We start from the raw sequence: 55,863 nt of genomic DNA, 5'->3' as shown, positions 1-55,863 counted from the left end.
CGCTGTGTCTCCGACGCGCAGGAGTGTGCCCATGCCCCTCGACCCGGCCCAGGCCTCCGCCCCGCCCCAGACCCCGCCTCCTCCGGTGCGGTTCTGGCCCGTCGAGGACCTGCCCGCCCTCGACCCCGACCCGTTCCTCGACGAGATGCTGCGGGACGAGCCGGTCACCCGGATCAAACTCGCGCACGGCGAGGGGTACGCCTGGCTGATCACCCGGTACGAGGACTGCCGCTTCGTCACCTCCGACCCCCGTTTCTCCCGGGAACAGGTCGTCGGCCGCGACGTCACCAGCATGCGCCCGGAGCCCGTGGCCTCGCAGACGGCGGGCCTGCAGTACATCGACCCGCCCCGGCACAACCGGCTGCGCCGGGTCGTCGCCCGCGCGTTCACCGGGCGGGCCATGCAGCGGCTGCGGCCGATGGCCGAGCGCCGGGCCGCCGAACTGCTCGACGGGATGGCGGCGGCCGGGCCGCCGGCCGACCTCATGGAGCATCTCCACGGTCCCTTCCCGATCGCCGTGATCCGTGACTTCCTCGGCGTCGACGAGAAGGACTGGCACCGCTGGGCGGCGACCGGGGAGGCCCTGCTGTCCGCCGGCGCCGACGCCGAGGAGCGCGCGAAGGAGGCTGCCCGGACCACCCGGGCCCGGATCGCCGAACTGCTCCAGCACCGTCGCGAGGAGCCCCGCGAGGACCTCGCCGGAGTGCTGGCACTGGCCACCGAGTCCGGTGAGATCACCGGCGACGAGGCGATCTCCCTGGCCACCGCCATCCAGGTCAGCGGCGGCCACGCGGTCCGCAACAACAGCGGCTCGATGATGTACGCGCTGCTCACCCACCCCCGCCACCTGGAGCGACTGCGCCGCGAGCCGGAACTGCTCCCCAAGGCCGTGGACGAACTCTTCCGCTACGTCCCGCACCGCAACGGCGTCGGCATCCCGCGGGTTGCCATCGAGGACGTCGAGGTCGGCGGCCAGCTGATCCGCGCCGGTGAAGTCGTCTACAACGCGTACGTCGCCGCCAACCGCGACCCCGCGGTCTTCACCGACCCCGACGAACTGGACTTCGACCGCACCGACGGCCCCCACCTGGCCTTCGGCCACGGTCCGCACCACTGCATGGCCGCCATCATGGCCCGTATGGAGGCCGAGATCATGATCGGCTCGGTCCTCACCCGCTTCCCCGGCATCCGGCTGGCCGTGCCCGCCGAGGAGGTCGAGTTCCAGCGCCAGGGCCTGATCCGCGGACCACGTTCCCTGCCCGTGACGTGGTGACGAGAACAACGGCGACGCACCGCACTGAACCTGATGCGAGGACGCGACCCGCCGGCCGATCCGTCTGTGAGTGTCCACGGGTGATCGACGACGACCTGCGACGACAGGTGCCAGAAGCGACAGTCGCAGGTCACTGGGCCGTGTCTGGGCCGTCGGGCTCACGCGGGCCGTTGGGCACCCGGTCCACGGTCTTCCTCGTACGCTCCTGACTCGACGGCATCAGGTGCGCGTACACCCGCAGCGTCAGGCCCGGGTCGGAGTGCCCCAGGTACTCACTCACGGCCTTGATGCTCTCGCCGGCGTCGAGGAGCACCGAGGCGTAGAAGTGCCTCAGCGCGTGCATCCCGTGCTCGCGAGCCGCCACGTAGTTGCCGTCTCCCCCGGCATCCGGGATGAGGCCGGCCGCCGCCAACGCGGGCTTCCACTCCTGGATGTTGAAGTTGCTGCGCCAGACCAGCCCGCTCGCGGTGTTCGTGAACAGGAGGCGAGCGGTCACCTTCGGACCGTCAGGCTTCCGCCAGGGCAACAAGCCGGCTGCGCTCCGCTCCGCCGGGCGCGCTCACTCCTGCCCTGCTGACCGAGTCCTGAGCCTCTCGCGACACGACGGATCGGCAACACGCGCGAGCCAAGGCCGAGGGAGCAGGCACGGGCCATCCGAGCCCAGCACTCCGCCTAGGCCGCGGTCCGTCTCGGTCAGCCCCGTTCACGGCCTTTCAACCGGTACGAAAGGGCCAGTTGTCGGTGGAAGAGAAGCGGCCGCTTCGCGGCCAAGTGGTACGTCGACGCGACCTGTCAGCACTGTGACCAGCTCCTATGGCCGCAGGGCCAGCGATCTCCGAGCCGTGTGCGCAGGTTCGAATCCTGCCGGGGCACCTTGCACGAGGCGCACCAAGGCGCCGTCACCAGCGGAAACGCTGACGACGGGGTCTTCGCGTTTGTGCGGCCGGATGCCACTCGGCGCTACTGCACCTCCTCGACAGTGATCAGCAGAACGAGGCGCGGGTTCCAACGAGTGAATCCAATCGGTCCGCACGTAGTGGTCGATGCGACAGCGGGAAGGCCATTGCACACCGGACAATCGATCGGCAGGAGGCACGCCTGTGCCGAAGTTCCTCATTCAGGCCACCTATACGCCCGAGGGGACCAAGGGGCTGCTCAAGGAAGGCGCAAGCGGCCGCCGCGCCGCCGTCGAACAAGTCGTCACCGGCCTCGGCGGGCAGGTCGAGGCCATGTACTTCGCCTTCGGGGAGGATGACATCGTGCTCATCGTCGACTTCCCCGACTCGGTCTCCATGGCCGCGGTCAGCCTCACCGTAAAGGCCAGCGGAGCCCTCCACACCCGGGCCACCCCTCTCATCACCCTCGACGAGATCGATGAGGCCGCGCGCCGACAGGTCACCTTTCGCGCCCCCAGCACGTGAGCCGTCGGAGACGGGGACCCATCTGCTCCCGCGATCCTCACCCCGCACCACAACCGCACCAGATCGAGCGGGGAACAGCGGGGACCCACGGTGAAAGCAACCGAGCGTCCAGAGCCACGCATCACCCGTTCGCTCAGTTCGGCCCACCAACTGACCCCAGAGTGCCGCAACTTCCCAAGCTGATGGCTCAAGGGTTGCTGGGTAACGATCAGGCATCGCCAAGACATCAGCTGTGAGCTGGTGTGCTGCTCTCGCCATGGTCAGCGAGGACACCTCAACTCACGAGAGCGGCACGGGCGCGCTCTCCCCCAAGGAAGCGGCTGAGCCCGCCGCCAAGCGTCAACGTGTCCGAGTGACGAGCCTGCTGGTCCTTACCGCGGCGTGCTGTCCAGCTGCCGGCGGCAGCATTGGCTACGTCATGGCGGACTCGTCTGGGTCGGTGAACGCCACGGCGTCTGGACAGGGAACTGCTGTTCTTTCCGGCGTCAGCGAGACGAACGTCTGCAAGCTCGTGAGTGGTGCGATGCAACAGCAGCTCCGCATCAGGGAGGCATAGAACGAGAGCTGCGTCGCTCTGTCGACGACCTTGCCTCAAGTGTTCTCAAGGGGCAGAAGGGCTGAGGTCGGAGCGGCAGGCCGGGGCTCAATACGTTGGAGCCAAACTCGTCTGCGTGTCTGACTGCGTGACAACGCCGACGAACAACGGCGGACGAGTGCGAACGTCTGCGGACCATCAGCGCAGGTGAAGGACTCGATGGCCCAAGACATAGCCCGCACCCAAGTTGCTTCGGGACGAAGCGGTCGCTCCGCTAAGTGATCGGCTCCGGAAGTCCTCGCTGAGGTCAGCGGTAGGCGGCGAGAAAGACCCTGGCACCGGCGGTCGCGTAGTGGTCGAGTTCGTCCTGCGTGTGCTGCGGGCTTCCGTGGAACATGGCCTTGTTTACGGGGATCCAGAGCACCAGGCCGGAGAAGTGGTTGGCGGCCAGGTGGGGGTCGGCGATGCGGAGGAGTCCGTGGTCGTCGAGCCGTTGGAAGGTGGTGGCGAGCGTGGCCAGGACGCGTTCGAAGCCCTGCTGGTACCAGGCGGCGCCGAGTTGGGGGAACGTGTCGGCGTTGGCGATGATCAGGCGCCGGAGTTGGAGTACTTCGGGCTGGGTGAGGGCGGTCAGGAACTGGCGGGCCAGGTGGGTGAGGTTGTCTTCGAGGGCCTGGGCGTCGGCCGGGATGTCGGCCACCAGGTCGACCATGGCCTCGACGCGGTCGGTGGTGGCAAGGACGATCTCGGTGAACAGCTTCTCCTTGTCGGTGAAGTGCTTGTAGACGGTCTGCTTGGAGACCGCGGCGAGCTTCGCGATGTCGTCCATGCTGGTCCCGGCGTAGCCCTTGGCCATGAACACGCTGGTCGCCGCCTCCATGATCGCCGTGTGCTTGCGTGCCGACCGGCCCTCCTCGCTCGCGGCCATGACCCATCCCCTCATTAGTACTGGACAGTCTAGTTTTTTCGTAGCTACTCTAGCGCCTGGTTCCGAGCGGGTACCAGACCGTCTAGTTCTATTCGGGGGGATTCCATGACTCAGGCCATCGGCGCTCCGGCCGCTGCCGCCTCTGTCCCGACGAGGCGGCCGAAGACGCGGGTCCTGCTTGCAGGGGGCATCGCGGCCGGTCCGCTGTTCCTGGGCGCCGGCGCAGTCCAGGGACTGGCTCGCAACGGCTTCGACTTCACCCGCAACGCGATCAGCCAGCTCAGCCTCGGTGACCTGGGATCGATCCAGGTCACGAGCTTCCTGCTGACCGGTGCGCTGGTCATCGCCGGGGCCGCCGGAATCCGCCGCACGCTGGCCGGCACAGCCGAAGGCCGCTGGGCGCCGCGACTGATCCGCACCTTCGGTGCCTCGTTCCTCCTCGCCGCGGTATTCACCGCCGACCCGGGCGCCGGATTCCCCGTCGGCACCCCCGAGACCCCGGCAGCCTCCCTGAGCTGGCACGGCGCGCTCCACATGCTCAGTGCCGTGGTGGGCTTCCTCGCCTTGTGCGCATCCTTCTTGATGCTGGCCCGCCACTTCGCCGCCGAGCGACAGCGAGGCTGGGTCCTGGGCTCCCGCCTGGTGCCGCTCGGCGTCCTCGCGGGGTTCGCCGCGTCCTCCGCCACCGTGCTGGCCTTCACCGCCGCAGCCGCCCTCGGCCTGCTGTGGCTGACCGCGATCACCGTCCGGCTGGCCACCGCGCTCCCGGCCTCGCAGAACTAGCGACATCCCCCCGGCCTGCCGGGCGCAGAAACAGCAACCACGAACTCTTCGAAAAAGACAGATAGGACAACGCTCATGACGGCACCGGTGAAGGGCCCCGCCACCTACTTCCCCTCGATCGAGAAGAAGTACGGCCGTCCGATCGCGGAGTGGAAGGAACTCATCCGCACCTCGCCCCTGACCAAGCACATGGAACTCGTCACCTGGCTCAAGACCGAGCACGGACTCGGCCACGGCCACGCCAACGCGCTCGTCGCCCACACCCTCGCCGAAGGCAGCGGCAAGTAACCGAGCATCTGCGCCGCGGGATCTCCCGCTGACATCCACACCTGACATCAACGACCCAGGACGGCGGCGGCACACAGCAGTCACGTATGCATCGGTTCACGAGGCGAGCCCCGACCACGCCGAGGGGAGATCGAACTCGTAAACGAGTGTCGCAGGGTCTGAGCGTGCCCGGGGTGCCGCGCACAGCTCCAGGACACAAGGGGCCAGGGCCGCGGTGGGACGCCGGCCATTGACCGCGATCACCCGCGGGAGGAAGATCCGTCTGCCGATCAAGGAGATGTGATGCTGCGGTTCATGGACTGGTCCGTAGTCGCGATGGGGTGCGTGCTGGTTTTCGCGAGTATCGGCAGCCGGTGGTGGGAGCGGACCAAGGTTCGGAAGGGAGCGAGTCCCGATCAGGACATGCGCTTCTTTCGGGCATGGCTCCCTCTCCTCATGGGCCTGGGGATGATCGGCGGCAAGGTGCCGAGCCTGTTGCTCGCGCCCCACTCCGTCGTCATGATCGTGGACACTCTCAACGTTGTGCTGGCGGTCACGGTGCTGGTCCTGGCCCTCCGGGCGGGGCGTCGCTTCTTTCGGACGCGCGGTCTTCGCACCCTCGAATGACGGCAACGAGCGCGGACGGCGCCAGCACCCGGCAGCTTGTCGCGGAAGTGGCACGGATGTGCTGGGCCAGGCCTCTGGGGCGTGCCCGCATCTTCTAAGCGCCGGTCCCGGGGCGTCATGATCTACCGATGGACGAGTACGCCTGGCCCTCGGGCCCCGAGCTGCCGGCCGCGGACTTGGTGCGGGAGAGCTGGGAGGCAACCGTCGCGGCTCTGCCCGTCGAGGCCCGGGTCACCGGCGAGGTCGTCGGTCGCCAGCGCTTCGGGGTCTTCATACGTATAGACGGCGTGCCGTACGCCATAGCGCTCGCGGAGATCACGGCCATGCCGCTCGGGACGGACCTCCCAGCCCTCGGGGCCTTCGTCAGTGGGGAGGTCATCTGGCACGTCGCCCACAACCACCAGGTCAAGGTCCGGCTCGATGAGTGGCGGGCAGCCGACGAGTGATCTTCGCTGAGCCGTCCCTGGCCGTCCGAGGCCGCTCAGTGGCGACCGGCGACGACTACTAACGACAGTCGCCCGCGACAGCCGCAGGTCACCCGATTGGATCTGCGACACTGGAAGGGTTATGCCTAAGCCCGGAGAACTAACCTTTGTCGCGCCGCGCGGAGCCAAGAAGCCGCCGCGGCATCTTGCCGATCTCACGCCTGCCGAGCGCAAGGACGCGGTGGCCGAGATCGGTGAGAAGCCGTTCCGTGCCAAGCAGCTCTCGCAGCACTACTTCGCGCGGTACGCGCACGACCCCGAGCAGTGGACGGACATCCCGGCCGGCTCCCGGGACCGGCTGCGGGACGCGCTGTTCCCCGAGCTGATGACCGTCGTCCGGCATCTGTCGACGGACGAGGGCACCACCCGCAAGACGCTGTGGCGGCTCTTCGACGGCACGCTCGTCGAGTCCGTGCTGATGCGCTACCCGGACCGGGTGACCATGTGCATCAGCTCACAGGCGGGGTGCGGGATGAACTGCCCGTTCTGCGCGACCGGGCAGGCGGGCCTGGACCGGAACCTGTCCACCGCGGAGATCGTCCACCAGATCGTGGACGGGATGCGGGCGCTCAGGGACGGCGAGGTGCCCGGCGGTCCGGCGCGGCTCTCCAACATCGTCTTCATGGGCATGGGCGAGCCCCTCGCCAACTACAAGCGGGTCGTCACCGCCATCCACGCGCTGACCGACCCGGCCCCGGACGGGCTGGGCCTGTCGCAGCGCGGGATCACCGTGTCGACGGTCGGGCTCGTGCCGGCCATCCACCGGCTCGCCGACGAAGGCCTCAAGTGCCGGCTCGCGATCTCCCTGCACGCCCCCGACGACGAGCTGCGCGACACCCTTGTCCCCGTGAACACGCGGTGGAAGGTGCGCGAGGTCCTCGACGCCGGGTTCGAGTACGTGGAGAAGAGCGGGCGGCGGTTGTCGATCGAGTACGCCCTCATCCGCGACATCAACGACCAGGCGTGGCGGGGCGACCGGCTGGGCCGCCTGCTCAAGGGCAAGCCCGTGCATGTGAACCTCATCCCGCTGAACCCGACGCCGGGCTCGAAGTGGACCGCCTCGCGGCCCGAGGACGAGAAGGCGTTCGTCGAGGCGATCGCCGCGCACGGTGTGCCCGTCACGGTCCGGGACACCCGCGGACAGGAGATCGACGGAGCGTGCGGTCAGCTCGCGGCCACCGAGCGGTAATCTGAGGGCCGTACAGCCATATCGTCGTACGACGGCATCGTCGTACGACGCGCATCGTCTTACGTCGACATCGTCGTACGTCGGTACCTTCGTACGTCGACATCTTCGTACACTGGCATCTTCATATCGACATCTTCATATTCCGACAGGGGAGCGCCACAGCGCTGAGAGTGCGGCAATCGGGCCGCAGACCCTCTGAACCTCGCCCAGGTCATTCTGGGTAGGAAGTTCGGTCATCACTCAAGCTGTTGTGCCCTGCCCGGGTGGTTCCACCGGGTGGGGCCGCGTCTCTTCCTGGTCCACCCCAGGAGGAAAACACCAGTGCACACCAAGACCTTCTTGGCCGCGGCCGTCGGGCTCGGTCTCGTCACGCTGTCCGCGTGCGGGTCGTCCGGTGACTCGGCAGCGGACTCCAAGACCGTCACCCTGGTCAGCCACGACTCGTGGGCCGTCTCCAAGAGCGTGCTCCAGGACTTCGAGAAGCGGTCGGGCTACCACGTGAAGGTCCTCAAGGACGGCGACGCCGGCCAGGCCGTCAACAAGGCGATCCTGACCAAGGACAACCCGCAGGGCGACGTCTTCTTCGGCGTCGACAACACCCTGCTCTCCCGGGCCCTCGACAACGGCCTCTTCCAGCCGTACCAGGCCAAGGGCCTCGACCAGGTCGGCACGGACTACCAGCTCGACGCCGGCAAGCACCGGGTCACGCCCATCGACTACGGCGACATCTGCGTCAACTACGACAAGGCCTACTTCAGCAAGCACAAGCTGACCCCGCCCACTTCCTACGCTGATCTGCTCAAGCCGCAGTACAAGAACCTCCTCGTCACCGAGAACGCGGCCACCTCCTCGCCGGGGCTGGGATTCCTGCTCGGGAGCGCCGCCCAGTACGACGGCGGCTGGCAGGGCTACTGGAAGAAGCTCAAGGACAACGGCGTCAAGGTCGTCGACGGCTGGGAGCAGGCCTACAACGAGGAGTTCTCCGGCTCGGCCGGCGGCAAGAAGGCCAAGGGCGACCGGCCGCTCGTCGTGTCGTACGCCTCCTCCCCGCCCGCCGAGGTCATCTACGCCGACCCGAAGCCCAGCACCGCGCCCACCGGCGTCGCGACCGGCACCTGCTTCCGGCAGATCGAGTTCGCCGGGCTGCTGAGCAACGCCCGCAACACCCGGGGCGGCAAGGCGCTCATCGACTTCCTGGTCTCCAAGGAGTTCCAGGAGGACATGCCGTTGAACATGTTCGTGTATCCGGTGCTCGCGGGAGCGAGCGTGCCCGCCGAGTTCACGAAGTACGGTCCCGCCGCGAAGGACCCCGAGACCATGGCGCCCGACAAGATCGCCGCCAACCGTGACCAGTGGGTCAAGACGTGGACCTCACTCGTACTCAAGTAGCCGGTACTCGAGCAGCCGGCAGGCGCGGGAGCGTGGCGCGGCTCGGCCTGATGGCCGTGCCCGTCGCGTTCTTCGCCGTCTTCTTCGCCTGGCCGGTCGCGGCGATCGTCACGCGCGGGCTGAAGGCCGACGGGGTGTGGCGGTTCGGGCGGATCGGCGACGTCGTCGGCCAGTCCGACATCCGGCACGTCCTGTGGTTCACCACCTGGCAGGCGTTCGCCTCCACCGCGCTCACCCTGCTGGCGGCGCTGCCGGCCGCCTATGTCTTCGCCCGCCTGGACTTCCCGGGCAAGCAGGTGCTGCGGGCCGTGGTGACGGTGCCCTTCGTACTGCCGACGGTGGTGGTCGGTACGGCGTTCCTGGCGCTGGTCGGCCGTGGCGGACTGCTGGACGAGCTGTGGGGCGTACGGCTGGACACCACCGTCTGGGCCATCCTGCTCGCGCACGTCTTCTTCAACTACGCGGTCGTCGTACGGACCGTGGGCGGGCTGTGGGCCCAACTGGACCCGCGGCAGGAGGAGGCCGCGCGGATGCTCGGCGTCTCGCCGCTGGGCGCCTGGCGGAAGGTCACCCTGCCCGCGCTGGTGCCCGCCGTGGCCGCCGCGGCGCTGATGGTCTTCCTGTTCACCTTCACCTCCTTCGGTGTGGTGCAGATCCTCGGCGGGCCCACCTTCTCCACCCTCGAAGTGGAGATCTACCGGCAGACCTCCGAGATCTTCGACCTCTCCACGGCCGCCGTCCTCACGATCGTGCAGTTCGTCGCGGTCGGCGCGATCCTCGCCGTGCACGCGTGGACGGTACGGCGGCGGGAGAGCGCGCTGCGGCTGGTGGACCCGTCGGTGACGGCACGCCGGCCGCGCGGCGCCGGGCAGTGGGCGCTGCTCGGCGCGGTCCTGGCCACCGTCACCGTGCTCCTCGTGCTGCCGCTGGCCGTGCTGGTACGGCGGTCGCTCGACGGGGGGTTCGGCTACTACCGGGCGCTGGGTGACGCCGACGGGGGCACCTTCCTGGTCGCGCCGATTCAATCGGTGGTCAATTCGCTCGAATACGCCGTCGCCGCGACCGCCATCGCCGTGGTGATCGGCGGGCTCGCCGCCGCCGCGCTGGCCCGGCGGGACGCGGGGCGGCTGGTACGGGGCTTCGACGCGCTGCTGATGCTGCCGCTCGGGGTGTCCGCCGTGACCGTCGGCTTCGGGTTCCTGATCGCGCTCGACAAGCCACCGCTGGATCTGCGGCAGTCCTGGATCCTGGTGCCGCTCGCGCAGGCGCTGGTCGGGGTGCCGTTCGTCGTGCGGACCATGCTGCCCGTGCTGCGTGCCGTGGACGAACGGCTGCGGGAGGCGGCGGCCGTGCTCGGGGCCTCGCCGTGGCGGGTGTGGCGGGAGGTCGATCTGCCGATGGTGCGACGGGCGTTGCTGGTCGCGGCGGGCTTCGCCTTCGCGGTGTCGCTGGGGGAGTTCGGGGCCACGGTCTTCATCGCCCGGCCGGACAACCCGACGCTGCCGGTGGCCGTGGCACGGTTGCTGTCCCGTCCCGGTGATCTCAACTACGGCCAGGCGATGGCCCTTTCCACGATTCTGATGGTGGTGTGCGCGGTGGCGCTGCTGGTACTGGAGCGACTGCGGACCGACCGGACGGGGGAGTTCTGATGCCGCTTCTCGAACTGGAGCAGGCCACCGTGCGGTTCGGCGGCCCGCCAGTGCTCGACGCCGTGGACCTCCAGGTCGCCGAGCACGAGGTGGTGTGCGTGCTCGGGCCGAGCGGAAGCGGCAAGTCGACGCTGCTGCGGGTGGTGGCGGGGCTGCAACGGCCGGACGCGGGGCGGGTGTCGCTCGACGGACAGGACCAGGTTCGGGTGCCGGCCCATCAGCGCGGGGTCGGCCTGATGTTCCAGGATCATCAGCTGTTCCCGCAGCGGGACGTGGGCGGGAACGTGGCCTTCGGGCTCCGGATGCGTGGCGCAGGCAAGGGGCAACAGGCTGATCGGGTGGCCGAGTTGCTGGATCTGGTCGGGCTGCCGGGGGCCGCCCGGCGGGCGGTGGCCGGGCTCTCCGGGGGCGAGCAGCAGCGGGTCGCGCTCGCGCGGGCGCTGGCGCCCCGGCCCCGGCTGCTGATGCTCGACGAACCGCTGGGCCAGCTCGACCGCTCGCTGCGGGAGCGGCTGGTGGTCGAACTGCGGGAACTGTTCGGGCGGTTGGGTACGACCGTGCTCGCGGTCACCCACGACCAGGGCGAGGCCTTCGCGCTGGCCGACCGGGTGGTGGTGATGCGGGACGGACGGATCGCCCAGTCCGGCTCCCCCCTCGATGTCTGGCAGCGGCCGGCCGACGAGTTCGTGGCGCGCTTCCTCGGCTTCGGCAACGTGGTCCAGGCGACCGTCGAGGGCTCGGCCGCGGTGACGCCCTGGGGGAAGCTGCCGGTGCCCGAGGGATCGGGTCAGGGTGCGCGGACGCTGCTGGTGCGACCCGCGGGCGTACGAATTGTCGCCGCCGACGCGGGGCTGCCCTGCACGGTGACCGCCCGCACCTTCCAGGGCACCCATGTCACCGTCCACCTCCAGCCCCAGGACGGCCCCCGGCTGGAGGCGGCCTGCGCGCTGCGGGAGGCGCCGGCGGCCGGGGACACGGTGGGCGTCGAGTTCGACGCGGCGGAGACCGTCGTACTGGACTGATGTCCCGACGGACATGGCCGAGGCCCGTCCCCCGGGGATACGGGGACGGGCCTCGGCGGTGTACTACGACGGGTGCGTCAGCTTCCGCTGTTCGCCCCACGACGGCGCATGCCGAACCACACGGCGCCGCCGCCGACCACGACCAGCGCGCCCGCGACGCCGGCGATCAGACCGGTGTTGGAGTTGGCACCGGTCTCGGCGAGGTTCGACTCACCGACCGCCGGGGACGGGGCGTTGTCCGACGCGCCCGCCGGGGCGGTGCTGCTGCTCTCCGAGGCCGACGGGGTCGCGGAGTCGGACTCGGCCGGAGTGGACGCGGACTCCGACGGCGCCGGGGTGGCCGACTCCGACGGGGACGGGCTGGAGCTCTCCTCGCCCTTGCAGGCGGTGGACGAGGTCGTCAGGTTGGGCGTGATGTCCTTGTCGATCTGGATCCTGCCACTGTCGACCTTGACGTGGACGCGGTACACCGCGTTCGGCTGCCAGTCCTCGGAGAAGGTGACCGACGTGCCGGCCTTGGAGCCCTTGACGGTCTGGGCGTCGCCGACCTGCTTCGCGTCGCTGCCGTTGCTCTCGAGGAAGACGGTGATCGTTGCCGGAGTACCGGAGGCGTCGGTGTCGGTGACCGTAATGACGCCATTGGCGCCGTCGCAGGTGGCTTCGGCGGAGAACTCGGAGATGTTGCACGCGAAGGCGCTGCTGGAGACGCCCAGGGCCAGCGCTGCGGAGGCGGAGGCAACACCCAGGATGCGCACGGAACGACGTGCACTGCGGCGGGATATGGACACGTTTGTCCTTAGTGAGTGCATAACTGCGGGGGGCTTGCGGGGGAGTTGACGCAACGCGAGGTGAGGCATCAGCAACCCCAAGAGGCTCACAGGTCTATAAGTGCGCCGTAAGTAGTGTCAATGCATATGCGGTCCACGTGCGTTGACTTTACCTGCTTGTTAACTGCCGAGACGTTTCAGCGCCGCGGAAGCCTGCTCGATCCGGTCAACCAGGGCGATACGGGACTCCATCGACCGCTCCCGGGCAAGCGAGGTCAGCAGCTGCCAAGCCGGCAGCCGCTCGCTCCAGTGCGCCTCGTTCACGAGCACCATCGGGGTCGGCTCGCCCCGCGACTCGTAGTAGTTGGGCGTCGCGTTGTCGAAGATCTCCTGTACGGTCCCGGCGGCGCCCGGCAGGAACACCACACCGGCGTTGGAGCGGGCCAGCAGGCCGTCCTCGCGGGTGGCGTTGGCGAAGTACTTGGCGATGTGCGCGGCGAAGGCGTTCGGCGGCTCGTGGCCGTAGAACCAGGTGGGGATGCCGACCGAGGGACCGCCGTCCGGCCAGCGCTCGCGGACCTCGAAGGCGGCCCGCGCCCAGTCGGTGACCGAGGGCCGGAACGACGGCGCCTTGGCCAGGAGCCCCAGCGCCTCCTCCAGCATCCCGTCGTCGAAGGGCGCCGCGTACGCGCCCAGGTTCGCCGCCTCCATCGCGCCCGGGCCGCCCCCGGTCGCCACCGTGAGGCCGGCGCGGGCCAGCTCCCGGCCGAGCCGGGCGGCGCCTGCGTACTCCCGCGTGCCGCGGGCCATCGCGTGCCCGCCCATGACGCCCACCACCCGGGCGCCGGCGAGGAGTTCGTCGAGCGCGTCGGAGACCGCGTCGTCATGGATGGAGCGGAGCATCGAGGCGAATATGTCGCCGTCCGCCTTGGTCCGCTGGAACCAGGCGTACGAACGGGCGTCCGGGGTCGCCTCGTAGCCCTCGCCGAGCGCGTCGAACAGTTCGTCGGGCGTGTAGACGAAGGCGCGGTAGGGGTCGAAGGGGAGGTCGGGGACGGGCGGGAACACCAGGGCGCCCGAGGCGCGGACCCGGGCGGCGGCCTCGGCCGGCATCGGGCAGCCGAGGAAGACGGCGCCGGTGGTGTCGGTGGTGAGCAGGGCGTCCGTACGGTCCGTCAGGTCGACGGCCTGGACGCGGTACTGGGCGAGCGAGCCGTGCGCGGCGACGACCTCGTCGAACTCGGCGAGGGACTCGATCTCGCGGTCGCGGGCGGCACGGTTGGGCTGCGGCTGGGCGGGTGTCGGATGCACCCGCCCATGCTGGCACAGCTGTTCGTACGGATTGAGAGGGATTCGAAGGGATTCGTAGGGGCGCGTGGAGACGGAGCGGGCGGGGGCCGGGACGGTCAGCCCTGGACCACCGCCGGGTCCATCCACGTGACCTCCCAGCTGTGCCCGTCGAGGTCGTCGAAGGAACGGCCGTACATGAAGCCCTGGTCCTGGACGTCCTCGTTCGCCGTGCCGCCGGCCGCGACCGCCTTCTCCACCAGCTCGTCGACCTTCTCGCGGCTCTCCGCGCTCAGACAGATCAGCACCTCGCTGGTCTTCGTCGAGTCGGCGATCTCCTTCTTCGTGAAGTCGGCGTAGCGCTGCCTGCCGAGGAGCATCGCGATGATCGTGTCGCTGATCACGACGCAGGTGCAGTCGTCGGTGCTGAACTGCGGGTTGATCGAGTAGCCGAGCTCCGTGAAGAACTTCCGCGACGCGGCGACGTCGTTGGTGGCCAGGTTCACGAAGATCATCTGCTGGTACATGGGGGCCTCTCCCTCGGGTGTCGTGCCGTTCGGGGGGACAGACCGAAGGGAGGTGCGAAAGTCATCGGTGGATTCGGATTCTTCTGCCGCGATGTCCCTACGGCTTCTCAGCGGGCCAGCGGCAGCGCGGCCAGGTCGGCGACGAGCAGGGTGAGGGGGGTGAAGAGGGCCAGCAGGGCGCCGCTGCGCAGGGCCGCGGCGCCGCGCAGCACGGTGGCCGGGGCGCCCAGGCGGAGCAGGGCCTCGGTGGTGTCGGCACGGGCCTGGCGGGCCTCCACGGCCGCGGTCAGGAGAGTGGCCAGCGCGCAGCCGGCGACCACGGCACCGCCGAGGGTGGTGAGCGGGCCGGGGACGAGGGCGTCGCCGTCGTCGTAGAGCGTGCGGGCGGCGAAGGCCGCGGACGCCACCGCGCAGACGACACCGAGGGGGCGGCCGATACGGGTGGCCTCGGCCATCAGGAAGCGGCCGGCCAGGAGGCGGAGGGCGCCGGGACGGGCGGTCTGGAGGAGGCGGCCGCAGAGATGGGTGAGGCCGGGGGCGGCCAGGATCAGGCCGAGGGCGGTGACCGCCCACCCGGCGAGGACGCCGACGGGGCCCACGGCCAGGCCGCCGGGGAGGCTGGTGCGGGGGGTGGCTTCGGTGGCGCCGGCGTAGGACTCCACGGCGAGACCCGCCGCGAACACGGCGATGCCCCAGGGCAGGCCGGAGGGAGCGGTGCCGAGGGCCGGGAGGCCGGCCACGTGGTCCGGGGCTTCCGGCGCGCCGTCACCCGCGGCCGGGGTGGGCGGGGCCTCGCTTCCCGGCACCTGCGGGGACCCTTCCCCGGAGGGGGTGTCGCCGGCGGCACGGCCGCCCGCGGACGGAAGCGGTCGGGTGCCGGTCGTCGGCTGGGGGCCGCCCGCGGGCGCGCGGAAGAACCGGGCTCCGAAGCGGCCGTAGGCGCCGAAGGTCTCGCGCTTCGCCGATCTCCCGTAGGCCCCGAAACGGCCGTACGCCCGGGCGCGGCCCGCCGGGCCCGGCAGGTCCCTCGGCCGGAGGGTCACCGCCACCGCCGTGGACGCGAGCACCGGGAGCACGGCCAGGAGGGTCAGGGCCGCCGGGACCGGCAGGGACCTGTTCGCCGCCAGGAAGTCCTTCGCCGCGCCGTCGAAGGGCATGCCCGTGAGGTCGCCGCGCAGATGGAGGAAGACCAGCAGGGCCAGCAGCGAGCCCAGGGTGCAGGCCAGCGCCGTGTTCAGGGCGGCGATGGCCATCAGCCGGCCCGGGCCCAGGCCCAGCGCCGACAGGCCCGGGCGCGGCCTGGTGCCGGGGTCGGTGCGGGCCACCGCGATCGCCAGGTACACCGTGGCGGCCAGCGGGATCGCGCACCACGACAGGCGCAGCAGCGCGGCCGTCGAGTGGGTCGGGTGGACCATCGCGTAGCCGAGGGCGGACAGCAGCAGGAAGCCCGTGCCGGCGGCCGCCGTGGCCACCAGGAGGCGACGCAGGTGGACTGCCGGGCGGGCGGCGCGGGTCAGACGGAGAGCGAGCACTCGGCCCGGCCCTCCGCCTCGGGGACCGGCGGCAGGTGGACCGTGTTCACCCGGCGCCCGTCCAGGAGCGAGACCGTGCGGTCGGCGAGGGCCGCCGTCTCCGCGTCGTGCGTGGCGAGGACGACCGTGATGCCGTGCGAGCGGGCCGCCGTGGTGAGGGTGCGCAGCACATGGGCGCGGTCGGCGCGGTGCAGCGGTGCCGTCGGCTCGTCCGCGAAGAGGACCGTGGGCGCGGGCGCGAGGGCGCGGGCGATGCAGACGCGCTGGCGTTCGGCCTGCCGGAGCTCCGCCGGGTGGCTGCGGGCCTTGTCGCCGACGTCGAGGCGCTCCAGCCACTCCAGGGCGGCCACCTTGGCCCGGCGGCGGCCGGTGCCGCGCAGCATCAGGGGCAGCGCGGTGTTCTCCCACACGTTCAGCTCGGGGACCAGCGCCGGGGCCGGATCGATCCAGCCGAAGCGGTCGCGGCGGAGCCGTTCGCGGGTGAGCGGGCCCATCCGGTGTACGGCCGTGCTGTTGAACCAGACCTCGCCGTGCTGCGCCGGGACCAGACCGGACAGGCACCTCAGCAGCGTGGTCTTGCCGCTGCCGCGCGGCCCGCTGACGGCGAGGATCTCGCCCTCCCGCACGCCGAGCGAGACACCGGTGACCCCGGGCGAGCCGTCCTGGTGGCAGAAGTGCAGGGAGCGTGCCCACAGCACGTCGTTGTCCGGCGGGGCCTCCATGGGCGTACACCTCGGTTCTGATCCGTTTTCCCGCGTCCGATCCCCCGTCCGGGGGAACGAAGGCTGGGCCGATCGGTCACGTGCACGCTAGGCAGGTCGGGGAGCCGAGCCCGGACAGCACACGGCCCCGGGCCGCCGTTCTCACTCGAACGGACGGCACCGGGGCCGGATCATGCTGCTGATCGGATGATCAGAGCTTCGTCCACGCCTCCGTCAGCGTGGCGCGCAGGATCTGCTCGATCTCGTCGAAGGTCTCCTGGTTGGAGATCAGCGGCGGGGCGAGCTGGACGACCGGGTCGCCGCGGTCGTCGGCGCGGCAGTACAGGCCGTTCTCGAACAGGGCCTTGGAGAGGAAGCCGTACAGGACGCGCTCGGTCTCCTCGTCGTTGAAGGACTCCTTCGTGGCCTTGTCCTTGACCAGCTCGATGCCGTAGAAGAAGCCGTTGCCGCGGACGTCGCCGACGATCGGCAGGTCGTGCAGCTTCTGCAGGGTGGACAGGAACGCGCCCTCGTTGTCGAGCACGTGCTGGTTGATGCCCTCGCGCTCGAACAGGTCGAGGTTGGCCAGGCCCACCGCCGCCGACACCGGGTGGCCGCCGAAGGTGTAGCCGTGCAGGAAGGTGTTGTCGCCCTTGTAGAACGGCTCGGCGATCTTGTCGGAGATGATGCAGGCGCCGATCGGGGAGTAGCCCGAGGTCATGCCCTTGGCGCAGGTGATCATGTCCGGGACGTAGCCGAACTTGTCACAGGCGAACATCGTGCCGAGGCGGCCGAAGGCGCAGATGACCTCGTCGGAGACGAGCAGCACGTCGTACTGGTCGCAGATCTCGCGGACCCGCTGGAAGTAGCCGGGCGGGGGCGGGAAGCAGCCGCCCGCGTTCTGTACGGGCTCCAGGAAGACCGCGGCGACGGTGTCGGGGCCCTCGAAGAGGATCTGCTGCTCGATCTGGTCGGCGGCCCAGCGGCCGAAGGCCTCCGGGTCGTCGCCGAAGAGCGGGGCCCGGTAGATGTTGGTGTTCGGCACCTTGTGCGCGCCCGGGACGAGGGGCTCGAACGGCGCCTTCAGGGCCGGCAGGCCGGTGATGGACAGGGCGCCCTGCGGGGTGCCGTGGTAGGCGACCGCGCGGGAGATGACCTTGTACTTGGTCGGCTTGCCCTTGAGCTTGAAGTACTGCTTGGCGAGCTTCCAGGCGGTCTCCACGGCCTCGCCGCCGCCGGTGGTGAAGAAGACCTTGTTCAGGTCGCCGGGGGCGTAGTCGGCCAGGCGCTCCGCCAGCTCGACGGCCTTCGGGTGGGCGTACGACCACACCGGGAAGAACGCCAGCTCCTGGGCCTGCTTGAAGGCGGTCTCGGCGAGTTCCGTGCGGCCGTGACCGGCCTGGACCACGAACAGCCCCGCGAGACCGTCGAGGTAGCGCTTGCCCTTGTCGTCGTAGATGTAGGTGCCCTCACCCCGGACGATGGTCGGGACGGGGGAGTTCTCGTACGAGGACATGCGGGTGAAGTGCATCCACAGGTGGTCGTACGCGGTGCGGCTGAGGTCCTTCTCGGTCACGGTTATCGGGTTCCCCACATGTAGGTCTGCTTCTTCAGCTTCAGGTAGACGAAGCTTTCGGTGGAGCGCACGCCGGGCAGGGCCCGGATGCGTTTGTTGATGACGTCCAGCAGGTGGTCGTCGTCCTCGCAGACGATCTCCGCGAGGATGTCGAACGAGCCCGCGGTCATCACCACGTACTCGACTTCCGACATGGCGGTCAGCGCGTCCGCGATCGACTCGACATCGCCCTCGACGTTGACGCCGACCATCGCCTGCCGGCGGAAGCCCACGGTGAGCGGGTCCGTGACGGCGACGATCTGCATCACGCCCTGGTCCAGCAGCTTCTGGACGCGCTGGCGCACGGCCGCCTCCGACAGGCCGACGGCCTTGCCGATCGCGGCGTACGGCCGGCGGCCGTCCTCCTGGAGCTGCTGGATGATGGCGAGGGAAACGGCGTCCAACTGGGGGGTGCCGTTCCTGGACTCGCGGGACGAGTCCCTCTGGTCTGCGCTTCGACTGGCCACGACCTCACTGTGCACGACGTCTCGGCGGTTCCGCAAGGCCGCATCGATGAAATTCGTTGTTTGAGGCGCCCGGTATTGCGGATTTCGCAGACGTGGCGGCTGTGGGGGTGTTGAAAACGTGGGACCTCGGATTACTGTGGGTGTCTCAGTCAATGGACACCCGAACTTGGAGGGCCGGCAGTGAGCACCGAGCTGCGTCGTCTGCGCAATTACATCGACGGTGAGTTCCGGGACGCCGCCGACGGACGGACCACCGAGGTGGTCAACCCGGCGACGGGCGAGGCGTACGCGACGGCGCCGCTGTCCGGGGCGGCGGACGTCGACGCGGCCATGGCGGCCGCCGCCGCGGCCTTCCCGGCCTGGCGGGACACCACGCCCGCCGAGCGCCAGAAGCACCTCCTGAAGATCGCCGACGCGTTCGAGGAGCGCGCCGAGGACCTCATCGCGGCCGAGGTGGAGAACACGGGCAAGCCCATCGGGCTCACCCGCTCCGAGGAGATCCCGCCGATGGTCGACCAGATCCGCTTCTTCGCGGGCGCGGCGCGGATGCTGGAGGGCCGGTCGGCCGGCGAGTACATGGAGGGGATGACCTCCATCGTCCGCCGCGAGCCGGTCGGCGTCTGCGCGCAGGTCGCGCCGTGGAACTACCCGATGATGATGGCCGTGTGGAAGTTCGCCCCGGCGCTCGCCGCGGGCAACACGGTCGTGCTGAAGCCGTCCGACACCACCCCGGCGTCGACCGTCCTGATGGCCGAGATCATCGGCGGCATCCTCCCCAAGGGCGTCTTCAACGTCGTCACCGGCGACCGTGACACCGGCCGTCTGATGGTCGAGCACCCGACTCCGGCGATGGCCTCCATCACCGGCTCCGTGCGTGCCGGCATGCAGGTCGCCGAGTCCGCGTCCAAGGACCTCAAGCGGGTTCACCTGGAGCTGGGCGGCAAGGCGCCGGTCGTCGTCTTCGAGGACACGGACATCGCCAAGGCCGTCGAGGACATCTCCGTCGCCGGCTTCTTCAACGCCGGCCAGGACTGTACGGCCGCCACCCGCGTCCTCGTCCAGGAGTCCATCCACGACGAGTTCGTCGCCGCGCTCGCGAAGGCCGCGGCCGAGACGAAGACGGGCCAGCCGGACGACGAGGACGTGCTGTTCGGGCCGTTGAACAACCCGAACCAGCTGAAGCAGGTCTCCGGCTTCATCGAGCGGCTCCCCGCCCACGCCAAGGTCGAGGCCGGCGGGCAGCGGGTCGGCGACAAGGGCTACTTCTACGCCCCGACCGTCGTCTCCGGGCTCAAGCAGGACGACGAGATCATCCAGAACGAGGTCTTCGGACCGGTCATCACCGTCCAGTCCTTCACGGACGAGGACCAGGCCACCGAGTGGGCCAACGGCGTGGAGTACGCGCTGGCGTCTTCCGTGTGGACCAAGGACCACGGCCGGGCGATGCGGATGTCCAAGAAGCTGGACTTCGGCTGCGTGTGGATCAACACGCACATTCCGCTGGTCGCGGAGATGCCGCACGGCGGGTTCAAGAAGTCGGGGTACGGCAAGGACCTGTCGGCGTACGGGTTCGACGACTACACGCGGATCAAGCACGTGATGACGTCGCTGGACGCGTAGGCCTTATTTCGGGTGCGGGTGCGGGTGCCGGTGCGTTGGGGGCTGGTCGCGCCCACGCGGCGGAGCCGCACATCGACGGGGGCCCGCGCCCCCAGGTACATGGCGCTGCCCGGGGGGCTGAGGCCCCCCCGGGCAGCGCTTTGCTGTCGGCCCCTGGTCACCGTCACCGGGTGCGTAACGCCGTATTGACCTAGGTCGTCGACAAGGTGTCCGGTCCGTGTCAGGGGGCTCGACGCAGCGTCGATTGCCCGGCCACAGGGAGGCGGGACATGCTTCAGGTGTGCCCCTGAATCCTTCGCGAACGCCCGAGCTGTCCCGTCGCTCCCTGCTGCGCGCGCTCGGCGGCACCGCCGCGTTCGGCGCCCTGGCCGGCTGCGGGGTGCCCGCCGCCTACGTCAAGGCCGGCGACCGCACGGTGACCGACCTGTCCGCCCAGGACCACAAGCTGGTCTTCGCGAACTGGCCGCTGTACATCGACGTCGACGACGACAACCCGAACAAGCGGCCCACCCTCGACGCCTTCGAGAAGCGGACCGGGATCTCCGTCGACTACATCGAGGAGATCAACGACAACGACGAGTTCTTCGGCAAGATCAGCCCGGCGCTGATGAACCACCAGTCCACCGGCCGGGACCTGATCGTCATCAGCGACTGGATGTGCGCGCGGTTCGTCCGCCTGGGCTGGGTCCAGAAGATGGACCGCGCCCACCAGCCGAACGTGGCGAAGTACCTGGACCCGCTGCTGCGCTCGCCCGCCTTCGACCCGGGCCGCCTGTACACGGTGCCGTGGCAGTCGGGCATCACCGGCATCGCGTACAACCGCCGGAAGCTGGGCCGCGAGATCCGGCACGTCAAGGATCTGTGGGCGAGCGACCTCAAGGGTCGGGTGACCCTGCTCTCCGGCCTCGACGAGGCGTTCGCGCTGCTGATGCAGGGCAACGGCGTGGACATCACCAAGTGGACGGCCGACGACTTCTACGACGTCTGCGACGAGGTGGAGAAGCAGGTCGCCCGCGGCCAGATCCGCCGCTTCACCGGCAACGACTACACCAAGGACCTGGTCAGCGGCGACGTCCTGGCCTGCCAGGCGTACTCCGGCGACGTCATCCAGCTCCAGGCCGACAACCCCGACATCCGCTTCCTCGTCCCCGAGGAGGGCGCGGAGCTCTGGTCGGACTCCCTGATGATCCCGGACCGCGCCGACCACAAGACCAACGCGGAACGTCTCGTCGACTACTTCTACGAGCCGGAGGTGGCCGCCGAACTGGCCGCCTGGGTCAACTACGTCTGCCCCGTCCCGGCGGCCCAGCAGGTCCTCGCCGCCTCCAAGGACAAGGACACCGCGGCCCTCGCCGAGAACCCCCTGATCTTCCCGAACACGACGATGCGCAAGCGCCTGGCCATCGCCCGTGACATCACGTCGACCGAACGCGTGGACTTCGCGAAGCGGTGGAACCAGATCGTGGGGTTGTAGCCGGCGGTGAAGTGATCGCTGTGGCAGTCGGCCTCGCGCTCGCCGCCGCACGCAAGGACGCCGCGGCCTTCGGTGCCCGGATCAGGACCGCAGCCGAGGCGGCGATCGATCCGCGCTGAGCCCTTCCGGGGACCGGCAGCGGATGCGGGCCCCATCGGGCAGGGGGGCAGGTGAGTGGTCCGATCGAGTCCGGCGCCTCCTCGGCGGTCGCGAAAACCTGTTGGCGGACCGCGGCGGCCGCTGCTAGTTTCCCGGAGGCCGTGCGAGAGAACGAGGAGGTGGTACCCGTGAACGCAGTATCGACATGGGTGCTCCCCTCCGGGGTCACGGTCGGGCGATAGGTCGTCCGGGAGCGCCGTTCAAGCGCACTCCCGAAAGGCACGATCGTGCAATTCACTTCCGAACAGCGCCTCGACGACGGCGTCCTCGAGCGCGAATTCACCCTCGGCGAGATCCCCGGCACCCTGTGGACGACTGGATCCGCACCGGCCCCGCTGGTTCTGATGGCCCACAACAACGGCCTGCCCAAGGCGGAACCCCGGCTGGTGGCCCGAGCCCGGTACACCGCGGCCCGCGGCTACGCGGTGGCCACCATCGACGCCGCCGGATGCGGTGACCGTCCCCGTTCCGCCGCCGACGATCAGGCCCGTGCCGACCTCCGGCGGGCGATGCGGGCCGGCGAGCCGGTCGACGAGATCTTCGAGTCCTTCATCGGCCCGCTGGTCGAGAACGCCGTTCCGGAATGGCGGACCACTCTGGACGCCCTCCTCGAACTGCCCGAGATCGGCGGCCCGGTCGGGTACTCCGGTGGGTGGACCGCCCTCGGCATTCGGCTGGCGGTGGCCGAGCCGCGCATCGCGGCCGCGGGCTTCTTCGCCGGGGGGTACGTGCCCCGGGCCCAGCGCGAGGAGGCCCGCCAGGTCACCGTCCCGCTGCTGTACCTGCTGCAGTGGGACGACGAAGGCAACCCCCGGCAACGGGCCCTGGACCTGTTCGACGCCTTCGGCAGCAAGGAGAAGACGCTGCACGCCAATCTGGGAGGGCACACCGGCACCCCGTGGTTCGAACTGGAGGACGGGTGCCGGTTCCTGGACCGACACCTGAAGTGAGACCGGCCCGTCTGGCGGCCAGCGGACGGTAGGCGGGGCCGGCCCCGCCTACCGTCATCGAGGACGGTCCGTCCCGGCGCGGCGCCCCAGGGGCCTTCACCGGGGGATCCCCTGTGCCGGGGCGTGACGTTCTCCATGATGATGGATAAATGATGGCCGTGATGATGGCGAATTGATTGGTTCGGGGGCTTCGCAACCTTCCCCCGGCGGACCTAGCGTTGCGGACACGTAAACGGCCTGGCCGTTGGCTGAGCGACACCACCGGTATCCGCGGAGGCGTCGCACAGCCAACGGCCGTGTGCTGACCGCTTCCTGAACGGAGAGGGCAAGGGCGCCCGTGGAGTTGCTGATCGGCAGTCGCCGGCAGGCGGCCAGGGGAACCGCGCGGACTCGGGAGGTCACGTCGCCGTTCGACGGCTCGACGGTGGGCACCGTGGCGCTCGCCGGGACGGCGGACGTCCTCGCGGGCCGTCGGCCGGCCGCGGTCGCCGACCCCGGCCCGGACTCCGACCACCACCGAAAGGCCACGGCATGACCACCTCACCGCTCGACCGGATCGCCGGCGCGCCCATCTCCTGGGGCGTATGCGAAGTGCCCGACTGGGGCTACCAGTTGACGCCCGAACGGGTGCTGAAGGAGATGCGCGAGGTCGGCCTGGTCGCCACCGAGATCGGCCCCGAGGGTTTCCTGCCCGCGGAGCCGGACGCCATGGCTGAGGTCCTCGCCCACCATGACCTGCACGCCGTCGGCGGCTTCACCCCGCTGCTGCTGCACGTCCCGGGCCACGACCCGCTGCCCGAGGCGGAACGGCTCCTGGAGAGCTACGCCGCCTCCCACGCCGAGGTCCTCGTCCTGTCGGCCATCACCGGCCAGGACGGCTACGACTCCCGGCCCGAACTCGACGCCGACGGCTGGAAGCTGCTGCTGTCCCACCTCGACCGCCTGACGGCGCTGGCCGCCGAGCGCGGGGTACGGGCCGTCCTGCACCCGCACGTCGGCACGATGATCGAGAACGGCGAGGAGGTCCGGCGCGTCCTGGAGCACTCGTCGATCTCCCTCTGCCTCGACACCGGGCACCTGCTCATCGGCGGCACCGACCCCGCCGAACTGACCCGGCAGGCGCCCGAGCGCATCGCCCACACCCACATGAAGGACGTGGACGCCTCCCTCGCCGCCAAGGTCCGGTCCGGCCGTCTCACCTACACCGAGGCCGTACGCGAAGGCATGTACCGCCCGCTCGGCGCCGGCGACGTCGACGTGCGGGCCATCGTCACCCGTCTCGCCGCCTGCGGATACGACGGCTGGTACGTCCTGGAACAGGACACCATTCTCACGGCGGAGCCCAAGGAAAAGGGACCCGTCGACCAGGTATGGGAAAGCGCCGAACATCTGCGCTCGGTGCTGCGCGTCACCGCGTAACCGTTTACAGCCCACCTGTGTCACCGATTCCGGGGCGAATTCACGCCGGTCCGGGCAATGACCGCGCTCGTTCCGGCCGGCTCGGAATCCCATTTCCGGCTGACCGACGCGGATGGGCAGCACGGGCGGACGGGGAAGGGAACGAGGAGAAATGACCACTGAGGATCTGCTCGCCACCTGCTGGACCACCGCCGGCGACGCCGCGCCCGGCCGTGGCGACCAGCGCAGCCCGCTGAGCCTGCGGGAACGGGTGGAGGCCGCGGCCGCCGCGGGATTCAACGGCTTCGGCCTGTTGTACGCGGATCTCGTGGCGGCCGAGGAGCAGTACGGGCTCGCGGGGGTCCGCGCCCTCTTCGCGGACAACGGACTCGACCACATCGAGCTGGAGCTGCTCACCGACTGGTGGGCCGACGGACCCCGGCGCACCGCCTCGGACGCGGTACGGCGAGACGTCGAGAGCATCGCCGGTGAGGCGTTCGGCCGCGAAGAGCGAGTCGGCTCCGGTCCGGGGCGTGGACGTCGAGGGGCTCCCCGCGGCGGTCGAGCTTAGGGCCGGCGGCCCCCGGACCAACTGGCCACGACCACTGGAGGCATCGGGACATGTCATCTCAGCGAGCGCTGCGCGTCGCCGTCGTCGGCACCGGCACGATGGGCGCGGACCATGTGCGCAGACTCCGGCACGTCATCAGCGGGGCACGCGTGACGGCCGTCGTCGACATCGACGCGGAACGGGCCAAGTCGCTGGCCGACGCGACGGAGGGCTGCACGGCGTACACCGAACCCGCGCTCGCCATGGCGGCGCAGGACGTGGACGCCGTCATCATCGCCTCACCGGGGCCCGCCCACGAGGCGGCCCTGACCGAGGCCCTGCGCAGGGACCTGCCGGTGCTGTGCGAGAAGCCGCTCACCCCCGACGCGGCCTCCGCGCTGCGCGTGCTGGAGGCCGAACAGCGGCTCGGGCACCGGCGCGTCCAGGTGGGTTTCATGCGCCGGTACGACGCCGAGTACCTGAAGCTCAAGAGGATTCTCGACGACGGGGAGCTGGGCCGGACGCTGATGCTGCACCAACGGCACCGCAACCCGGCCATGCCCGCGTGGTTCACCGAGGAGATGCTCATCAACGACTCGGTCGTGCACGAGATGGACGTGACACGCTGGCTCCTCGACCAGGAGATCACCGCCGTCACCGTGCACAAACCGGCACCGTCGGCACAGGCACCCGCCGGTATGAGCGACCCCCAGTTCGTGCTCTTCGAGACGGAGGCGGGCGCGCTCGTCGACGTCGAGATCTTCGGGCACTGCGGCTACGGCTACCAGGTGCAGGCCGAGGCGGTGTGCGAACACGGCACCGTCCGTATCGGCGACGAGCACGGCCCGCGGGTCAGTGCCGACGGCCGCTGGGGCGGACGGGTCACGCCGGACTACATCGAGCGTTTCCAGGACGCCTACGACCGCGAGGTCCAGGCCTGGGTCGACGCCACCCGTCGCGGGGAGGTCACCGGCCCCGGCAGCTGGGACGGCTACGCCGCCGCGGCCGTGTGCGAGGCGGGGGTGCGGTCCCAGCGGGAGGGGCGGCGCGTGGAGGTGGAGCTGGCGGAGCGGCCGGCCCTGTACCGATAGCCGTGCACACGGAAAGGGGGGAGAAGGCGGTACCGCCTTCTCCCCCCTTTCCGCGTGTCACGCCGTGGTCGGCAGCACCGTACGCGGCCGGACGGGGAACCCGGCCGCCTGGTAGCACTCGTCGATCAACCTCATGGTGGTCAGCGCGTCGTCGGCGTCGAGCGCCGGCGGCGCGCCGTGCCGCAGATGCGCGGCGAACGCCTCCAGTTGGTACGTGTACGACGACCGGCGGCCGAGCTCCTCCCATGAACACGGTGCCCGCCTCGGCGACGGCCTCGTGGACCTCGGCCGCCTCCTGGGCGTTGCTCGCGGACGGCTTCTCGGTGAGCACATGCTTGCCGGCCCGGAGCGCCGCCAGGTTCCACGGCCCGTGCAGACCGTTGGCCAACGGGTTGTAGACGACCTCGACCTCCGGGTCGCCGACCAGGTCGGCATAGGAGCCGGCCACCCGCTCCACGCCGTGCGCGGCGGCGAACGCCTCGGCCCGGTCCCGGTCGCGGGCGGCCACCGCCACCAGCCGGTGGCCGGTCGCACGGGCCGGCCCCACGATCGACAACTCGGCGATCCGGGCAGCGCCCAGCACACCGATCCGCAGCGGTTCGTCCGTCATCCCCTGCGTACCTCCTTCCGGGCGGGCGGCCCAGTCCTGGCCGCCGAAGACGATCTGGTCCCGGTCCGTGACCGAGCCGGTGACGACACTCCATCGCGGTCGTCGAGGGCCGCCCGTACGGTCCCCGCGCCGACGCCCCGGCTTCCGTCGTCGACGAGGACGGCCTCGGCCTCGGGAAGTCCGGTTCAGTTCCGGCGGCGCGCGGCGGCCGAGTCCAGTTCCTCGCGCAGCCGCTCGGGGGTCCAGCCCTCGGCCACGGCCTGCCAGAGGACGTCCGCCTGGGAGGGCGGAGCCAGACCGTCCACCGGCGGGTCGAGGTCCAGGTTCGTGGGGAAGGGGTAGCCCTCGGCGGTGGCGGCGACCAGGCGGCGCAGCCAGTCCTCCGGGGCGCCTTCGGCCCTGCGGCGCAGCAGCACCGGGAAGAGGGCGTTGGCCATCGCCGCGCGGTCCACCGTCTCCATCGCGCGGCCGAAGGCGGAGGAGATCTGCAGCAGGTTGGCCATCCGGCGGATGCCGGTGGACCGGTTGTGCCCGGCGGCGTGGAAGAGCGCGGGGTTGAAGAAGACGGCGTCGCCCTTGTCCAGGGGGAGTTGGACGTGCTGGGCGTCGAAGTACTCGACGAACCGGGGCAGTCGCCAGGCGAGGTAGCCCGGCTCGTACTTCTGCGAGTGCGGCAGGTACAGGGTCGGGCCGGACTCGACGGGCATGTCGCAGTGGGCCACCGCGCCCTGCAGGGTGAGGACGGGGGAGAGGCGGTGGACGTGCGCCGGGTAGGCGGCGGCGCGCTCCTGGGAGAGGAAGCCGAGGTGGTAGTCGCGGTGCACGCTCTGCGCGGCACCGCCGGGATTGACGACGTTGACCTGGGAGGTCACCTGGTAGGCGGGGCCCAGCCAGGCCTCGGCGACCAGCGCCAGCAGGTCGTTGGCGTAGTAGTCCGCGAACACCTCCGGGGCCCGTACGGCGATCTTGTCCAGGGCGTTCCAGACCCGGTCGTTGGCGCCGGCCCGGGCGAAGTGGTCGCCGCGGGCCGTGCCTTCGCGGCGTTCCTCCTCGATGAGCGCGGTGAAGGCCTCCGACACCCGGTCCACGACCTGCGCCTGAGCGAACGCGCCCTTGAGGACCACGATGCCGGGTCCGTCGAGCAGCGCCCGGATCAGCTCCTCCTGTACGTCCCGACGTCCTTGGTCCGTGGCCGTGCGGCCCCGGAGCCGGGCGCCGTCGTAGAGCAACACGTTCTGCTCCACGCCCGCGGCCGACGGGTACTCCCCGATGTCGGTCTTCTGCTCGACGAGTGAGCGGAGCGCGTCGAGATCGCAGTCGGCCTCGGTGAGCCATGTCCGCTTCGTTGCTGGGGAAGGCATCCGGGTCCTTTCGCAGTACCTGCTTTTCTGCCAGTCTTGAGAACCCGGACCCATCAATCAATGCTCAGCCGTGAATCAAAAATCCATCATCATTCCTTGGGATCAGCCATGCATCACCCCTATCCGATCAGGGAAATCGCCCGGCAGGCAGGGCTGAGCACCGCCACGGTCGACCGGGTCCTCAACCGCAGGGGCAATGTGCGGGAGAGCACCATCCGTGAGGTACAGGAAGCCATCAAGGACCTGGACCGTCAGCAGACCCAGGTCCGGATCGCGGGCCGGACCTTCATGGTCGACATCGTCATGCAGGCACCGGAGCGGTTCTCCACCGCCGTACGCGAGGCGCTGGAGGCCGAACTTCCCTCCCTGCATCCCGCCGTCGTGCGCTCACGCTTCCACTTCCGTGAGACCTGCTCGCCGGCGGAGCTGACCGGCACCCTCGACAAGATCGCCAAGCGCGGGTCGCAGGGCGTGATCCTCAAGGCCCCCGACCTGCCGGAGATCGCCGCCGCCGTCGGCCGGCTGGTCGCGGCCGGCATCCCGGTCGTCACCCTGGTCACCGACCTGCCGCACAGCCCGCGCCAGGCGTACGTCGGCATCGACAACCGCGCGGCGGGCGCCACCGCCGCCTACCTCCTCCAGCAATGGCTCGGCGACCGGCCGGGCAACGTGCTCACCACGATCAGCCGCGGTTCCTTCCGGGGCGAGGAGGAGCGCGACATGGGCTTCCGCAGCGCCATGCGGCTCGCCGGCGCCAAGCGTTCCCTGGTCGAGGTCACCGACAGCGACGGCCTGGACGCCACCCAGCACGACCTCGTTCTCGACGCGCTCAAGCGTGACGAGGACATCGTGGCGGTCTACTCCATGGGCGGGGGCAACCTCGCCACGCTGGGCGCGTTCGACGACCTCGACAGGCCGTGTGCCGTCTTCATCGCACACGACCTCGACCACGACAACACACGGCTGCTGCGGGAACGCCGCCTCTCCGCCGTCCTCCACCACGACCTGCGCCAGGACGTGCGCCGCGCCTGCCAGACGGTCATGCGGGCCCACAAAGCACTGCCGGACGACGGCCCGACCCTCCCCTCGGCGATCCAGGTGGTCACACCCTTCAATCTGCCGCCCGACGTCTCTCCCGGGCCGTCCACCGGCTGAGGCCTGGACCCGCGCACGCACGGACCGTCCGCGCGCGCCTGCACCTTCGCCTCCTCCTGCCTCGCCGCCGACGCGGGCCGGGAGCTCCCGGCCGTGGCGCGGAAGCAGCGCAGGCCGGGGGAGCCACGGTCGTCCTGTCCGGCCTGTTCGTGAACTAGCCCATCGGCGGGGCCAGGTCGGGGAGTCCGGCCGGGTAGGCCTGGCCGAAGTCGGCCGATCGGCTCACCTGCTCCCAGGCGGCGGCCTCCTCCAGCCGGCCGTGCGAGTAGCTCTGCGCCATCTGCACGGCGCCGACGCCGAGGAGCAGGTGCGTGGGCGGGTTCTTCGCCTTGACCACCCGGACCAGGATCTCGCCGGCGCCCGGGGTCGCCGGCGGCGGCGACGGAACCGCCGAGCAGGCGGGCCATCTCCCCGACCCCCTGCGGTGCTCAGGGGAGCCGGGGCACCCCGCCCGTCCCGGTGGGCGTGTTCAGGGCGTGGTCGAGGAAGCGCCGGGTGGCCGGGGGCAGGGTGCGGGCGGCCAGACAGGCGACGCCGATGTCCCGGGCCGCCCGGACATCGGTGACCGCGAGGTAGCGGATGGGGAGGTCGGGGTTGGTCTCCGGGGCCGCGGTGGCGTCCGGGGCGGCCGGGATCAGGGAGACGCCGAGTCCGGATGCGACCAGCCCGCGCAGCGTCTCCACCTCCTCGCCCTCGAAGCCGACCAGAGGGCTGAACCCGGCCTGGTGGCAGAGGGTCTCGGTGACACTGCGCAGTCCGTAACCGGGCTTGAGCACGATGAACTGCTCGTCGGCCACCTCGGCCAGCCGCACCCGCCGGCGCTGCGCGAGCCGGTGGCGGCCCGGCACGGCCAGCCAGAGCGGCTCGACCAGCAGCCGCCGCCAGGTGATCAGCGGATGGCCGGGGTCCTTGCCGGTGATGATCAGGTCCGCGGTGGCGTCCAGGAGGTGCTGGGTCAGGCCGTTCTCGTCCGCCTGGTGCAGTTCGAACCGGACGGCGGCGAAGCGCTGCCGGAAACCGGTGACCAGTCTGGGTACGAGCCAGGTGCCCAGGGTGTGCAGGAAGGCCAGCGACACCACGCCCGTGTCGGGGTCGACGACCTCGGCGACCGCCCGCCGCCCCCGGTCGTAACCGTCCAGGACGGTGTCGACGTACTCCTTGAACACCCGCCCGGCCGGGGTGAGTTGCAGCACCCGTCCGACCCGCTGGAAGAGTTCCGCGCCGATCTCGCTCTCCAGCCGGTTCAGGGCCCGGGAGAGGGCGGGCTGGGTGATGTGCGCGGCGGCCGCGGCCTCGGTGACGGTCACGCCCTCGGCCACGGCCTGGAAGGAGCGCAGTACCTGGAGATCCATGCTCCTATTCTCCCGCCGCATCGGACGGGCCGGATGCAGGCCGTGGGGGTATGGGGAAGGGGCCCCCGGGTCGCCGCGTGGAGCCGCGTCGGCTCAGACGGCCTTGATCGGCGGGTACACCGGCTGCCATATCGCGGCCCGCACCCGGTCCTCGATGGAGTCGTCCACCGTCGCGCGGGCCACCCCGTCGGCGGCCGCCGCGCGGGCCACCGCGACCGCCACGGCCACCGACGTCTCGCGCAGCTGGTCGGTGAGGGGAAGGATCGGCGCGCCGGGGCCGGTGGCGTCGGTCTGGCCGGCGACGGCGTGCGCGGCGGCGGCCAGCATGCCGTCGGTGACCCGGGTGGCCCGGGCGACGATCGCGCCGAGCCCGAGGCCCGGGAAGATCAGCGCGTTGTTGGCCTGCCCGATCGCGTACCTGACCCCGTCCTGCTCGACCGGGCGGAACGGGCTGCCGGTGGCGATCAGGGCGCGGCCGTCCGTCCAGGCCAGCAGGTCCGCCGGGACCGCCTCGGCCAGGTCCGTCGGGTTGGACATCGGCAGGATGATCGGACGCTCGGCGTGGGCGGCCATCGTACGGACGATGTCCTCGGTGAAAGAGCCGCCCTGGCCGGAGGTGCCGATCAGGACCGTCGGCCGTACCCGCTCGACGACCTCGGCCAGCGCGATGCCGCCCACCTTCTCGTCCCGGCGCCAGTCGGCGACCTCGGCGGCCGGGCGGGCGTAGCGGACCTGGAAGTCGCGCAGCCCCTCCTGGTCCTCGGTGAGCAGGCCGTAGCGGTCCACGCCGAAGATGCGGGCGGTGGCCTCGTCGACGGTCAGCCCGTCGGCGACCATGGCGTCGCGCAGCTGGTCGGCGATGCCGATGCCGGCGGTGCCCGCACCGAAGATCACCGCGCGGTGGTCGCGCAGCCGGATCCCGCTGGCCTTCACCCCGGAGAGCACGGCGGCGAGGTTGACGGCGCCGGTGCCCTGGACGTCGTCGTTGAAGGTGAACTCGCTCGGGCGGTAACGCTCCAGGATCCGGCGGGCGTTGGCGGCGCCGAAGTCCTCCCAGTGCAGCAGGGCGTCGGGGAACAGCCGGCGGGCGGTGGTGACATAGGCGTCGATGAAGGCGTCGTACGTCTCCCGGTCCACCCGCGGGTGCCGGTTGCCCAGGTAGAGCGGGCTCTCCAGGAGTTCCTGGCGGTTGGTGCCGACGTCCAGCATGACCGCCAGGGTGCGGTTCGGGTCGATGCCGGCGGCGGCGGTGTAGACGGCGAGCTTGCCCACCGAGATGTCGATACCGCCCACCCCCCAGTCGCCGATGCCGAGGATCGCCTCGCCGTCCGTGGCGACGATCAGGTCGAGGTCGTCCGGGCCCAGGCCGGTGGCGGTGAGCGCCCCCTCGATCTCCTCCGGTGCGTCCACCGACAGGTACACGCCGGCCGGCCGCCGGTACTCGTTGCTGTAGCGCTGGATCGCCCTGCCGACGGTCGGGGTGTAGACGATGGGCAGCATCTCGTCGAGGTGGTCGCCGAGCAGCCGGTAGAAGAGCACCTGGTTGCGGTCGTGCAGCGCGGTGAGGTTGACGTTCTTGGCCAGGTCGGTGGGCTGGGCCGCGTACTGCTGGTACGCCCGCTCGGCCTGCTGCTCCAGGGTCAGCACCGCGGGCGGCACCAGACCCACCAGACCCAGTGACTCCCGTTCCTCCCGGGTGAAGGCCGTGCCACGGTTGAGCCGGGGCTGGGAGAGCACGGCACGGCCACGGGCGGTCGTCTCGATGTGCCCCTCGTCGGCGTTCCACTGGGTCCCCATGATCGGCTCCTTCTCCGTTTTCCGCGTTGCTTCCAGGGTGCTTCCTGAGCGCGTCCGGGTCGCTCCGAGGCGCTTTCCGGTGCCTCGTGCCTCCGGGGGAACGCGCTCTCCGGAAGCCTCGCAGCCCGATATGCATGCGTCCAATGCCTGGAAAAGGAGCAGTCCATGAGCGTGGTGCATGTATGCCGAGTCACCTCGGCGTTCGGCGGGGCGTGGCGGTGCCCGGTGCGGGGCGGACCCGCGGTGACGGAGCCGTGGGTCAGCCGCGGCGCGCGGTGGCGTAGGCGCGCTCCAGCTCCGCGACCGTGCTGAGGAAGTCGGCGCCCTCGAGCCGGCGCAGGGTGTCGGTGGCGAGCCGGTCGAGGGTGGTCCAGAGGTCGGCGAGCGGCTCGCGGAGCGCCTCCCCGCCCTCGGCGAGCGAGACCACGAAGGCCCGTCGGTCGTGTGCGGCGCGGGCCCGGGCGACCAGACCCGCGTCCTCCATACGGCGGATCGACCGCGAGACCGTGGAGTGGTCGAGTCCGACCGCCTGCTGCAACTCGGCCTGGGTCTGGCCGTCCCGGTCGAAGAGCCGCATCAGGATCAGTTCCTGGCCGGGGTGCAGGCCGAGCCTGAGGAGGAGTTCGGCGCCGTAACCGTGCAGTTCGCGGGAGAGGGCGAAGAGCCCGAAGCTGACCGGGGCGCGCTCGACGAGGCTGGGCCGAGGCATCACCGGATCGGGCTTCGCGGCTGGCATGGCGCTCCTCGTCTGGCGGGCGATAGGGGGCGGAAACTCGCTGCTCCGCCGCTTCCGGGGCTGCGAACACCTTAGTCGCAGCGGATGCCGGGAGCCGGGTCGCGGCCGGCTCCCGAGGGCGGCATGCGTTCGGCTCCGCCGCGGAACGAGTGCTAATTACTTGCCTGCGCAAGCTAATGAGGCTACGGTGAGCCCGTTGCGCCGGGCGGGAGTCGCAGGGGCGGATCGCCCCTGGCCCTCCCGGGACCGTTCCGAAGGGAATCGACATGTCAGCCAGCTCCGAATCCGGAACCGATCGCCGTTCGTTCCTCGCCAGAGTCGCCGCGGCCACCGCCGTACCGGCTGCCGCGGCCCTGGTCGCCGGGGGCGCCGCGACGCCGGCCTCGGCGGCCGCCTCCCGCACCTCGGCCGCCGGATCCGCCGGCGCCGGTCTGCCGGACTACGCTCCGGTGCCCGCGGGATCCCTCGGCCCGGCGGTGAACAGCCAGGGCTACTACGTCGGCCGCGTGAAGGACAATCTCTACTGGGTGACCGACGGCGACTACCAGGCCGCCTTCCTCACCACCCGGGAGGGTGTCGTCCTGTTCGACGCCCCGCCGACCATCGGTCACAACCTGCAGCGGGCCGTCGACGAGGTGGCCGCCGCCAACGGCACCAGCAACAAGGTCACCCACATCGTCCACTCCCACCACCACTCCGACCACGTCGGCGCGTCCGGGCTCTTCGGCCGCAACGTGGTCCGGATCGGGCACGAGGAGAACCGCCGGCTGCTGCGGCGCGACAACGACCCGAACAAGCCCGCGCCCGAGGTCACCTTCGCCGACCGCTACACCCTGCACGTCGGAGGCGAGCGGGTCGAACTCGCGCACCACGGCAGCAACCACTCGCCGGACAACATCTACATCCGGTTCCCGCACCACGACGCGCTGATGCTGGTCGACATCACCATCCCGGGCTGGGCCCCGTTCGGCGCGCTCAACTACAGCGAGGACATCCAGGGTTACCTCGCGGCCCCGGCCAAGGCGCTGTCGTACCCCTGGAAGTACCACATCGCCGGTCACATGGGACGGCTCGGCAGGCGTGCCGACGTCACGGTGCACCAGCAGTACATCGACGACCTGACCGCCTCGCTCAAGCAGGCGCTCGGGACCGTGGACTACGGGGTCTACGCGGCGAAGTACGGGAACAACATCTGGGCCGTCGTGAAGACCTGGCTCGACGAGGTCTGCCGGCAGGCGGCCGCCCCGGTCGCGGCCAAGTACACCGGGACGCTCGCGGCCGCCGACGTCTTCACCGAGAGCAGCGCCTTCTCGCTCGTGGAGTCCCTGCGGCTGGACCTCGGTCTGGGCAGCGCCATCCACCCCTGACAGGTTCTTGTCTGACCATTTCATTGCTGACACAAGCAAGTATGACGGCCGGTGCGGTACGTGGGTGACGTCGGGAAGTCGTCGGCCTGCCGCACCGGCCCTACCAGTGGGAGCACTTGATGTCCGAGAACCCCATCGCACCCAGGGTCGCCGTCGTCGTGGGCGGGGCCGGGGCCATCGGCGGCGCCATCGTCCGCGAGCTGGCCGCACGCGGCCACACCGTACGGGTCCTGGACCGCGCCGGCGACATCGCCTGCGACCTGGCCGACGGCGGGGACGTACGGGCGGCGGCGCGCCGCGTGCTGGCCGAGAACGGACGGTGCGACGTGCTGGTGCACGCGGCCGCCGCCACCGACCTGATGGACGTGGAGGCCGTGGACCTGGACGCCTGGCGCCGGGTCCAGGCGGTCAACGTCGAGTCCGCGGTGCTGCTCGCCCAGGCGTTCGTGCCCGGGATGCGGGAGCGCGGCTTCGGCCGGATCGTGCACATCCTCTCCGACACCTTCTGGCGGCCGCCGAGCCCGGACCTGCTGGCGTACGTGACCAGCAAGGGCGCGCTGGTGGCCGTTACCCGCTCGCTCGCGGCCTCGCTCGGGCGGCACGGGATCTCGGTGACCGGAGTGGCGCCGGGTCTGACCCGGACCGCGTCCACCGCCTACCAGCCGGACGCCGCCTTCGAGGCCTCGCAGGCCGGGCAGGCGCTGCCCCGTGCGCTGACGCCCGAGGACGTGTCGGCGACGGTCGGCTTCCTGGCGAGCGACGCCGCCGAGGCGCTGACCGGCCAGATCCTGACCGTGGACGGCGGGGGCGTCTTCACGTGAGCCGCCGGACCGCTTGACTTATGTGGCTAGCCAAGTAATTGTGTGGCTAGCCACATTAATGCCTGGGTCACTCCGCATGTGGCCCACTCCTCAGCATGATGGGAAACGAACCATGAGCGAGACCCTTACCGCCGCCGACCTGGTGCGGCGCAGCCTCGACACCTTCCTCGCCAAGGACATGAAGGCCTGGGCGGACCTGTGCGACGAGAACGTGGTCGTCGAGTTCCCCTTCGCCCCCGAGGGCAGCCCCGCCCGGCTGGAGGGCCGGACCGCTGTCTACGAGTACCTGCGCGGCTACCCCGACCTCATCGACGTGCAGCAGATCACGTCGGTGACCATCCGCGGCACCGACGACCCGGACACGGCCGTCGCCGACTGGAGCGTCACCGGCCGGGTCCTGGCCAACGGGAACCCGTACGACATGAGTTACGCGACGTTCGTGACGTTCAAGGACGGCAAGATCGTCAAGTACCGCGAGTACTGGAACCCGCTCGCGTTCATCAAGGCGCTGGGCGGCGAGAGCTTCTAGGCCGCGGGCCGGATCAGCCCCGACTCGTAGGCGAAGGCCACCGCCTGCACGCGGGCGCGGGCGCCGATCTTCGCCAGGACGTTGCTGACGTGGGTCTTCACGGTGGTCGGGGCGATGGACAGCCACTGGGCGATCTCCGCGTTGGACCAGCCGGAGGCCACGGCGACCAGGACATCGCGCTCGCGCCCGGTGAGGGCGCCGAGCCCCGTGGTGCGGGGGAGCGGGCGGACGGTGTGCTGCTGGCGGACGGCGTCGATGAGCGCGCGGGTCAGACCGGGCGTGATGACGGCGTCCCCGGCGGCCACCACCCTGATGGCCGCGGTCAGTTCGGCCGGGTCGGCGTCGTCGAGCAGGAAGCCGCCGGCGCCCGCCCGCAGGGCGGCCCAGGCCTCCGCCTCCTGCTCGGCGGCGGTCAGCACCAGAACCCGGGGGGCGTAGGCGTCCTCGGCGGCGGGGAAGCCGGGGGTGCGGGTCGTCCGGAGGGCTGGGTGGGTGAGGCGCCGGATGGTCTCGGTGCCGGCCGCCCCGGACAGCCTGCTGTCCATGAGGACGACGTCGGGACGGAGCGCGGCGCTCGCACGGATCGCCCCGTCCCCGTCCGTCGCCTCCCCGGCGACCGTCAGGCCGGGCTCGGCGGTGAGGAGCATGCGCAGGGCGAGGCGCTGGAGGGATTGGTCGTTGACGACGAGTACGGAGACCATGCCTGTCTTCTCCATGCGAGGTCCGTTCCGTGAACGAAACAGTTTCGTTCACATGCTACGCCTGGATCGACGGCCCCGGGAGAGTGGGTCCGCTCACTCGTTTCGCGCACGGGCTCTGCTTACGAGGTCGTCCTCACGCGAAGGGCAGGGCGCGGGTGGCGGGAAGCCCGGGGTGGAAAAAGTGTTATCGCGGAGCCCTGTGCTCCGTCTCCGCACTGTGATCCCCGACATTGCCAAGCTCACCGCCCCGGCTGAGATGGTGCGGTCATGAGGACGGACGTACACGTGTCGCGGCAGTGGCGCACCACCATCGCGGCGGCGCAGGCGGGCGACCGGCGAGCGCTGGACGAACTGGTCGAGGGGTGGCTGCCTTTGGTCTACAACGTGGTCGGCCGCGCCCTCAACGGCCATGCCGACGTCGACGACGTCGTCCAGGAGACCATGCTGCGCGCCGTCGACCACCTCGGCACCCTCCGCGACCCGGACAGCTTCCGGTCCTGGCTGGTGGCCATCGCCATGCGGCAGATACGGGACCGGGCGCGCCGCAGGCAGGAGCGGAAACTGGACGAGAGGGTCCCGGACGGCGCCGCGGACTTCGCCGAACTCACCGTGCTGCGGCTCCAGTTGGAGGGCCAGCGGCGGGAGGTCGCGGAAGCGGTGCGCTGGCTGGACGCGGAGGACCGGCAACTGGTGTCCCTGTGGTGGCTGGAGGTCTCGGGCGAACTCACCCGGCGTGAACTGGCCGCGGCCGTCGGCATCAGCCGGCAGCACGCCGCCGTCCGCGTGCAGCGGATGAAGGAACGGCTGGAGATCTCGCGGGGCATCGTGCGGGCGCTGGACGGTGCCTGCCCCGAGCTGCGCGAGCTGACCGCCCGCTGGGACGGGCACCCCCACTCCGTCTGGCGCAAGCGGCTGGCCCGGCACGTCCGGGGCTGCGGATACTGCGGCGACCCCCGCGACTCCGTGGTACCGGCGGAACGGCTGCTGGCCGGCATCGCCCTGGTGCCGGTCCCGGTCGGCTTCACGCTGTCGCTGGCGCTCGGCGGCAAGACGGCGGCCGCGGCGACCGCAGCCGGCTGGTCGGCGAAGGTGCTGGGCGCGCTGACCAAGCCCGCGGTGGCGGTCACGGCGGGCGCGACGATCGTGGCGGGCGGCGCGTACGTCGTCGTACAGACCCCAAACCGTCCGGCACCGCATACGGCCACCGCGCCCACGGCGGCGATCACCGGCGCGCCGGCGCCGACCCCGGCGACCACTGCCTCGCCGTCCCCGCCGGCCTCGTCGTCCGCCTCGCCGTCACCTTCCCCGTCGGCGAGCACCGCCCGGTACGGCTCGGTCGTCGACGCGGTCGACAGGGCGCCGGACCCGGACACCAGGCCCGGCACGCTGCCGCACCGGCCGGAGACGGGGATCACCAGCACGGGCGGCGCGCACGCGGTGCTGAACCACCGCGGGGACACCGTGACACTGACCGGGCGGGGCTATGTCCTCGTCCGCTGGCAGATCGCCCCGCTGTCCCGGGCCGGCAGCCTCGTCATGCCGAGCTGGACCGGCCTGCAAGGCAGGCTCTTCCACGTGGCGTCGGGCGGCGGCCGCCGGATGGACGACCGCATCAGCGGCACGGACGCCACCGCCACCGGCATGGGCAGCTCGGCCACCGGCTACGCGGTCCTGCCGGCCGGCGCCCAGCAGATGTGGCAGAACGAGTACTTCTACGTCGACGGCAGCGTGACGTTCACGGTGAACGAGCGGGGAGCGGACTACGGGGTGAGCGTCTTCCCCTCGACCTGGGACGCGGTGGAGAAGGACGTCCGGTACGGGCCGCCGGACGGGGCCATCCGGTACGGGCTGGTCCGGGACGACGGGACGGACTCGGCGCCGGTTCCGCAGTACGTGACACGGGGGACGCCCGGCGATCCGGCGACGGTCGCTCAGCGCTCGGTGGTGTAGCGCCGGAGCTGGTCGAGCACGTCCACCCGGTTCGTGGTGATCGAGTCGACGCCCATGTCCAGCAGGCGGCGCATCGACCGGCGGGTGTCCGGGGTCCAGCAGGAGACCAGGTGGCCGCCGCGATGGACGTGCTCGGTCAGGGCGTGGTCCAGCAGGGTGAAGCGGTAGTTGAGGTAGCGGGGGCGGATCACGTCCAGGAGCGCCGGGCGCACGGGCGCCAGCGTCTTGCGGGTCAGGGCGATCTCCGCCGCCGCGTCCGCCGCCCGTACCGCCAGCATCGCCGCCGCGTCCCCCGTGTAGTAGACACGGTCGGCGGCACCGCACTCCCGGGCCACGGCCACGATCCTGGCCACCGCCCGCTCGCTCGGAGCGCCGGGCAGGTCGATCATCACCCGGCTGTCCTCCGCCGCCGCCAGCGCCTCCGCGAGCGTCGGTACCCCGTCCTCCGTGAGGCCGCGCACCTCGTCGGCGGAGAGCGCGCCCAGCGGGCGGTCGACTTCCCAGAGGCGCTTCAGGGTCTCGTCGTGCAGGAGGACGGGGACGCCGTCACGCGTCAGCCGTACGTCGATCTCCACCGCGTCCGCGCCCTGTTGGAGCGCGGAACGCAGGGAGGCGGACGTGTTCTCGCGGAAGCGGTAGGGGTCGCCGCGGTGGGCCACGGCGGTCACGGTCTGCATGGGCCCATGTTCTCAGGGCCGCGCAGGGGTTTTTCAGGGGGCGAGCCATGCCTTCGTGTACGCGTCGATCTCGGCCGAGATCCTCGCCTTGCCCGTCCGGTCCAGGAAGGACGCCTCCACCGCGTTCTTGGCGAGGTCGGCCACACCGCGCTCGTCGAGGCCCAGGAGCCGGGCGGCGACCGCGTACTCGTTGTTCAGGTCGGTGCCGAACATCGGCGGGTCGTCGGAGTTGACCGTGACCAGCACGCCCGCGTCCACGAACTCCTTGATCGGGTGCTCGTCCAGGGTGCGGACCGCGCGCGTGGCGATGTTGGAGGTCGGGCACACCTCCAGGGCGATGCGCTGCTCGGCGAGGTGCGCGAGGAGCTTCGGGTCCTGCGCGGAGCTGGTGCCGTGGCCGACGCGCTCGGCATGCAGGTCGACCAGGGCGTCCCAGACCGTCTGGGGCCCCGTCGTCTCGCCGGCGTGCGGGACGGAGTGCAGGCCGGCCGCGACGGCCCGGTCGAAGTACGGCTTGAACTGCGGCCGGGGCACGCCGATCTCGGGGCCGCCGAGACCGAAGGAGACCAGGCCCTCCGGACGGAGCCGGTCGTCGGTCGCGAGCCGGACCGTCTCCTCGGCGGCCTCCAGGCCCGCCTCGCCGGGGATGTCGAAGCACCACCGCAGCACGGTCCCGAACTCGCTCTCCGCCGCCCTCCGCGCGTCCTCGATCGCGTCCATGAAGGCCCGTGCGTCGATCCCGCGCCGGGTGGAGGAGAAGGGGGTGATGGTCAGCTCGGCGTAGCGCACCTGCTGGCGGGCCAGCTCGCGGCCCACCTCGTAGGTGAGCAGCCGGACGTCCTCGGGCGTGCGGATCAGGTCGACGACCGACAGATAGACCTCGATGAAGTGGGCGAAGTCCGTGAACGTGAAGTAGTCGGCCAGGGCCTCGGGGTCGGTGGGCACCTTGGAGTCGGGGTGCCGGGCGGCCAGTTCCGACACGATCCGGGGGGAGGCGGAGCCGACGTGGTGGACATGCAGTTCGGCCTTGGGCAGCCCGGCGATGAAGGCGTGCACGTCGCGGAGGGCGGGTTCGGCGTGGCGGTCGGTCAAGGGTTCCTCCCCGGAACGGCGCGGGGCCGCCTTCGGCGGTGGTACGGCCGTGAGCCGGCCCTTGCGCGGTGATCGGCTGATCGGTGATTCGGGGCCATCGTAGGCCGGACCCGCGTTCGCGGTGGACGGGCCTTAGCATGACGGCGGCACGCGTGCGGGAGAGGGGACATCGCGAGATGGCTGACGAGGCGCCGGAAGCTCCGAAGATACGGCTGGACAAGACGGCCGACGCGGGGGAAGGGGCGGGGGCCGGGGCAGCGGCGTCGGCGCCGCCCCCGATCCATGATCAGGTGCCGCCGCCCCCGATCCACGACCAGCGGACGGTCGCGGCGATGCCGGGCGCGGAGGACGGGGTGCCGCCCCAGGGCTGGGCGAACCCCTATGCGGCGCCGTCGGCCGCGGCTCCGGCCGCGCCCGCCAACCCGTTCGCCGCGCCGGGCGCGCAGGGCGGGTACGGGGCGCCGAGTCCCTATGCCCCGCCCGCGCCGCCGCCGTATCCGCAGAGTGCGGCGGTCCCTCCGCCGCCGATGGCTCCGGACGGACCCGGTCAGGTTCCTTACGGCTACCCGGCCGCACCGGCTCCCGGGCCGGGGTACGGCTACCCCGGGCAGCCGTTTCCGTCGTACCCCGGCGGCCCCGGGGGGTACGGCGGCTGGCCCGGTATGCAGCCGATGCCCGACAACGGGCTGGGCACGGCCGGTCTCGTCACCGGGATCATCAGTGTGGTCGGGTTCTGTGCGTGGCCGATCGCGCTGGTGATGGGGGTGCTGGCCATCGTCTTCGGTTCGATCGGGCGGGCCCGGGTCAGGCGGGGGGAGGCCACGAACGGGGGGCAGGCGCTGGCCGGGATCATCTGCGGGTCGGTGGGGCTTGTTCTCGTTGTGGGGTTCATCGTGCTGATCGTGGTGGCGAGCACGCGGTAGGCGGGGGTGGCCGGGTGTCGGGTGCGGGTAGAGGGGGCGGCCGGTGGTCGGGTGCGGGTAGAGGGGGCTGGTCGCGCCGACGTGGCTGAGCCGCAGATCAGATACGGCCCCGCGCCCCTCTGGGTGGGATCGGTCCTCGTCGGCTGGAAGCGCCCGGTCTCCTGTTCCTTTGGGCGGGACCAGTGCTCGTCGGCCGGAAGCGCCCACCTGTAGGCCTACACCCCCGCCGTCCGCAACCTCTCTCGCGCCTCCATCAGGGCGAACCCCAGCAGGTTCAGCCCTCGCCAGCGGGACGGGTCCGCCGCTCTCTCGTCCGTGGCCGCCAGGCCGATGCCCCATACCCGGTCCACCGGGCTCGCCTCCACCAGTACCCGGTCGCCGGTGCCGAGCAGGTACGCGCGCAGGTGCGGGTCGGCCGTGAACTTGTGCACGCTGCCGCGCGCCACGATCTCGAAGCGCTCCCGCTCCCATGTCGCCTCGTCGAAGTTCCGGACCAGCCGGCCCGCCTTCTTCGCCTCGGCGGGATGCCCGGCCGCCACCACCCGGCGCTCCGCCTCCGCGTCCCCGAACAGCCGGGCCTTTCCTGCCATCATCCAGTGCTCGGCGGTCGCGTATTCCACACCGTCGACCACGAAGCGTGACGGCCACCACTGGCTCAGGCAGCTCGCCGAGAGCTGTCCGTCCGGCCTCGGACGGTGTCCCCAGAAGTGCAGGTACTTGATCCCGGCCCCCGCCCGGACGGCCCTGATCAGGGCTTCCGCAGAATCGATCTTCGCCATGCACGCCAGTCTGGCAGGCACCACTGACACTCCGTCCTGCCTTTTCCTTCCTGACTCGACACCTGGTCGACAGATTCCGTCGCGTAACCAAAAGGCAACAACGGAATCACTTGTTGGACTCCCTCTGCTCTGTCAGGATCGGCAGTCAAATCGAGCTGGAGCTACGCCACCCGCCTCTCGGGGCGGGGTGACGGCGGAGGAGAAGCGACATGGACAACCCGGGCACCGCCACCCCGGAGACCTTCCCCGCGCAGGAGCGGCTCGCGGGCGGCGCACAGTACATCGGGGGACGGTTCAGCAAGGGCACGTCAGGCCGTACGCACGCCGTCGTGGACCCGGCCACCGGCGCGGACGTGTACACCTACGAACTGGCCGGGACGGACGACGTCGACCGGGCCGTCGCCGCCGCGCGGGACGCCTTTCCCGGCTGGGCGGGGGCGACCCCCGGCGAGCGGTCGGACGCGCTGCACCGGTTCGCCGCCGTGCTCGCCGACCGCGCGGAGGAATTCGCCCGCGCCGAGTCCCTCCAGTGCGGCAAGCCGCTCAAGCTGACGCGTGAGTTCGACGTGCCGGGGACCATCGACAACACCGCGTTCTTCGCGGGGGCCGCCCGGCATCTGCAGGGGCAGGCGGCCGGTGAGTACTCCGGCGACCACACGTCGTACGTCCGCCGCGAGCCCATCGGTGTCGTCGGGTCGATCGCGCCTTGGAACTACCCGCTCCAGATGGCCGCCTGGAAGATCCTCCCGGCGATCGCGGCCGGCAACACCATCGTGCTCAAGCCGGCCGAGCTGACCCCGCTGACCTCGCTGCTCTTCGCCGAGGCGGCCACCCACGCCGGTATCCCCGACGGTGTGATCAACATCGTCACCGGGACCGGGAAGGTGGCCGGTGAGCATCTCGTCGGGCACCCCGACGTCGCCATGACCTCCTTCACCGGCTCCACCGGTGTCGGGAAGCGGGTGGCGGAGGTCGCCACGGCGACCGTGAAGCGGCTCCACCTGGAGCTCGGCGGCAAGGCGCCGTTCGTCGTCTTCGACGACGCCGATCTGGAGGCGGCCGTCAACGGGGCCGTCGCGGGGGCGCTCATCAACACCGGGCAGGACTGCACCGCCGCCACCCGCGCGTATGTGCAGCGGCCGCTCTACGAGGCCTTCGTCGAGCAGACTGCCGCCCTGATGGAGACCGTGCGGCTGGGCGATCCGTTCGCCCCCGGTACCGACCTCGGACCGCTGATCTCGCACGCCCAGCGGGACCGGGTCGCCGGGTTCGTCGAGCGGGCGCGCGGCTACGCGCGCGTGGTGACCGGTGGCGAGCCGCCGCAGGACGAGCTGAAGAGCGGCGCGTACTACCGGCCCACGCTGATCGCCGACGCGCCGCAGGACAGCGAGATCGTCCAGGCCGAGATCTTCGGTCCGGTGCTGGTCGTTCTGCCGTTCGACAGTGATGATGAGGGAATCCGGCTGGCCAACGACACCCCGTACGGTCTGGCCGCCTCCGCGTGGAGCAGCAGCGTCTACCGGGCGAACCGCGCCACCCGCGAGATCAAGGCGGGGTGCGTGTGGGTCAACGACCACATTCCGATCATCAGCGAGATGCCGCACGGCGGCTACAAGGCGTCCGGCTTCGGCAAGGACATGTCGGTGTACTCGTTCGAGGAGTACACCCAGGTCAAGCACGTAATGTTCGACAATACGGCGGTTGCCCGGAAGGACTGGCACCGCACGATTTTCGGGGACCGATAGTCACAGCTCCGGCCGCTGACCACGGCCATCTTCCCGAAAGGGCATCAAGCGTATGAGGCAGTACGAGCCCGACCGTCTGACACCGGTCGAAGTGGCCGCCATCCGGCGCAGCCTCCGCACCGGCCGGGCCGCCCTGGCCCGCCGGTCGTTCCTGGGCGGTGCGCTCGCGGTGGGCGGCGTCGGGGCACTGAGCGCCTGCGGTATCCCCGCGGCCGGCAAGTCCCAGGGCGGCGTCTCCGCCGACGACCACTCGGCGAAGGAGAAGGTCGTCAACTTCTCCAACTGGCCCGAGTACATCGACGTCGACGACAGCGGGAAGAAACATCCGACGCTGGACGCGTTCCGCAAGCGGACCGGCATCACGGTGAAGTACACCGAGGACATCAACGACAACGACGAGTTCTTCGGCAAGATCCAGCCGCAGCTCGCCGCGGGCCAGGACACCGGCCGGGACCTGATCGTCCTCACCGACTGGCTGGCCGCCCGCATGATCCGGCTCGGTTACGTCCAGAAGCTGGACGCGTCCAACCTGCCGCACGCCTTCGCCAACCTGTCGGACCAGTTCCGCAGCCCCGACTGGGACCCGGGCCGGGCCTACTCTTACCCCTGGCAGGGCATCTCGACCGTGGTCGCCTTCAACAAGAAGGCGCTGAACGGTGTCGAGGTGAAGTCGGTCTCCGACCTGCTCGACAACCCCGCCCTCAAGGGCCGCGTCGGCCTGCTGACCGAGATGCGGGACACCGTCGGCATGACCATGCTCGACATGGGCATCGACCCGGCGACGTTCACCGGCGACGACTACGACTCGGTGATCGCCCGGCTCCAGAAGGCCGTCGACAAGGGCCAGATCCGCCGCTTCACCGGCAACGACTACACCTCGGACCTCAGCAAGGGCGACCTGGCGGCCTGTGTCGCCTGGGCCGGTGACATCGTGCAGCTCCAGTCCGACAACCCGGACGTCGCCTACGTCATCCCGGACAGCGGCTACATGACGTCGACCGACAACATGCTGGTCCCCAACAAGGCGCGCCACAAGACGAACGCCGAGCGGCTCATCGACTTCTACTACGAGCCCGGGCCGGCCGCCGAACTCGCCGCCTACATCAACTACGTCAGCCCGGTCGGGGACGTGAAGCCGTACCTGGCCAAGATCGACAAGTCGGCGGCGGACAACCCGCTGATCGTTCCCGACAAGGCCATGCAGGCCAGGTCCCACGCCTTCCGCTCGCTGAGCTCGAAGGAAGAGACGGCATACCAGCAGAAGTTCGCGAAGCTCACAGGGGCGTGACGACACCATGACGACAGACAGCAGCGGCGACGTCCGCCTCACCGGCATCGGCAAGACCTACGACAACGGCTTCACCGCGGTGAAGCCGATGGACCTGACCGTGCCCCAGGGTTCCTTCTTCGCCCTGCTCGGTGCCTCCGGCTGCGGCAAGACGACCACCTTGCGCATGATCGCGGGCCTCGAGGAGCCGACCAGCGGCACCGTGCACCTCGGCGACCAGGACGTGACCCATCTGCCGCCGTACAAGCGGCCGGTGAACACGGTCTTCCAGTCCTACGCCCTCTTCCCGCACCTCGACATCTTCGAGAACGTCGCCTTCGGCCTGCGCCGGCGCGGCATCAAGAGCGTGAAGAAGCAGGTCGAGGACATGCTGGACCTGGTGCAGCTCGGCGAGCAGGCGCGCAAGAAGCCGCACCAGCTCTCCGGCGGCCAGCAGCAGCGGGTCGCGGTGGCCCGGGCGCTCATCAACCACCCCAAGGTGCTGCTCCTCGACGAGCCGCTCGGCGCCCTCGACCTCAAGCTGCGCCGCCAGATGCAGCTGGAGCTCAAGCGGATCCAGACCGAGGTCGGCATCACCTTCGTCCACGTCACGCACGACCAGGAGGAGGCCATGACCATGGCCGACACGGTCGCCGTGATGAACGCGGGACGGGTGGAGCAGCTCGGCTCGCCCACCGACCTGTACGAGAACCCCAACACGACCTTCGTCGCCAACTTCCTCGGCACCTCGAACCTGATCGAGGCAGAGGTCGACACGAAGAGCGGGGACGACATCGTCCTCAAGGCCGGCGGCGGCAAGCTCGTCCTGCCCGAGGCGCGATGTTCGGCGCCGACCAGGGCGGGCGGCAAGGTGCTCGTCGGCATCCGGCCCGAGAAGATCTCCCTCACGCACGCCGACGACGCCGGCTCGATTCCCGAAGGGCGCAACCGGATCACCGGCAAGATCGCCGACGCCAGCTTCATCGGCGTCTCCACGCAGTACGTCATCGACAGCGCGGTCTGCCCCGAGTTCGCGGTGTACGTGCAGAACGTCGACCGCGACGGCCGGCTCGTCCCGGGCGCAGACGTCGTCCTGCACTGGAGCCCGGCCCACACCTTCGGTCTCGACGCCGACCAGGACATCGACGCCGGCACCGAGGAGGAAGCCGCCTGATGGCCACGCTCTCCGAGGCGCCGCCGCCCCTGGCGCCCGCCGAACCCACGAAGAAACCCCCGCGCAAGCGGGGCCGGTTCACGCCGTACTGGCTGCTGCTGCCCGGCCTGCTCTGGCTGGTGATCTTCTTCGCGCTGCCGATGATCTACCAGGCGTCCACGTCCATCCAGACGGGTTCCCTGGAAGAGGGCTACAAGGTCACCTGGCACTTCGCGACCTACTGGAACGCGCTGAGCGAGTACTGGCCGCAGTTCCTGCGGTCCGTCTTCTACGCGGCCGCGGCCACCGTGCTCTGCCTGCTGCTCGGCTACCCACTGGCGTACCTGATCGCCTTCCGGGCGGGCCGCTGGCGGAACCTGATCATGATCCTGGTGATCGCGCCGTTCTTCACCAGCTTCCTGATCCGCACCCTGGCCTGGAAGACGATCCTCGCCGACAACGGCCCGGTCGTGCACGTACTGAACTCGCTGCACATCCTGAGCGTCACGGACTTCCTCGGCTGGACGGCCGGCGACCGCGTCCTGGCCACACCACTCGCCGTCGTCTGCGGTCTGACGTACAACTTCCTGCCGTTCATGATCCTGCCGCTCTACACCTCGCTGGAGCGCATCGACGGACGGCTGCACGAGGCGGCCGGCGACCTGTACGCCAAGCCGTGGACGACGTTCCGCAAGGTCACCTTCCCGCTGTCGATGCCGGGCGTGGTCTCCGGCACGCTGCTGACCTTCATCCCGGCGGCCGGTGACTACGTCAACGCCGAACTCCTCGGCTCGACCGACACCCGCATGATCGGAAACGTGATCCAGACGCAGTTCCTGAGGATTCTCGACTATCCGACGGCGGCCGCGCTCTCCTTCATCCTCATGGCCGCGATCCTCTTCATGGTCACGATCTACATTCGCCGGTCCGGGACGGAGGATCTGGTCTAAATGCCCTTCGTCAACTGGCTCAAGAAGCGTCTCGTCGTCATCGCGGGACTGCTCACCCTCGGATATCTGCTGCTTCCGAACGTCATCGTCACGGTGTTCTCCTTCAACAAACCGAAGGGGCGCTTCAACTACGAATGGCAGCAGTTCTCGCTCGACGCCTGGAAGCAGCCCTGCGGAGTCGCCGACATGTGCGGCTCGCTCTCCATCAGCCTCCAGATCGCCGTATGGGCGACCCTCGGCGCCACGCTCCTCGGCACGATGATCGCCTTCGCCCTGGTCCGCTACCGGTTCCGCGCCCGTGGCGCAGTGAACTCGCTGATCTTCCTGCCGATGGCGATGCCCGAGGTCGTCATGGCGGCCTCGCTGCTCACCCTCTTCCTGAACATGGGCGCCCAGCTCGGCTTCTACACGATCCTGATCGCCCACATCATGTTCTGCCTCAGCTTCGTCGTCACCGCGGTCAAGGCGCGCGTGATGTCGATGGACCCGCGCCTGGAGGAGGCGGCCCGGGACCTCTACGCCGGACCGGTGCAGACGTTCGTCAGGGTCACCCTCCCCATCGCGGCCCCGGGAATCGCGGCGGGTGCGCTGCTGTCCTTCGCGCTCTCCTTCGACGATTTCATCATCACCAATTTCAACGCGGGCTCCACCGTCACCTTCCCCATGTTCGTCTGGGGTTCGGCACAGCGCGGCACGCCCGTCCAGATCAATGTCATCGGTACGGCCATGTTCCTGGTCGCGGTACTGCTCGTGCTGGTATCGATGCTCATCACCAACCGCCGCACCAGGCAAAAGGCATGAAGCACCATAAAAACTCTGTAGGGAGTTGAAAATCATGGCCCCAAGCGCCATGAGCCGTCAGGCAGATTGGACCAGGTCTCTCTCCGAAGCACAGCCGGTCCCGTACTGGCTCGAAGACCCCGGCAAGCCCCACCCCGAGCCCGCGCTCACCGCCGCCGACACCTGCGACCTGCTGGTCGTCGGCGGCGGGTACAGCGGACTGTGGACCGCGCTCAACGCCAAGGAGCGCGACCCCGGGCGCGAGGTGGTCCTGCTGGAAGGCCGCGAGGTGGGCTGGGCCGCCTCCGGTCGCAACGGCGGTTTCTGCGCCGCCTCCCTCACCCACGGGCTGCCCAACGGGCTCGCCCGCTGGCCCGGCGAGATCCACCGCCTGGAGGAGCTGGGCCGGCGCAACCTCGACGACATCGAGGCCGCCGTCGCCCGGCACGGCATCGACTGCGAGTTCGAGCGCACCGGCGAGATCGACGTGGCCACCGAGCCCTACCAGGCCTGGGAACTACGCGACTGGCACCGGGAGCTGGAGCGGAAGGGCCTCGCGGACGGCATAGAGCTCCTCGACGCCGAGGCGCTGCGCGAGCAGGTGAACTCGCCCACCTTCGAGGCCGGCCTGTGGGACCGCCGGGGCGTGGCCATGGTCAACCCGGCCAAGCTCACCTGGGGCCTCAAGCAGGCCTGCCTCGCCCTCGGCGTCCGGGTGTACGAGCACACGCCCGCCCTCGAACTGAAGGCGTACGGCGCCGGCATGGCCGTACGCACCCCGTACGGCTCGGTCCGGGCCCGGCGGGTCGCGCTCGGCACCAACATCTTCCCGAACCTGCTCAAGCGGGTCCGCGCCTACACCGTCCCGGTCTACGACTACGCCCTGATGACCGAGCCGCTCACCGCCGAGCAGCTCGGCGCGATCGGCTGGAAGAACCGGCAGGGCCTCGGCGACTCGGCCAACCAGTTCCACTACTTCCGGCTGTCGGCGGACAACCGGATCCTCTGGGGCGGCTACGACGCCATCCACCACTACGGCGGCCGGGTCCGCGCCGAGTACGACGACCGTCCGGAGACCTACGCCAAGCTCGCCGGGCACTTCTTCACCTGCTTCCCGCAGCTGGAGGGCGTCCGTTTCACGCACGCGTGGGGCGGCGCGATCGACACCTGCTCGCGCTTCTCGGCGTTCTTCGGCACCGCCCATCAGGGCCGGGTGGCGTACGCGGCCGGGTACACCGGCCTCGGTGTCGGCGCGACCCGGTTCGGCGCCGACGTGATGCTGGACCTGCTGGCCGGCGAGGACACCGAGCGCACCCGGCTGGAGATGGTCCGCAAGAAGCCGCTGCCGTTCCCGCCGGAGCCGTTCGCCTGGACCGGCATCGCCCTCACCAAGTGGTCGCTGGCCCGCGCCGACGCCCGTGGGGGCCGCCGCAACCTGTGGCTCAAGGCGATGGACCGGGTGGGGCTGGGTTTCGACAGCTGACCCTCCCGGCATGTGATCCAGATCACCTCAACGGGGTGGCGAAACCCGCGTAATGCCCCTGGAAGACCTCCCTCTCTCCCCGTGACGCGCTGCCCGCGTCGACGAGGCGAGACTGGGAGGTCTTCTGATGACTGGGACGAAGACGGCGGTCGAATGGCTGGCGTCCGTCGCGCCTGACCCCGAGGCGTGCCGCTGGGAATGGGAGCGCAATCCCCTGGGGATCGCGCTGCTGCCCGCCGGCCGGGCCTGGGACGTGCTGATCCTGCCGGGCGAACTCGGCTATCCCACCCTCGACGTGCTCATCCGCGTCCTCGACCAACCGGGGCCCGTCCTGGTCGACTTCGGGGACAGCCGGGTGGGCTTCTTCGTGCCGCCCGGAACGGCCGCCCGGTGGCTCGGCACCGGGATCCGCACGGCGGGCGCCGGCACCTGGATCGTCGTGCCGTATCCCGGCCGGTCGACCCAGGGGGTGCGGTGGCTGGTGGCGCCGGACGGGTCGGGGACGCTGACGGATCCGGCGTTGCTGGAGTTGGCGATGCACGAGGCTGCCGCCGGCCTGGCCGATGACTAGGCGCCGTGCGTGTCAGGGGCGGCCGTCGACTGCGGCTGCGTTGTGGCTGGTCGCGCAGTTCCCCGCGCCCCTACAGGGCGCTGTGCCTTAGGCCTTGACAACTGAATTGGTCTGGACCAAGTTGAGCGCACACTCCACCTCCAATTCCCCCATCACCGGAGGCACTTGTGGTTCGCGCGAGACCTGTCCTCAGCATGCTCACGGCCTTGCTGCTGGCCGTACCCGGTATCACCGCGCTCTCGTCGGCCGCCCGTGCGGCCGACGCGGACCTCGCCGTCAACGGCGGGTTCGAATCCGGCCTTTCCGGCTGGACCTGCACGGCGGGCAGCGGTACGACGGTCGGCTCACCCGTGCACAGCGGAAGTTCCGCGCTCCAGGCGACCCCGGCCGGCAGCGACAACGCGCAGTGCGCGCAGACCGTGACCGTCAAGCCGAGCTCGCAGTACACGCTGTCCGGTTACGTCCGCGGCTCCTATGTCTACCTCGGCGCGAGCGGCACCGGCACCACTGACGTCTCCACCTGGACCCAGTCCGCCCCCGACTGGCAGAAACTCACGACCACCTTCACCACCGGCGCCTCGACGACCAAGGTCACCGTCTACACCCACGGCTGGTACGGCACCGGCGCCTACTACGCCGACGACATCTCCCTCGTCGGCCCCGGCGGCACCACGGGCCAGCCGCCCGCCGCGCCGGCCGGACTGAAGGCCGGCACGGTCACCTCCTCCAGCGTGGGCCTGTCCTGGACGGCGGTCACCGGCGCCACGAGCTACGCGATCTACCGGGACGGGGTGAAGGTCCAGACGGCGACCGGGACCTCGGCCACGGCCACCGGCCTCGCGTCCTCCACCGCCTACAGCTTCCAGGTCACCGCCGTGAACGACGCCGGCGAGTCCGCGAAGTCGGCCGCGGTGACCGCCACCACCACCGCCGGCTCCTCCGGCGGCTCCACCGACCTGCCCACCCACGCCCTGGTCGGCTACCTGCACGCCTCCTTCGCCAACGGCTCCGGCTACACCCGGCTCGCCGACGTCCCCGACAGCTGGGACGTCATCGACCTGGCGTTCGGTGAACCGACCTCGGCCACCTCCGGGGACATCCGCTTCAACCGCTGCCCGGTCACCGAGTGCCCGAACGTCGAGAGCGACGCCGACTTCAAGGCGGCGATCAAGGCCAAGCAGGCGGCCGGCAAGAAGGTGCTGATATCGATCGGTGGCGCCAACGGCCAAGTCCAACTGACCACGACCGCCGCCCGGGACACCTTCGTCTCCTCCGTCTCGAACATCATCGACAGCTACGGCCTGGACGGCCTCGACATCGACTTCGAGGGCCACTCGCTGTCCCTGAACGCGAGCGACACCGACTTCAAGAACCCGACGACCCCGGTGGTCGTCAATCTCATCTCCGCGCTGAAGACGCTGAAGGCCAAGTACGGGGCGAAGTTCGTGCTGTCCATGGCGCCCGAGACCTTCTTCGTGCAGATGGGCTACCAGTTCTACGGCACCGGCAAGTTCGGCGGCCAGGACCCGCGCTGCGGGGCCTACCTCCCGGTCATCTACGCCCTGCGCGACGACCTGACCCTGCTGCACGTCCAGGACTACAACTCGGGCCCGATCATGGGCCTCGACAACCAGTACCACTCCATGGGCGGCGCCGACTTCCACATCGCCATGACCGACATGCTGCTCACCGGCTTCCCGGTGGCGGGTGACGCGGGCAACGTCTTCCCGCCGCTGCGGCCGGACCAGATCGCGATCGGCATGCCGGCCTCTACCAACGCGGGCAACGGCTATGTCGCCCCTGCCGAGGTCACCAAGACCCTGGACTGCCTGACGAAGAAGACGAACTGCGGCTCGTACGCGACCCACGGCACCTGGCCGGCCATGCGCGGCCTGATGACCTGGTCGGTCAACTGGGACCGGTTCTCGAACTGGGAGTTCCAGAAGACCTTCGACGCGTACTTCGGCTGAGCAGCAGCCACAGTGCGGTCAGCAGGACCGTGCACAGGCACCAGCTGGCCGCCACGTCCAGGGGCCAGTGGTAGCCGCGCCGGACCAGGCCGTAGGAGACGGCGAGGACCAGGGCCGCGCAGCCGGTGACGACGGTGCGGCGGGCGGCGCGGGTACGGAGCCAGGGGAGGAGGAGCAGGGCCGCGGAGCCGTACGCGATCGCCGCCGTCGCCGTGTGGCCGGAGGGGAAGTAGCCGACCGCCGGGGGCACCACCGGGGTCCCCGGGCGGGCGGTCCACTCCTTGACCGGCACGATGATCGCCGGGACCAGGGCCATCAGGAGGGCGGCCGCGGCGGGCGGCAGCCACCAGCGGTCTGTACCAGTGGAACGGCCGCGCCGGACGACGTATCCGATGACGATCACCAGGACCGGAACCGCGACCTGCACGTTCCCGAGGTCGGAGAGCAGCTCGGAGAACCGGTCCGGGTGGACGAGTGCGCTGCTCAGACGGCTGTCCAGGCGGAGCAGGGGGCCATGGGCCACGACCTGCCAGGTGATCAGCGCGAAGAGAAGGGCCGGAAGGCCCAGAAGCCCCAGGAGTCCCGCGAGGGGAAAGCGAAGGAAGGAGGTCGGCCGCCCCGGAACAGGGGGGGTGGTTCCGGGGCGGCCGTCCGGATCGGAACGCCGCGCGCCCCGGGGGGTTTGGGGCGAGCGACCGTCCGATCGGTGAGGAGATCCGGAGCCAGAGGCCCCGGTTGTGTGCGCGAGGGCACGACCAGGTCGAAGCTGGGGAGGCCCCGGCCTGAAGTCGCCCACAGTCCCCTGTGAGCGGGGTGTATCTCTCATCTGGTGAGAACCTACGGCAGAGTGCGGTGCGGCGACAGGCGGAATCGCGTCCCGTCATCCACCTCGCACACCTTCTTCACACGGCCTGACGGTGGCCGCCCCAGCCCCCCGCATCACGCCAGGTGGGAGGGGAGGGACGGCGGTGACACAGGGGTTCGACACCCTGTGAGCGGGCCACGCGAAGCCTGTGGCTCAGATCCGGGCGAAGGCCTGCTCGATGATGTCGAGGCCCTCGTTGAGCAGGTCCTCGCCGATGACCAGCGGCGGCAGGAAGCGCAGCACGTTGCCGTAGGTGCCACAGGTCAGGACCAGCAGGCCCTCCTGGTGGCAGGCCTTGGCGAGGGCGGCGGTCGCCTCCGGGTTCGGCTCCTTGGTCGTACGGTCCTTGACCAGCTCGATGGCGATCATCGCGCCGCGGCCCCGCACGTCGCCGATGACGTCGAACTTCTCGGCCATGGCGGACAGCCGCGGCTTCATGATCGCCTCGATGGCCTTCGCCTTGGCGTTGAGGTCCAGCTCCTTCATGGTCTCGATGGCGCCGAGCGCGCCAGCACAGGCGACCGGGTTGCCACCGTAGGTGCCGCCGAGGCCGCCGGAGTGCGCCGCGTCCATGATCTCGGCGCGGCCCGTGACGGCGGCCAGCGGCAGACCACCGGCGATGCCCTTGGCGGTGGTGATCAGGTCCGGGACGATCCCCTCGTCCTCGCACGCGAACCACTGACCCGTACGGCAGAACCCGGACTGGATCTCGTCGGCGACGAACACGATCCCGTTGTCCTTGGCGAACTGGCTGATCGCCGGCAGGAAGCCCTTGGCGGGCTCGATGAAGCCGCCCTCGCCGAGCACCGGCTCGATGATGATCGCGGCCACGTTGTCCGCGCCGATCTGCTTGTTGATCATGTCGATGGCCTGGGCGGAAGCCTCGGCACCGGCGTTCTGGGGGCCGGTGAGCCAGCGGTAGCCGTACGCCACGGGCACCCGGTAGACCTCGGGCGCGAACGGCCCGAAGCCGTTCTTGTACGGCATGTTCTTCGCGGTCAGCGCCATGGTGAGGTTGGTCCGCCCGTGGTAGCCGTGGTCGAACACCACGACGGCCTGCCGCTTGGTGTAGGCGCGGGCGATCTTCACGGCGTTCTCGACGGCCTCGGCGCCGGAGTTGAACAGCGCGGACTTCTTGGCGTGGTCGCCGGGCGTCAGCTCGGCCAGCGCCTCGGCGACCGCCACATAGCCCTCGTACGGGGTGACCATGAAACAGGTGTGGGTGAAGTCGGCCAGCTGGGCGGCGGCCCGGCGGACGACGGCCTCGGCGGAGGCGCCCACGCTGGTGACCGCGATACCGGAACCGAAGTCGATCAGACGGTTGCCGTCGACGTCCTCGATGATGCCGCCGCCGGCGCGGGCGGTGAACACCGGCAGCACGGAACCGACGCCCTGCGCGACCGCGGCGGTACGGCGGGCCTGCAGCTCCTGCGACTTGGGGCCGGGGATGGCGGTGACGACGCGGCGCTCCTGCGGAAGTGCGGTCATGGGGGCTCCCTGATCAATCGTGCGTTCCGGGGCGCTGTGCGTGTCCGGCGGCCCCGAGGCGGCTCCGGCGGTGCGTATCCGGACGCTCTCCTTCTTTCTTCGCAGGCTAGGGCCGGGTATGGGAGGTGGGCATGCTCCATGTGGGTGTTGTCGGAAGGCGGCGTTGTCCGTGGTGGACATAGGGCGCCGGACGACGCCGGAATCCGGCTGACGGTTCCTCGGCCGTGTAAGCGGTGAACTCCCCTTCGGAGGGCGTTAGATTGACTCGCTGACGGTGGACGGAACGGCTGGTCAGGGGGAAAGGGCGATGGACAGCGACGGGACCCGGGACACGCGGGGCACGCACGCGAATCCTGTGCCGCGTCCGGCGGGGCCGCAGGACGCGGGCAGGACGCCGGCCGGGGCCCCTGCCGTGCCGCCGCGCCCGAGCCTGCCTCCGGGGACGCCGAACCTGCCGCCCGGGGCGCCTCCGAGGCCCGACGGCTCGGCCTTCGTGAGCTGGCTGCGGGCGCCGCGGCCGGAGGCCGCGCCCGGGGTGTGGCGGTTCCGGTACACACCCAGGCCCGCGGAGGAGCCCGAGCGGATCCCGGCCCGGCAACTGCTGAGCGGCGCGCTGATCGCGTTCCTGGTCGGCTGGCTGTTCTGGTCGCTGCTGTGGAACGGCTATCTGGGTGGCTGGTGGGTGGTACCTCTGGAGCTGTTCACCCCGGACTCCTGGCGGCACAGCGACGACCGTGTCGGCAACGCCGTCCTCTGGTACGGCTACTACACGCTCATCGCCCTGGCGATCATGCTCGTCGTCGGCCGCCTCGGCCGCTGGGGCGAGGTCTGGCGCCGCTACGGCCCGCGAGCCTGGACCCAGGCCGCCCCCAGCTCCGCCGCCGAACGGCCCCCCGCCCCCGAGCAGGACCCCGCCCAGTGGCCCCACCTCCGTGCCGCCGGGGCGCACGAGGCCGCCGACCGGCTGGCCGCCGAGGCGCGGGCCGGCCTGATGGGGGACGTGGACCAGGCCCGGATCGCCCGCGCCTGGCAGGGCGTGCGCAGCGGCCGGCACAGCATGGCGTCCTTCTCCGCCGCCGTGGTCAAGGACGGCGCCGCCGCCTGCCCGCACCCCTCCGGGGAACGCGACCTGCCCACCCGGCACGCCCGGCACGACCTGGTCACCGGCCAGGTGCGGCTCGGCACGACCGCCGACGACCCCCGCAACGCCTACCGCTACCGCGGGACCGGTCTCGCCCTCGGCCCCGAGCTGCTCGGCACCTCCCTGCTCGCCGTCGGCCCGGCCGGCTCCGGCAAGACCGGCGCGCTCGTCCGCCCGCTCGCCGAGTCGCTCTGTCTGCACGCACTCGCCGGCCGCGCCTCCGTGGTCGTCGTCGGCGCGGCCGGCGCCGGACTCGGACCCGCCGACTCCTACGACGTCGTCGTCCGCATCGCGCACCCCGAGTCGGTCTACGACCTCGACCTGTACGGCGGCACCACCGACCCCGACGAGGCCGCCGCCATAGTCGCCGAGGCCCTCGTCGGCGACCTCGCCGACCCGCACCCCGGCAGCGACAGCCGCCGCTCCACCACCGTCCTGGCCCAGCTGCTCGGCCCGTTCAAGGCGGTCCACGGCCGCTTCCCCTCCGTACCCGAACTCCGCCAGCTCCTGGACGGCGCCCCCGGCCCGGTGGCCGCGCTCCGCAAGGCGCTGACGGCCACCGGACACGCGTCGCTGCTGCGCGAACTCGACGCCCGGGAACGGCAGATGGGCCATCCCGGAGACGTGGGCTCGGTCCTGGCCGACCGCATCGCCCTGCTCGACCGCCCGGCCTTCGCCGGGTTCTTCGACACCTCCGGCCAGTCCCGCCCCTTCTCCCTCAGGGCCCTCGACCACCCGGTCCGGGTCCGTATCGACCTGCCGGAGCGCGGCCACGCGGACGCCTCCCGCATCCTGGCCCGGCTGGTGCTCGCCCAGTTCACGGCGAGCGTGACGGTGCGGGACGACCGTTCGCTCTTCGCCTGCCTGCTCCTGGACGACGCGACCGGCGTGGTG

General features: G+C 70.6%; 52 protein-coding genes and 3 pseudogenes (1 of these 55 cut by a window edge). 33 read left to right on the top strand and 22 right to left on the bottom strand.

Translation table 11 applies throughout. The features are described 5' to 3' along the window. The first annotated feature begins 31 nt into the window (after nt 1–31). The gene (locus ACZ4N4_RS35650; RefSeq protein ID WP_467596688.1) at nt 32–1,273 is read left to right on the top strand and encodes a cytochrome P450; all 1,242 of its coding nucleotides are present in this window, start codon (nt 32–34) and stop codon (nt 1,271–1,273) included. A gap of 130 nt (nt 1,274–1,403) precedes the next feature. On the opposite strand, the pseudogene ACZ4N4_RS35645 reads toward ACZ4N4_RS35650, so the two are convergent. Continuing rightward, nucleotides 1,404–1,799 (bottom strand): annotated as a pseudogene (locus tag ACZ4N4_RS35645) (tyrosine-type recombinase/integrase); the annotation flags it as partial. A 574-nt stretch (nt 1,800–2,373) separates the two neighbouring features. Here ACZ4N4_RS35645 and ACZ4N4_RS35640 point away from each other — a divergent pair. Beyond that, nucleotides 2,374–2,694: a GYD domain-containing protein gene (locus ACZ4N4_RS35640; RefSeq protein WP_453573599.1), complete on the top strand. Its 321-nt coding sequence runs from the start codon at nt 2,374–2,376 to the stop codon at nt 2,692–2,694. An 842-nt stretch (nt 2,695–3,536) separates the two neighbouring features. Here ACZ4N4_RS35640 and ACZ4N4_RS35635 read toward each other — a convergent pair. Then, the gene (locus tag ACZ4N4_RS35635; RefSeq protein ID WP_453573605.1) at nt 3,537–4,157 is read right to left on the bottom strand and encodes a TetR/AcrR family transcriptional regulator; all 621 of its coding nucleotides are present in this window, start codon (nt 4,155–4,157) and stop codon (nt 3,537–3,539) included. A gap of 105 nt (nt 4,158–4,262) precedes the next feature. On the opposite strand from ACZ4N4_RS35635, the gene ACZ4N4_RS35630 reads away from it, so the two are divergent. From ACZ4N4_RS35630 to ACZ4N4_RS35595, 8 genes are all read left to right on the top strand, one after another. Further along, complete coding sequence (locus ACZ4N4_RS35630) at nt 4,263–4,940, top strand: DUF998 domain-containing protein (RefSeq protein WP_467596684.1); 678 nt, start codon at nt 4,263–4,265, stop codon at nt 4,938–4,940. Nucleotides 4,941–5,015: 75 nt separating this feature from the next. After that, a complete protein-coding gene (locus ACZ4N4_RS35625) occupies nt 5,016–5,228 on the top strand; it encodes a DUF4287 domain-containing protein (RefSeq protein ID WP_467596681.1) in 213 nt (70 codons plus the stop codon). Nucleotides 5,229–5,510: 282 nt separating this feature from the next. Continuing rightward, entirely contained in the window at nt 5,511–5,834 is a 324-nt protein-coding gene (locus tag ACZ4N4_RS35620) for a hypothetical protein (RefSeq protein ID WP_467596678.1), read from the top strand. Between the two features lie 128 nt (nt 5,835–5,962). Further along, the gene (locus ACZ4N4_RS35615) at nt 5,963–6,280 is read left to right on the top strand and encodes a hypothetical protein (protein WP_467596675.1); all 318 of its coding nucleotides are present in this window, start codon (nt 5,963–5,965) and stop codon (nt 6,278–6,280) included. A gap of 121 nt (nt 6,281–6,401) precedes the next feature. Then, on the top strand, nt 6,402–7,508 hold the full coding sequence (gene rlmN / locus ACZ4N4_RS35610; RefSeq protein ID WP_453573618.1) for a dual-specificity RNA methyltransferase RlmN: 1,107 nt from the start codon (nt 6,402–6,404) through the stop codon (nt 7,506–7,508). Nucleotides 7,509–7,829: 321 nt separating this feature from the next. Beyond that, nucleotides 7,830–8,897, top strand: coding sequence for a thiamine ABC transporter substrate-binding protein (locus tag ACZ4N4_RS35605; RefSeq protein WP_467596672.1), 1,068 nt, complete (start codon nt 7,830–7,832; stop codon nt 8,895–8,897). A 50-nt stretch (nt 8,898–8,947) separates the two neighbouring features. Continuing rightward, nucleotides 8,948–10,546, top strand: coding sequence for an ABC transporter permease (locus tag ACZ4N4_RS35600; RefSeq protein ID WP_467597054.1), 1,599 nt, complete (start codon nt 8,948–8,950; stop codon nt 10,544–10,546). Continuing rightward, nucleotides 10,546–11,568: an ABC transporter ATP-binding protein gene (locus tag ACZ4N4_RS35595; RefSeq protein ID WP_467596669.1), complete on the top strand. Its 1,023-nt coding sequence runs from the start codon at nt 10,546–10,548 to the stop codon at nt 11,566–11,568. The genes ACZ4N4_RS35600 and ACZ4N4_RS35595 overlap by 1 nt, the downstream gene beginning before the upstream one ends. 77 nt (nt 11,569–11,645) lie before the next feature. Here ACZ4N4_RS35595 and ACZ4N4_RS35590 read toward each other — a convergent pair whose 3' ends face one another. The 7 genes from ACZ4N4_RS35590 to ACZ4N4_RS35560 form a co-directional block, all read right to left on the bottom strand. Next, complete coding sequence (locus tag ACZ4N4_RS35590; protein WP_467596667.1) at nt 11,646–12,377, bottom strand: LAETG motif-containing sortase-dependent surface protein; 732 nt, start codon at nt 12,375–12,377, stop codon at nt 11,646–11,648. Nucleotides 12,378–12,515: 138 nt separating this feature from the next. Next, nucleotides 12,516–13,646, bottom strand: a complete 1,131-nt coding sequence (locus ACZ4N4_RS35585) for an LOG family protein (RefSeq protein WP_467596664.1) — start codon at nt 13,644–13,646, stop codon at nt 12,516–12,518. A gap of 95 nt (nt 13,647–13,741) precedes the next feature. Next, nucleotides 13,742–14,149 (bottom strand): VOC family protein, encoded by a 408-nt coding sequence (locus ACZ4N4_RS35580; protein WP_450766842.1) that lies wholly within the window; start codon nt 14,147–14,149, stop codon nt 13,742–13,744. 107 nt (nt 14,150–14,256) lie between these two features. Continuing rightward, entirely contained in the window at nt 14,257–15,681 is a 1,425-nt protein-coding gene (locus ACZ4N4_RS35575) for a hypothetical protein (RefSeq protein ID WP_467596661.1), read from the bottom strand. Beyond that, entirely contained in the window at nt 15,663–16,403 is a 741-nt protein-coding gene (locus tag ACZ4N4_RS35570; protein WP_453573633.1) for an ABC transporter ATP-binding protein, read from the bottom strand. Before ACZ4N4_RS35570 ends, ACZ4N4_RS35575 begins: the two co-directional genes overlap by 19 nt. Before the next feature lie 190 nt (nt 16,404–16,593). After that, nucleotides 16,594–17,976, bottom strand: coding sequence for an aspartate aminotransferase family protein (locus tag ACZ4N4_RS35565; RefSeq protein WP_453573635.1), 1,383 nt, complete (start codon nt 17,974–17,976; stop codon nt 16,594–16,596). Then, complete coding sequence (locus ACZ4N4_RS35560) at nt 17,961–18,479, bottom strand: Lrp/AsnC family transcriptional regulator (protein ID WP_089098474.1); 519 nt, start codon at nt 18,477–18,479, stop codon at nt 17,961–17,963. The genes ACZ4N4_RS35565 and ACZ4N4_RS35560 overlap by 16 nt, the downstream gene beginning before the upstream one ends. 165 nt (nt 18,480–18,644) lie before the next feature. Between ACZ4N4_RS35560 and ACZ4N4_RS35555 the strand changes: the two genes are divergently transcribed. The 8 genes and pseudogenes from ACZ4N4_RS35555 (at nt 18,645) to ACZ4N4_RS35520 (ending at nt 25,706) form a co-directional block, all read left to right on the top strand. After that, complete coding sequence (locus ACZ4N4_RS35555) at nt 18,645–20,084, top strand: gamma-aminobutyraldehyde dehydrogenase (protein ID WP_453573637.1); 1,440 nt, start codon at nt 18,645–18,647, stop codon at nt 20,082–20,084. A 280-nt stretch (nt 20,085–20,364) separates the two neighbouring features. After that, nucleotides 20,365–21,558, top strand: a complete 1,194-nt coding sequence (locus ACZ4N4_RS35550) for an ABC transporter substrate-binding protein (protein WP_467596657.1) — start codon at nt 20,365–20,367, stop codon at nt 21,556–21,558. A 23-nt stretch (nt 21,559–21,581) separates the two neighbouring features. Beyond that, nucleotides 21,582–21,677 (top strand): annotated as a pseudogene (locus tag ACZ4N4_RS35545) (SRPBCC family protein); the annotation flags it as partial. 267 nt (nt 21,678–21,944) lie between these two features. Continuing rightward, nucleotides 21,945–22,667: a dienelactone hydrolase family protein gene (locus ACZ4N4_RS35540; protein WP_453576163.1), complete on the top strand. Its 723-nt coding sequence runs from the start codon at nt 21,945–21,947 to the stop codon at nt 22,665–22,667. A gap of 337 nt (nt 22,668–23,004) precedes the next feature. Then, entirely contained in the window at nt 23,005–23,202 is a 198-nt protein-coding gene (locus ACZ4N4_RS35535) for a hypothetical protein (RefSeq protein WP_453576160.1), read from the top strand. After that, the gene (locus ACZ4N4_RS35530) at nt 23,199–24,086 is read left to right on the top strand and encodes a sugar phosphate isomerase/epimerase family protein (RefSeq protein ID WP_467596653.1); all 888 of its coding nucleotides are present in this window, start codon (nt 23,199–23,201) and stop codon (nt 24,084–24,086) included. Before ACZ4N4_RS35535 ends, ACZ4N4_RS35530 begins: the two co-directional genes overlap by 4 nt. Before the next feature lie 151 nt (nt 24,087–24,237). Then, the gene (locus ACZ4N4_RS35525; protein ID WP_467596650.1) at nt 24,238–24,636 is read left to right on the top strand and encodes a hypothetical protein; all 399 of its coding nucleotides are present in this window, start codon (nt 24,238–24,240) and stop codon (nt 24,634–24,636) included. 50 nt (nt 24,637–24,686) lie between these two features. Beyond that, nucleotides 24,687–25,706, top strand: coding sequence for a Gfo/Idh/MocA family protein (locus tag ACZ4N4_RS35520; RefSeq protein WP_467596647.1), 1,020 nt, complete (start codon nt 24,687–24,689; stop codon nt 25,704–25,706). A gap of 57 nt (nt 25,707–25,763) precedes the next feature. Here the strand turns inward: ACZ4N4_RS35520 and ACZ4N4_RS35515 are convergent, their stop codons facing one another. From ACZ4N4_RS35515 to ACZ4N4_RS35505, 3 genes and pseudogenes are all read right to left on the bottom strand, one after another. Further along, nucleotides 25,764–26,039, bottom strand: a complete 276-nt coding sequence (locus tag ACZ4N4_RS35515; protein ID WP_467596644.1) for a Gfo/Idh/MocA family oxidoreductase — start codon at nt 26,037–26,039, stop codon at nt 25,764–25,766. Beyond that, a pseudogene (locus ACZ4N4_RS35510) lies at nt 26,011–26,316 on the bottom strand (Gfo/Idh/MocA family protein); the annotation flags it as partial. The gene ACZ4N4_RS35515 and the pseudogene ACZ4N4_RS35510, both read right to left, overlap by 29 nt. Before the next feature lie 185 nt (nt 26,317–26,501). Next, complete coding sequence (locus tag ACZ4N4_RS35505; protein ID WP_467596641.1) at nt 26,502–27,677, bottom strand: phytanoyl-CoA dioxygenase family protein; 1,176 nt, start codon at nt 27,675–27,677, stop codon at nt 26,502–26,504. A gap of 108 nt (nt 27,678–27,785) precedes the next feature. On the opposite strand from ACZ4N4_RS35505, the gene ACZ4N4_RS35500 reads away from it, so the two are divergent. Continuing rightward, the gene (locus ACZ4N4_RS35500) at nt 27,786–28,832 is read left to right on the top strand and encodes a LacI family DNA-binding transcriptional regulator (RefSeq protein ID WP_467596639.1); all 1,047 of its coding nucleotides are present in this window, start codon (nt 27,786–27,788) and stop codon (nt 28,830–28,832) included. Between the two features lie 154 nt (nt 28,833–28,986). Here ACZ4N4_RS35500 and ACZ4N4_RS35495 read toward each other — a convergent pair whose 3' ends face one another. The 4 genes from ACZ4N4_RS35495 to ACZ4N4_RS35480 form a co-directional block, all read right to left on the bottom strand. Further along, nucleotides 28,987–29,169 carry a hypothetical protein gene (locus ACZ4N4_RS35495; RefSeq protein ID WP_467596636.1) on the bottom strand — a complete coding sequence of 61 codons (183 nt, stop codon included), beginning with the start codon at nt 29,167–29,169 and terminating at the stop codon, nt 28,987–28,989. Between the two features lie 91 nt (nt 29,170–29,260). Further along, nucleotides 29,261–30,184 carry a LysR family transcriptional regulator gene (locus ACZ4N4_RS35490; RefSeq protein ID WP_467596633.1) on the bottom strand — a complete coding sequence of 308 codons (924 nt, stop codon included), beginning with the start codon at nt 30,182–30,184 and terminating at the stop codon, nt 29,261–29,263. A 93-nt stretch (nt 30,185–30,277) separates the two neighbouring features. After that, a complete protein-coding gene (locus ACZ4N4_RS35485; protein ID WP_467596630.1) occupies nt 30,278–31,981 on the bottom strand; it encodes an NAD-dependent malic enzyme in 1,704 nt (567 codons plus the stop codon). Nucleotides 31,982–32,240: 259 nt separating this feature from the next. Continuing rightward, on the bottom strand, nt 32,241–32,717 hold the full coding sequence (locus tag ACZ4N4_RS35480; protein ID WP_467596627.1) for a MarR family winged helix-turn-helix transcriptional regulator: 477 nt from the start codon (nt 32,715–32,717) through the stop codon (nt 32,241–32,243). 266 nt (nt 32,718–32,983) lie between these two features. Here ACZ4N4_RS35480 and ACZ4N4_RS35475 point away from each other — a divergent pair, with 266 nt between their 5' ends. The 3 genes from ACZ4N4_RS35475 (at nt 32,984) to ACZ4N4_RS35465 (ending at nt 35,434) form a co-directional block, all read left to right on the top strand. Beyond that, entirely contained in the window at nt 32,984–34,084 is a 1,101-nt protein-coding gene (locus ACZ4N4_RS35475; protein WP_467596624.1) for an MBL fold metallo-hydrolase, read from the top strand. Between the two features lie 119 nt (nt 34,085–34,203). Beyond that, entirely contained in the window at nt 34,204–34,905 is a 702-nt protein-coding gene (locus ACZ4N4_RS35470; protein ID WP_467596621.1) for an SDR family NAD(P)-dependent oxidoreductase, read from the top strand. 112 nt (nt 34,906–35,017) lie between these two features. Then, a complete protein-coding gene (locus tag ACZ4N4_RS35465) occupies nt 35,018–35,434 on the top strand; it encodes a nuclear transport factor 2 family protein (protein WP_467596618.1) in 417 nt (138 codons plus the stop codon). Here ACZ4N4_RS35465 and ACZ4N4_RS35460 read toward each other — a convergent pair. Continuing rightward, complete coding sequence (locus tag ACZ4N4_RS35460) at nt 35,431–36,135, bottom strand: LuxR C-terminal-related transcriptional regulator (RefSeq protein ID WP_467597051.1); 705 nt, start codon at nt 36,133–36,135, stop codon at nt 35,431–35,433. The two genes, ACZ4N4_RS35465 and ACZ4N4_RS35460, sit on opposite strands and share 4 nt — an antisense overlap. A gap of 267 nt (nt 36,136–36,402) precedes the next feature. On the opposite strand from ACZ4N4_RS35460, the gene ACZ4N4_RS35455 reads away from it, so the two are divergent. Continuing rightward, the gene (locus ACZ4N4_RS35455) at nt 36,403–38,085 is read left to right on the top strand and encodes an RNA polymerase sigma factor (RefSeq protein ID WP_467596615.1); all 1,683 of its coding nucleotides are present in this window, start codon (nt 36,403–36,405) and stop codon (nt 38,083–38,085) included. Here ACZ4N4_RS35455 and ACZ4N4_RS35450 read toward each other — a convergent pair. Together ACZ4N4_RS35450 and ACZ4N4_RS35445 are read right to left on the bottom strand one after the other, a co-directional pair. After that, nucleotides 38,067–38,762, bottom strand: a complete 696-nt coding sequence (locus tag ACZ4N4_RS35450; protein ID WP_453576157.1) for a glycerophosphodiester phosphodiesterase — start codon at nt 38,760–38,762, stop codon at nt 38,067–38,069. The genes ACZ4N4_RS35455 and ACZ4N4_RS35450 overlap by 19 nt on opposite strands. Nucleotides 38,763–38,795: 33 nt before the next feature. Continuing rightward, the gene (locus ACZ4N4_RS35445) at nt 38,796–39,935 is read right to left on the bottom strand and encodes an adenosine deaminase (RefSeq protein WP_467597048.1); all 1,140 of its coding nucleotides are present in this window, start codon (nt 39,933–39,935) and stop codon (nt 38,796–38,798) included. A 95-nt stretch (nt 39,936–40,030) separates the two neighbouring features. On the opposite strand from ACZ4N4_RS35445, the gene ACZ4N4_RS35440 reads away from it, so the two are divergent. After that, nucleotides 40,031–40,777 (top strand): DUF4190 domain-containing protein, encoded by a 747-nt coding sequence (locus ACZ4N4_RS35440; protein WP_467596612.1) that lies wholly within the window; start codon nt 40,031–40,033, stop codon nt 40,775–40,777. A 215-nt stretch (nt 40,778–40,992) separates the two neighbouring features. Here ACZ4N4_RS35440 and ACZ4N4_RS35435 read toward each other — a convergent pair whose 3' ends face one another. Continuing rightward, entirely contained in the window at nt 40,993–41,556 is a 564-nt protein-coding gene (locus ACZ4N4_RS35435) for an NADAR family protein (RefSeq protein ID WP_467596609.1), read from the bottom strand. A 209-nt stretch (nt 41,557–41,765) separates the two neighbouring features. Here ACZ4N4_RS35435 and ACZ4N4_RS35430 point away from each other — a divergent pair, with 209 nt between their 5' ends. The 8 genes from ACZ4N4_RS35430 (at nt 41,766) to ACZ4N4_RS35395 (ending at nt 51,475) form a co-directional block, all read left to right on the top strand. After that, the gene (locus ACZ4N4_RS35430; RefSeq protein ID WP_467596606.1) at nt 41,766–43,301 is read left to right on the top strand and encodes a gamma-aminobutyraldehyde dehydrogenase; all 1,536 of its coding nucleotides are present in this window, start codon (nt 41,766–41,768) and stop codon (nt 43,299–43,301) included. A 52-nt stretch (nt 43,302–43,353) separates the two neighbouring features. Continuing rightward, entirely contained in the window at nt 43,354–44,589 is a 1,236-nt protein-coding gene (locus tag ACZ4N4_RS35425; protein ID WP_467596603.1) for an ABC transporter substrate-binding protein, read from the top strand. A gap of 7 nt (nt 44,590–44,596) precedes the next feature. Then, nucleotides 44,597–45,742 (top strand): ABC transporter ATP-binding protein, encoded by a 1,146-nt coding sequence (locus ACZ4N4_RS35420; protein ID WP_453576142.1) that lies wholly within the window; start codon nt 44,597–44,599, stop codon nt 45,740–45,742. After that, nucleotides 45,742–46,671, top strand: a complete 930-nt coding sequence (locus ACZ4N4_RS35415; RefSeq protein ID WP_467596600.1) for an ABC transporter permease — start codon at nt 45,742–45,744, stop codon at nt 46,669–46,671. Before ACZ4N4_RS35420 ends, ACZ4N4_RS35415 begins: the two co-directional genes overlap by 1 nt. Beyond that, entirely contained in the window at nt 46,672–47,472 is an 801-nt protein-coding gene (locus ACZ4N4_RS35410) for an ABC transporter permease (RefSeq protein ID WP_450766789.1), read from the top strand. Between the two features lie 34 nt (nt 47,473–47,506). After that, nucleotides 47,507–48,934, top strand: coding sequence for an NAD(P)/FAD-dependent oxidoreductase (locus ACZ4N4_RS35405; protein WP_467596596.1), 1,428 nt, complete (start codon nt 47,507–47,509; stop codon nt 48,932–48,934). A gap of 127 nt (nt 48,935–49,061) precedes the next feature. Next, on the top strand, nt 49,062–49,505 hold the full coding sequence (locus tag ACZ4N4_RS35400; protein WP_453576133.1) for a hypothetical protein: 444 nt from the start codon (nt 49,062–49,064) through the stop codon (nt 49,503–49,505). Nucleotides 49,506–49,699: 194 nt separating this feature from the next. Next, nucleotides 49,700–51,475, top strand: coding sequence for a chitinase (locus tag ACZ4N4_RS35395; protein ID WP_467596593.1), 1,776 nt, complete (start codon nt 49,700–49,702; stop codon nt 51,473–51,475). Here the strand turns inward: ACZ4N4_RS35395 and ACZ4N4_RS35390 are convergent. Continuing rightward, nucleotides 51,414–52,301, bottom strand: a complete 888-nt coding sequence (locus ACZ4N4_RS35390; protein WP_467596590.1) for a phosphatase PAP2 family protein — start codon at nt 52,299–52,301, stop codon at nt 51,414–51,416. The genes ACZ4N4_RS35395 and ACZ4N4_RS35390 overlap by 62 nt on opposite strands. Nucleotides 52,302–52,493: 192 nt before the next feature. Further along, nucleotides 52,494–53,828 carry a 4-aminobutyrate--2-oxoglutarate transaminase gene (gene gabT / locus ACZ4N4_RS35385; protein WP_467596587.1) on the bottom strand — a complete coding sequence of 445 codons (1,335 nt, stop codon included), beginning with the start codon at nt 53,826–53,828 and terminating at the stop codon, nt 52,494–52,496. A 307-nt stretch (nt 53,829–54,135) separates the two neighbouring features. On the opposite strand from gabT, the gene ACZ4N4_RS35380 reads away from it, so the two are divergent. Next, nucleotides 54,136–55,863, top strand: the 5' portion of a protein-coding gene (locus ACZ4N4_RS35380; protein WP_467596585.1) for an ATP-binding protein. Its footprint extends 462 nt past the window's final position; only the first 1,728 of its 2,190 coding nucleotides appear in the window; its start codon is at nt 54,136–54,138; its stop codon lies beyond the right edge, outside the window.

This window comes from Streptomyces sp. NPDC026538 (genome assembly GCF_055567535.1).
Note: the sequence above shows the minus strand (reverse complement) of the source record. Positions and strands in the feature narration are given on the sequence as shown.

Bases quoted from the DNA above. Each gene is read 5' to 3' on its own strand.
- ACZ4N4_RS35505 (WP_467596641.1), bottom strand. From the start codon at position 27,677: ATGCCTTCCCCAGCAACGAAGCGGACATGGCTCACCGAGGCCGACTGC.
- ACZ4N4_RS35600 (WP_467597054.1), top strand. From the start codon at position 8,948: ATGGCCGTGCCCGTCGCGTTCTTCGCCGTCTTCTTCGCCTGGCCGGTC.
- ACZ4N4_RS35465 (WP_467596618.1), top strand. From the start codon at position 35,018: ATGAGCGAGACCCTTACCGCCGCCGACCTGGTGCGGCGCAGCCTCGAC.
- ACZ4N4_RS35615 (WP_467596675.1), top strand. From the start codon at position 5,963: ATGGACGAGTACGCCTGGCCCTCGGGCCCCGAGCTGCCGGCCGCGGAC.
- ACZ4N4_RS35515 (WP_467596644.1), bottom strand. From the start codon at position 26,039: ATGTGCTCACCGAGAAGCCGTCCGCGAGCAACGCCCAGGAGGCGGCCG.
- ACZ4N4_RS35455 (WP_467596615.1), top strand. From the start codon at position 36,403: ATGAGGACGGACGTACACGTGTCGCGGCAGTGGCGCACCACCATCGCG.
- ACZ4N4_RS35405 (WP_467596596.1), top strand. From the start codon at position 47,507: ATGGCCCCAAGCGCCATGAGCCGTCAGGCAGATTGGACCAGGTCTCTC.
- ACZ4N4_RS35415 (WP_467596600.1), top strand. From the start codon at position 45,742: ATGGCCACGCTCTCCGAGGCGCCGCCGCCCCTGGCGCCCGCCGAACCC.
- ACZ4N4_RS35620 (WP_467596678.1), top strand. From the start codon at position 5,511: ATGCTGCGGTTCATGGACTGGTCCGTAGTCGCGATGGGGTGCGTGCTG.
- ACZ4N4_RS35625 (WP_467596681.1), top strand. From the start codon at position 5,016: ATGACGGCACCGGTGAAGGGCCCCGCCACCTACTTCCCCTCGATCGAG.
- ACZ4N4_RS35635 (WP_453573605.1), bottom strand. From the start codon at position 4,157: ATGGCCGCGAGCGAGGAGGGCCGGTCGGCACGCAAGCACACGGCGATC.
- ACZ4N4_RS35580 (WP_450766842.1), bottom strand. From the start codon at position 14,149: ATGTACCAGCAGATGATCTTCGTGAACCTGGCCACCAACGACGTCGCC.
- ACZ4N4_RS35395 (WP_467596593.1), top strand. From the start codon at position 49,700: ATGCTCACGGCCTTGCTGCTGGCCGTACCCGGTATCACCGCGCTCTCG.
- ACZ4N4_RS35530 (WP_467596653.1), top strand. From the start codon at position 23,199: ATGACCACCTCACCGCTCGACCGGATCGCCGGCGCGCCCATCTCCTGG.
- ACZ4N4_RS35475 (WP_467596624.1), top strand. From the start codon at position 32,984: ATGTCAGCCAGCTCCGAATCCGGAACCGATCGCCGTTCGTTCCTCGCC.
- ACZ4N4_RS35440 (WP_467596612.1), top strand. From the start codon at position 40,031: ATGGCTGACGAGGCGCCGGAAGCTCCGAAGATACGGCTGGACAAGACG.
- ACZ4N4_RS35470 (WP_467596621.1), top strand. From the start codon at position 34,204: ATGTCCGAGAACCCCATCGCACCCAGGGTCGCCGTCGTCGTGGGCGGG.
- ACZ4N4_RS35435 (WP_467596609.1), bottom strand. From the start codon at position 41,556: ATGGCGAAGATCGATTCTGCGGAAGCCCTGATCAGGGCCGTCCGGGCG.
- ACZ4N4_RS35595 (WP_467596669.1), top strand. From the start codon at position 10,546: ATGCCGCTTCTCGAACTGGAGCAGGCCACCGTGCGGTTCGGCGGCCCG.
- ACZ4N4_RS35410 (WP_450766789.1), top strand. From the start codon at position 46,672: ATGCCCTTCGTCAACTGGCTCAAGAAGCGTCTCGTCGTCATCGCGGGA.
- ACZ4N4_RS35500 (WP_467596639.1), top strand. From the start codon at position 27,786: ATGCATCACCCCTATCCGATCAGGGAAATCGCCCGGCAGGCAGGGCTG.
- ACZ4N4_RS35400 (WP_453576133.1), top strand. From the start codon at position 49,062: ATGACTGGGACGAAGACGGCGGTCGAATGGCTGGCGTCCGTCGCGCCT.
- ACZ4N4_RS35630 (WP_467596684.1), top strand. From the start codon at position 4,263: ATGACTCAGGCCATCGGCGCTCCGGCCGCTGCCGCCTCTGTCCCGACG.
- ACZ4N4_RS35390 (WP_467596590.1), bottom strand. From the start codon at position 52,301: ATGAGAGATACACCCCGCTCACAGGGGACTGTGGGCGACTTCAGGCCG.
- ACZ4N4_RS35480 (WP_467596627.1), bottom strand. From the start codon at position 32,717: ATGCCAGCCGCGAAGCCCGATCCGGTGATGCCTCGGCCCAGCCTCGTC.
- ACZ4N4_RS35430 (WP_467596606.1), top strand. From the start codon at position 41,766: ATGGACAACCCGGGCACCGCCACCCCGGAGACCTTCCCCGCGCAGGAG.
- ACZ4N4_RS35425 (WP_467596603.1), top strand. From the start codon at position 43,354: ATGAGGCAGTACGAGCCCGACCGTCTGACACCGGTCGAAGTGGCCGCC.
- ACZ4N4_RS35490 (WP_467596633.1), bottom strand. From the start codon at position 30,184: ATGGATCTCCAGGTACTGCGCTCCTTCCAGGCCGTGGCCGAGGGCGTG.
- gabT (WP_467596587.1), bottom strand. From the start codon at position 53,828: ATGACCGCACTTCCGCAGGAGCGCCGCGTCGTCACCGCCATCCCCGGC.
- ACZ4N4_RS35520 (WP_467596647.1), top strand. From the start codon at position 24,687: ATGTCATCTCAGCGAGCGCTGCGCGTCGCCGTCGTCGGCACCGGCACG.
- ACZ4N4_RS35460 (WP_467597051.1), bottom strand. From the start codon at position 36,135: ATGGTCTCCGTACTCGTCGTCAACGACCAATCCCTCCAGCGCCTCGCC.
- ACZ4N4_RS35450 (WP_453576157.1), bottom strand. From the start codon at position 38,762: ATGCAGACCGTGACCGCCGTGGCCCACCGCGGCGACCCCTACCGCTTC.
- ACZ4N4_RS35485 (WP_467596630.1), bottom strand. From the start codon at position 31,981: ATGGGGACCCAGTGGAACGCCGACGAGGGGCACATCGAGACGACCGCC.
- rlmN (WP_453573618.1), top strand. From the start codon at position 6,402: ATGCCTAAGCCCGGAGAACTAACCTTTGTCGCGCCGCGCGGAGCCAAG.
- ACZ4N4_RS35590 (WP_467596667.1), bottom strand. From the start codon at position 12,377: ATGCACTCACTAAGGACAAACGTGTCCATATCCCGCCGCAGTGCACGT.
- ACZ4N4_RS35650 (WP_467596688.1), top strand. From the start codon at position 32: ATGCCCCTCGACCCGGCCCAGGCCTCCGCCCCGCCCCAGACCCCGCCT.
- ACZ4N4_RS35525 (WP_467596650.1), top strand. From the start codon at position 24,238: ATGACCACTGAGGATCTGCTCGCCACCTGCTGGACCACCGCCGGCGAC.
- ACZ4N4_RS35420 (WP_453576142.1), top strand. From the start codon at position 44,597: ATGACGACAGACAGCAGCGGCGACGTCCGCCTCACCGGCATCGGCAAG.
- ACZ4N4_RS35570 (WP_453573633.1), bottom strand. From the start codon at position 16,403: ATGGAGGCCCCGCCGGACAACGACGTGCTGTGGGCACGCTCCCTGCAC.